Origin of the sequence: Marinicrinis sediminis, from assembly GCF_042685085.1 — a bacterium.
GTDB lineage: Bacteria > Bacillota > Bacilli > Paenibacillales > KCTC-33676 > Marinicrinis > Marinicrinis sediminis.
On record NZ_JBHUMM010000002.1, the window covers coordinates 230,685 to 288,355 of the forward strand.

The 57,671-nt window shown below is 45.9% G+C and carries 51 protein-coding genes, 1 tRNA gene and 2 CRISPR repeat arrays (2 of these 54 cut by a window edge); of the genes, 19 read left to right on the plus strand and 33 right to left on the minus strand.

The genetic code is table 11. The features are described 5' to 3' along the window. The 3 genes from lon to ACFSUC_RS02710 form a co-directional block, all read right to left on the minus strand. Nucleotides 1-1,192, minus strand: partial view of an endopeptidase La gene (lon, locus tag ACFSUC_RS02700; protein WP_379927905.1) — the 5' portion only. It extends 1,169 nt beyond the left edge of the window; 1,192 of the gene's 2,361 nt are visible here — the first part of the coding sequence; the start codon lies at nt 1,190-1,192; its stop codon lies off the left edge, out of view. A gap of 103 nt (nt 1,193-1,295) precedes the next feature. Next, the gene (lonB, locus tag ACFSUC_RS02705; protein WP_379927906.1) at nt 1,296-3,005 is read right to left on the minus strand and encodes an ATP-dependent protease LonB; all 1,710 of its coding nucleotides are present in this window, start codon (nt 3,003-3,005) and stop codon (nt 1,296-1,298) included. A 97-nt stretch (nt 3,006-3,102) separates the two neighbouring features. Next, nucleotides 3,103-3,990, minus strand: coding sequence for an alpha/beta fold hydrolase (locus ACFSUC_RS02710; protein WP_379927907.1), 888 nt, complete (start codon nt 3,988-3,990; stop codon nt 3,103-3,105). Nucleotides 3,991-4,053: 63 nt separating this feature from the next. Between ACFSUC_RS02710 and ACFSUC_RS02715 the strand changes: the two genes are divergently transcribed. Continuing rightward, nucleotides 4,054-4,203, plus strand: a complete 150-nt coding sequence (locus ACFSUC_RS02715; RefSeq protein WP_379927908.1) for a hypothetical protein — start codon at nt 4,054-4,056, stop codon at nt 4,201-4,203. Here ACFSUC_RS02715 and ispG read toward each other — a convergent pair. From ispG to ACFSUC_RS02740, 5 genes are all read right to left on the minus strand, one after another. Continuing rightward, entirely contained in the window at nt 4,200-5,315 is a 1,116-nt protein-coding gene (ispG, locus tag ACFSUC_RS02720; protein WP_379927909.1) for a flavodoxin-dependent (E)-4-hydroxy-3-methylbut-2-enyl-diphosphate synthase, read from the minus strand. The two genes, ACFSUC_RS02715 and ispG, sit on opposite strands and share 4 nt — an antisense overlap. Nucleotides 5,316-5,391: 76 nt before the next feature. Then, complete coding sequence (gene clpX / locus ACFSUC_RS02725; protein ID WP_379927910.1) at nt 5,392-6,645, minus strand: ATP-dependent protease ATP-binding subunit ClpX; 1,254 nt, start codon at nt 6,643-6,645, stop codon at nt 5,392-5,394. 13 nt (nt 6,646-6,658) lie between these two features. Next, complete coding sequence (gene clpP / locus ACFSUC_RS02730; protein WP_379927911.1) at nt 6,659-7,249, minus strand: ATP-dependent Clp endopeptidase proteolytic subunit ClpP; 591 nt, start codon at nt 7,247-7,249, stop codon at nt 6,659-6,661. Between the two features lie 228 nt (nt 7,250-7,477). Further along, nucleotides 7,478-8,782, minus strand: coding sequence for a trigger factor (gene tig, locus ACFSUC_RS02735; RefSeq protein ID WP_379927912.1), 1,305 nt, complete (start codon nt 8,780-8,782; stop codon nt 7,478-7,480). A gap of 232 nt (nt 8,783-9,014) precedes the next feature. Further along, entirely contained in the window at nt 9,015-9,983 is a 969-nt protein-coding gene (locus ACFSUC_RS02740; protein ID WP_379927913.1) for a hypothetical protein, read from the minus strand. Nucleotides 9,984-10,224: 241 nt separating this feature from the next. Between ACFSUC_RS02740 and ACFSUC_RS02745 the strand changes: the two genes are divergently transcribed. After that, nucleotides 10,225-10,301: transfer RNA gene (locus ACFSUC_RS02745), tRNA-Arg, on the plus strand. Nucleotides 10,302-10,357: 56 nt separating this feature from the next. On the opposite strand, the gene ACFSUC_RS02750 is transcribed toward ACFSUC_RS02745, so the two are convergent. Next, entirely contained in the window at nt 10,358-10,597 is a 240-nt protein-coding gene (locus tag ACFSUC_RS02750) for a zinc ribbon domain-containing protein (protein WP_379927914.1), read from the minus strand. A 162-nt stretch (nt 10,598-10,759) separates the two neighbouring features. After that, nucleotides 10,760-11,185, minus strand: a complete 426-nt coding sequence (locus tag ACFSUC_RS02755; RefSeq protein WP_379927915.1) for a hypothetical protein — start codon at nt 11,183-11,185, stop codon at nt 10,760-10,762. Nucleotides 11,186-11,328: 143 nt separating this feature from the next. Between ACFSUC_RS02755 and ACFSUC_RS02760 the strand changes: the two genes are divergently transcribed. Both ACFSUC_RS02760 and asnB read left to right on the plus strand, forming a co-directional pair. After that, a complete protein-coding gene (locus ACFSUC_RS02760) occupies nt 11,329-11,592 on the plus strand; it encodes a hypothetical protein (RefSeq protein WP_379927916.1) in 264 nt (87 codons plus the stop codon). 148 nt (nt 11,593-11,740) lie between these two features. Then, on the plus strand, nt 11,741-13,585 hold the full coding sequence (gene asnB / locus ACFSUC_RS02765) for an asparagine synthase (glutamine-hydrolyzing) (RefSeq protein WP_379927917.1): 1,845 nt from the start codon (nt 11,741-11,743) through the stop codon (nt 13,583-13,585). Between the two features lie 157 nt (nt 13,586-13,742). Here asnB and ACFSUC_RS02770 read toward each other — a convergent pair whose 3' ends face one another. The 4 genes from ACFSUC_RS02770 to ACFSUC_RS02785 form a co-directional block, all read right to left on the minus strand. Next, on the minus strand, nt 13,743-14,363 hold the full coding sequence (locus tag ACFSUC_RS02770; protein ID WP_379927918.1) for an XTP/dITP diphosphatase: 621 nt from the start codon (nt 14,361-14,363) through the stop codon (nt 13,743-13,745). Continuing rightward, nucleotides 14,356-15,108, minus strand: coding sequence for a ribonuclease PH (rph, locus tag ACFSUC_RS02775; RefSeq protein WP_379927919.1), 753 nt, complete (start codon nt 15,106-15,108; stop codon nt 14,356-14,358). The genes ACFSUC_RS02770 and rph overlap by 8 nt, the downstream gene beginning before the upstream one ends. Before the next feature lie 220 nt (nt 15,109-15,328). Then, a complete protein-coding gene (locus ACFSUC_RS02780; protein WP_379927920.1) occupies nt 15,329-16,213 on the minus strand; it encodes a copper amine oxidase N-terminal domain-containing protein in 885 nt (294 codons plus the stop codon). A 185-nt stretch (nt 16,214-16,398) separates the two neighbouring features. Then, nucleotides 16,399-17,448 (minus strand): GerMN domain-containing protein, encoded by a 1,050-nt coding sequence (locus ACFSUC_RS02785; RefSeq protein WP_379927921.1) that lies wholly within the window; start codon nt 17,446-17,448, stop codon nt 16,399-16,401. Nucleotides 17,449-17,658: 210 nt separating this feature from the next. Here ACFSUC_RS02785 and ACFSUC_RS02790 point away from each other — a divergent pair, with 210 nt between their 5' ends. Further along, entirely contained in the window at nt 17,659-18,192 is a 534-nt protein-coding gene (locus ACFSUC_RS02790; protein WP_379927922.1) for a phosphatidylglycerophosphatase A family protein, read from the plus strand. Between the two features lie 77 nt (nt 18,193-18,269). On the opposite strand, the gene ACFSUC_RS02795 is transcribed toward ACFSUC_RS02790, so the two are convergent. The 7 genes from ACFSUC_RS02795 to ACFSUC_RS02825 form a co-directional block, all read right to left on the minus strand. After that, nucleotides 18,270-19,250 (minus strand): MBL fold metallo-hydrolase, encoded by a 981-nt coding sequence (locus tag ACFSUC_RS02795; RefSeq protein ID WP_379927924.1) that lies wholly within the window; start codon nt 19,248-19,250, stop codon nt 18,270-18,272. Further along, a complete protein-coding gene (locus ACFSUC_RS02800; protein WP_379927926.1) occupies nt 19,247-20,071 on the minus strand; it encodes a class I SAM-dependent methyltransferase in 825 nt (274 codons plus the stop codon). The genes ACFSUC_RS02795 and ACFSUC_RS02800 overlap by 4 nt, the downstream gene beginning before the upstream one ends. 137 nt (nt 20,072-20,208) lie before the next feature. Next, nucleotides 20,209-20,529, minus strand: a complete 321-nt coding sequence (locus ACFSUC_RS02805; protein WP_379927927.1) for a hypothetical protein — start codon at nt 20,527-20,529, stop codon at nt 20,209-20,211. A 268-nt stretch (nt 20,530-20,797) separates the two neighbouring features. Continuing rightward, nucleotides 20,798-21,046, minus strand: a complete 249-nt coding sequence (locus ACFSUC_RS02810) for a hypothetical protein (RefSeq protein WP_379927928.1) — start codon at nt 21,044-21,046, stop codon at nt 20,798-20,800. Nucleotides 21,047-21,181: 135 nt separating this feature from the next. Next, complete coding sequence (locus tag ACFSUC_RS02815) at nt 21,182-21,742, minus strand: RNA 2'-phosphotransferase (protein ID WP_379927929.1); 561 nt, start codon at nt 21,740-21,742, stop codon at nt 21,182-21,184. Nucleotides 21,743-21,889: 147 nt separating this feature from the next. Next, nucleotides 21,890-22,138: a hypothetical protein gene (locus tag ACFSUC_RS02820; RefSeq protein ID WP_379927930.1), complete on the minus strand. Its 249-nt coding sequence runs from the start codon at nt 22,136-22,138 to the stop codon at nt 21,890-21,892. 22 nt (nt 22,139-22,160) lie between these two features. Further along, nucleotides 22,161-24,332: a hypothetical protein gene (locus tag ACFSUC_RS02825; protein ID WP_379927931.1), complete on the minus strand. Its 2,172-nt coding sequence runs from the start codon at nt 24,330-24,332 to the stop codon at nt 22,161-22,163. 402 nt (nt 24,333-24,734) lie between these two features. Here ACFSUC_RS02825 and ACFSUC_RS02830 point away from each other — a divergent pair, with 402 nt between their 5' ends. From ACFSUC_RS02830 to ACFSUC_RS02845, 4 genes are read left to right on the plus strand one after another with little or no spacing between them, the layout of a single operon-like run. Next, nucleotides 24,735-25,859, plus strand: a complete 1,125-nt coding sequence (locus ACFSUC_RS02830; RefSeq protein WP_379927932.1) for a glycosyltransferase family 4 protein — start codon at nt 24,735-24,737, stop codon at nt 25,857-25,859. After that, entirely contained in the window at nt 25,856-26,959 is a 1,104-nt protein-coding gene (locus tag ACFSUC_RS02835) for a glycosyltransferase family 4 protein (protein WP_379927933.1), read from the plus strand. The genes ACFSUC_RS02830 and ACFSUC_RS02835 overlap by 4 nt, the downstream gene beginning before the upstream one ends. 32 nt (nt 26,960-26,991) lie before the next feature. Next, nucleotides 26,992-27,231, plus strand: a complete 240-nt coding sequence (locus ACFSUC_RS02840) for a hypothetical protein (protein ID WP_379927934.1) — start codon at nt 26,992-26,994, stop codon at nt 27,229-27,231. A gap of 13 nt (nt 27,232-27,244) precedes the next feature. Further along, entirely contained in the window at nt 27,245-27,754 is a 510-nt protein-coding gene (locus tag ACFSUC_RS02845; protein WP_379927935.1) for a PIG-L deacetylase family protein, read from the plus strand. 116 nt (nt 27,755-27,870) lie between these two features. On the opposite strand, the gene ACFSUC_RS02850 is transcribed toward ACFSUC_RS02845, so the two are convergent. Continuing rightward, nucleotides 27,871-28,068, minus strand: a complete 198-nt coding sequence (locus tag ACFSUC_RS02850) for a helix-turn-helix domain-containing protein (protein ID WP_379927972.1) — start codon at nt 28,066-28,068, stop codon at nt 27,871-27,873. Between the two features lie 225 nt (nt 28,069-28,293). On the opposite strand from ACFSUC_RS02850, the gene ACFSUC_RS02855 reads away from it, so the two are divergent. Further along, nucleotides 28,294-29,040, plus strand: a complete 747-nt coding sequence (locus tag ACFSUC_RS02855) for a ZIP family metal transporter (protein WP_379927936.1) — start codon at nt 28,294-28,296, stop codon at nt 29,038-29,040. Between the two features lie 101 nt (nt 29,041-29,141). Here the strand turns inward: ACFSUC_RS02855 and ACFSUC_RS02860 are convergent, their stop codons facing one another. Both ACFSUC_RS02860 and ACFSUC_RS02865 read right to left on the minus strand, forming a co-directional pair. Beyond that, a complete protein-coding gene (locus ACFSUC_RS02860) occupies nt 29,142-29,999 on the minus strand; it encodes a YhcN/YlaJ family sporulation lipoprotein (protein ID WP_379927937.1) in 858 nt (285 codons plus the stop codon). 83 nt (nt 30,000-30,082) lie between these two features. Next, nucleotides 30,083-30,826 carry a CAP domain-containing protein gene (locus tag ACFSUC_RS02865; RefSeq protein ID WP_379927938.1) on the minus strand — a complete coding sequence of 248 codons (744 nt, stop codon included), beginning with the start codon at nt 30,824-30,826 and terminating at the stop codon, nt 30,083-30,085. A gap of 221 nt (nt 30,827-31,047) precedes the next feature. On the opposite strand from ACFSUC_RS02865, the gene ACFSUC_RS02870 reads away from it, so the two are divergent. From ACFSUC_RS02870 to ACFSUC_RS02895, 6 genes are read left to right on the plus strand one after another with little or no spacing between them, the layout of a single operon-like run. Then, on the plus strand, nt 31,048-32,079 hold the full coding sequence (locus ACFSUC_RS02870) for an SDR family NAD(P)-dependent oxidoreductase (RefSeq protein WP_379927939.1): 1,032 nt from the start codon (nt 31,048-31,050) through the stop codon (nt 32,077-32,079). After that, on the plus strand, nt 32,079-33,446 hold the full coding sequence (locus ACFSUC_RS02875) for a CDP-glycerol glycerophosphotransferase family protein (protein ID WP_379927940.1): 1,368 nt from the start codon (nt 32,079-32,081) through the stop codon (nt 33,444-33,446). Before ACFSUC_RS02870 ends, ACFSUC_RS02875 begins: the two co-directional genes overlap by 1 nt. A gap of 35 nt (nt 33,447-33,481) precedes the next feature. After that, nucleotides 33,482-34,219 (plus strand): acylneuraminate cytidylyltransferase family protein, encoded by a 738-nt coding sequence (locus ACFSUC_RS02880; protein ID WP_379927941.1) that lies wholly within the window; start codon nt 33,482-33,484, stop codon nt 34,217-34,219. 16 nt (nt 34,220-34,235) lie between these two features. After that, the gene (locus ACFSUC_RS02885) at nt 34,236-35,699 is read left to right on the plus strand and encodes a hypothetical protein (protein WP_379927942.1); all 1,464 of its coding nucleotides are present in this window, start codon (nt 34,236-34,238) and stop codon (nt 35,697-35,699) included. Nucleotides 35,700-35,714: 15 nt separating this feature from the next. Next, nucleotides 35,715-37,199, plus strand: a complete 1,485-nt coding sequence (locus ACFSUC_RS02890) for a hypothetical protein (RefSeq protein ID WP_379927943.1) — start codon at nt 35,715-35,717, stop codon at nt 37,197-37,199. After that, complete coding sequence (locus tag ACFSUC_RS02895) at nt 37,196-39,556, plus strand: CDP-glycerol glycerophosphotransferase family protein (protein ID WP_379927944.1); 2,361 nt, start codon at nt 37,196-37,198, stop codon at nt 39,554-39,556. Before ACFSUC_RS02890 ends, ACFSUC_RS02895 begins: the two co-directional genes overlap by 4 nt. 265 nt (nt 39,557-39,821) lie before the next feature. Then, a CRISPR array of direct repeats spans nt 39,822-40,640; the repeat unit is 29 nt; unit sequence CTTTATATCCCACTACGTTCAGATAAAAC. Between the two features lie 228 nt (nt 40,641-40,868). Here ACFSUC_RS02895 and cas2 read toward each other — a convergent pair. From cas2 to cas6, 8 genes are all read right to left on the minus strand, one after another. Beyond that, nucleotides 40,869-41,132: a CRISPR-associated endonuclease Cas2 gene (cas2, locus tag ACFSUC_RS02900; protein ID WP_379927945.1), complete on the minus strand. Its 264-nt coding sequence runs from the start codon at nt 41,130-41,132 to the stop codon at nt 40,869-40,871. A 1-nt stretch (nt 41,133) separates the two neighbouring features. Then, complete coding sequence (gene cas1b, locus ACFSUC_RS02905) at nt 41,134-42,120, minus strand: type I-B CRISPR-associated endonuclease Cas1b (protein WP_379927946.1); 987 nt, start codon at nt 42,118-42,120, stop codon at nt 41,134-41,136. After that, nucleotides 42,110-42,628: a CRISPR-associated protein Cas4 gene (gene cas4, locus ACFSUC_RS02910; protein WP_379927947.1), complete on the minus strand. Its 519-nt coding sequence runs from the start codon at nt 42,626-42,628 to the stop codon at nt 42,110-42,112. Before cas4 ends, cas1b begins: the two co-directional genes overlap by 11 nt. Nucleotides 42,629-42,639: 11 nt before the next feature. Continuing rightward, entirely contained in the window at nt 42,640-44,898 is a 2,259-nt protein-coding gene (gene cas3 / locus ACFSUC_RS02915; protein ID WP_379927948.1) for a CRISPR-associated helicase Cas3', read from the minus strand. A 78-nt stretch (nt 44,899-44,976) separates the two neighbouring features. Continuing rightward, nucleotides 44,977-45,690 (minus strand): type I-B CRISPR-associated protein Cas5b, encoded by a 714-nt coding sequence (gene cas5b, locus ACFSUC_RS02920; protein WP_379927949.1) that lies wholly within the window; start codon nt 45,688-45,690, stop codon nt 44,977-44,979. Continuing rightward, entirely contained in the window at nt 45,687-46,580 is an 894-nt protein-coding gene (gene cas7i, locus ACFSUC_RS02925) for a type I-B CRISPR-associated protein Cas7/Cst2/DevR (protein ID WP_379927951.1), read from the minus strand. The genes cas5b and cas7i overlap by 4 nt, the downstream gene beginning before the upstream one ends. Beyond that, nucleotides 46,573-48,369 carry a hypothetical protein gene (locus ACFSUC_RS02930; protein ID WP_379927952.1) on the minus strand — a complete coding sequence of 599 codons (1,797 nt, stop codon included), beginning with the start codon at nt 48,367-48,369 and terminating at the stop codon, nt 46,573-46,575. Before ACFSUC_RS02930 ends, cas7i begins: the two co-directional genes overlap by 8 nt. Nucleotides 48,370-48,371: 2 nt before the next feature. Next, on the minus strand, nt 48,372-49,355 hold the full coding sequence (gene cas6, locus ACFSUC_RS02935; protein WP_379927953.1) for a CRISPR-associated endoribonuclease Cas6: 984 nt from the start codon (nt 49,353-49,355) through the stop codon (nt 48,372-48,374). A gap of 366 nt (nt 49,356-49,721) precedes the next feature. Continuing rightward, a CRISPR array of direct repeats spans nt 49,722-51,402; the repeat unit is 29 nt; unit sequence GTTTTATCTGAACGTAGTGGGATATAAAG. Nucleotides 51,403-51,925: 523 nt separating this feature from the next. On the opposite strand from cas6, the gene brnQ reads away from it, so the two are divergent. Together brnQ and ACFSUC_RS02945 are read left to right on the plus strand one after the other, a co-directional pair. Beyond that, on the plus strand, nt 51,926-53,233 hold the full coding sequence (gene brnQ, locus ACFSUC_RS02940; RefSeq protein WP_379927954.1) for a branched-chain amino acid transport system II carrier protein: 1,308 nt from the start codon (nt 51,926-51,928) through the stop codon (nt 53,231-53,233). Nucleotides 53,234-54,001: 768 nt separating this feature from the next. Then, on the plus strand, nt 54,002-54,526 hold the full coding sequence (locus ACFSUC_RS02945) for a hypothetical protein (RefSeq protein ID WP_379927955.1): 525 nt from the start codon (nt 54,002-54,004) through the stop codon (nt 54,524-54,526). Between the two features lie 94 nt (nt 54,527-54,620). Here the strand turns inward: ACFSUC_RS02945 and ACFSUC_RS02950 are convergent, their stop codons facing one another. Further along, nucleotides 54,621-54,857 (minus strand): DUF1871 family protein, encoded by a 237-nt coding sequence (locus ACFSUC_RS02950; RefSeq protein WP_379927956.1) that lies wholly within the window; start codon nt 54,855-54,857, stop codon nt 54,621-54,623. A 118-nt stretch (nt 54,858-54,975) separates the two neighbouring features. Between ACFSUC_RS02950 and ACFSUC_RS02955 the strand changes: the two genes are divergently transcribed. Next, a protein-coding gene (locus ACFSUC_RS02955) for an ATP-binding protein (RefSeq protein WP_379927957.1) crosses the window boundary here: on the plus strand, nt 54,976-57,671 show its 5' portion. The gene runs 502 nt beyond the window's last position; only the first 2,696 of its 3,198 coding nucleotides appear in the window; it begins with the start codon at nt 54,976-54,978; its stop codon lies off the right edge, out of view.

Sequence of the window (57,671 nt, forward strand, 5' to 3'; positions counted from 1 at the left end):
ACGTTCTGCGGTGACCGCGAATTTCAGCCTCATCGCGCACGCCGCCTAATGAAATACGAACAAACTCACGTCCCAGTGATTTGGCGATGGAGCGTCCAAGCGAGGTTTTCCCTACGCCAGGTGGTCCGACAAAGCACAGGATCGGGCCTTTCAGTTTTTTGACCAGCTTTTGCACTGCCAGATATTCGAGCACACGCTCCTTGGGCTTCTCCAGTCCGTAATGATCCTCGTTCAGGATGTCTTCCGCTTTTTGAATATCGAGATCATCCTCGGTCTGCTTGTACCAGGGAACGGCGAGCAGCCATTCAATATAGTTCCGAATGACCGAGCCTTCAGCGGAGGCGGCGGGCATTTTCTCAAGTCGGTCAATTTCCTTCTCTATCTTCTCCTTGACCTTCTCCGGAACCTTGGTTTCATTCAGTTGTTCCCTCAGTTCATCCGCTTCAGCTGCCCGTCCTTCCTTCTCGCCCAGCTCTTTCTGGATCGCTTTCATCTGCTCACGCAAGTAATATTCCTTTTGCGTTTTTTCCATTTGCTTTTTTACGCGCTGACTGATCTTTTTCTCTATTTCCAGCACTTCCAGCTCGTTTTTGAGCATGTTCAGCAGCGTTTCCAGCCGCTTCATGACGTCTGCCGTTTCCAGAATCTCTTGTTTGTCCTTGATCTTGACACTGAGGTGGCTGCTGATCACATCCGCCAGCCTGCCCGGTTCCTCAATATCACTAACGGCTGCGAAGGTTTCTGGAGAAACCTTCTTGGAATACTGGGTGTACTGTTCGAAATGATTCAACACCATTCGCATCAGCGCATGAAGCTCGACCCGGTTGTCCGGTGCTTCCTCCCATTCCAGTGCCATGACTTCGTAAAATTCTTCGTTTTCTGTATATGCCTGTATTTCTGCTCTTGAGACCCCTTCAACCAATACCCGAATCGTGCCGTTTGGCAATTTCAGCATCTGTCTGACCTTTGCAATGGTTCCAATCTTGAAGATATCCTCCTGATTCGGCTCTTCAATATCCACTTCTGCCTGTGTGCAGAGCAGGATCAAGTTGTCCTCGATCATCGCCTTTTCCAGAGCCTTCACAGATTTGTCTCTACCTACGTCAAGATGCAACACCATGCTGGGATACACCAACAGACCTCGCAAAGGAAGTAGAGGGAGTTTCCGCTGATTCTCTTTTTGTGCTCCCAATTGATTTGCACCTCCAATAGACTATCGCTAGATGTGTGTTTATTTTATCAAATGCGGGAGAAAAAAACCAATTCCGTCCCCTCAGCGGCCCTATGCTGTTCAGTTAGCCTTCCGCCTTGCGAGCGTTGGCCTGCAGCAAGGAGATGCCGGGAACGAGCGGGTCCTTTCTCTCTATTGTCTCATCCTCTGATTGCAGCGCAAGACCCAGCGCTTGTGCCATCACTTCATTGATCGTTTCAACCGGTATGACATCTATGCCCTGCATATCCTTGAACATATGCTGCCAGTTGTCCTTCGGAATCAGCACCGTTTCAACCCCTGCTTGCACCGCAGCTTCCACCTTGGCCACTACACCACCGACTGGTTTCACCCTTCCGTGAATGCTCACTTCTCCTGTCATCGCAAGCGTATGCGGGACCGGAATCTGCTCCATGGAGGAAATGATCGCGGTAGCAATTGCAATACCTGCCGAGGGTCCATCTACCGGTATACCGCCCGGAAAATTGATATGCACATCGAACTGCTTCGGCTGATAACCCATCCGTTTGAGAAACGTCAATACGTTCTCGATCGAGCTTTTGGCCATGCTTTTGCGTCGCAAGGTTTTTGAGCCGCCACCGCCGAGCTCTTCCTCATCGACGACACCTGTAATATTAAACGTGCCGGTACCAGGCTTCTCGACCGGAATGGTGATAGCTTCAATTTCGAGCAGGGCACCCACATTGGGACCATAGACAGCCAACCCGTTGACGAACCCAACCTTCGGCTCTGACGGAATCTTTAATTCATGTCGAGGCTGAATTTGACTGCTGTTCACCACCCATTCCACCTGATCAGCCGCAATATCTTCCGTCCCTTCTGTCATGGCCACACCGGCCGCCAGCTGAATCATATTGACCGCTTCCCTGCCATTGGTTGCATAACGCTTCACCACTTCGATCGCTTGCTCTGAGGCGTTCATGCCAATCCTTTGCAGTGCCTTGTCCGCAATATCAGAGATTTCATGCGGCAGGAGTGGCCGAAAATGAATTTCCATGCAACGGGATCGAATGGCCGGCGGAATTTCATGAGGCTGACGTGTCGTCGCGCCCACCAGACGAAAATCAGCCGGAAGGCCATTTTGGAATATATCGTGAATGTGCTTGGGAATGTTGGGATCTTCCGCATGGTAGTAGGAGCTTTCCAGAAATACCTTGCGATCCTCCAGCACTTTAAGAAGTTTATTCATCTGTACCGGATGAAGTTCTCCGATCTCATCAATAAACAAGATACCACCGTGGGCCTTTGTCACGGCTCCCTGCTTGGGTTGCGGAATGCCGGCAACCCCCATCGCACCTGCCCCCTGGTAGATCGGATCATGTACAGAGCCGATCAGGGGATCTGCAATGCCTCTTTCGTCAAAGCGTGCCGTTGTGGCATCAATTTCCGTAAATTTGGAATCCAGCTTGAACGGGGAACGGGGATTTTTCTTCGCTTCCTCCAGCACCACTCTGGCTGCCGCTGTTTTGCCTACCCCTGGTGGACCGTAAATAAGCACATGCTGGGGATTCGCACCACACAGGGCCGCTTTTAATGCCTTCAGGCCTTCCTTTTGCCCTACAATGTCTTCCATTTTGGACGGTCGTGTCTTCTCAGACAACGGGACAGTAAGCTGAATAGAGCGCATCTTCCGCAGTTTCTCCATTTCTTTCTTCGATTCCCGATCCACCGCATTGCGATTGCTCTGTTGATTGCGCAATAAATTCCAAAAGTACAGGCCAATGATAACCGCAAAAAATACCTGAATAAACATTAAAATCATCGTCAGACTCATCTGTTCAACCTCCCATAGCTTCTCATTAGGCTCCACTTCTCAATACTCGATAGTATTGCCGGATAATGGGAGGCTTAACCGCAAGAGCGGCAAGGGATTAATAATGAATCGACAGAAATTCCTTGATATCCGTGTTCATTTGTGTACGTACCTGTGAAGATGGAAAATGCCCGCTCTCATAGCTTTTGGAGATGGTGAGACTCGGGATGATTCTACTCGCGGCAGACAGCAGCCGCTCACCGGGGAAAAAGATGTCATCCCTTCCAGCGAGCAGCATCGTCGGAGCCTTGTACGAATCAAGCTCCTTTCGCTTCGTCAGCTTGGGCATATCCTGTTCGAGCTTCACATGCTGAAAAATATCCCCGATGATCTGCTTGTCCTGTTCGCTCATGGAGGAGGCAGACATCACATCGGCAATACGCTGCAATGAGACCGGCGATGAAGTGGACCTGTAACGAATGAGCGGCAACAAAATGTACCGAATCATGTCTAGCTTGGAACCAAGCTTTACGCCTGCGGGTGACACCAGGACCGCGCAGGCAATCTTCTCGGGGGCGTAGGCCGCAAGTCTGAGAATGATGCCCCCGCCATAGGAAGGGCCGACAAACGCACTCGACTGAAGTTGAAAAGCGTGCATGATATCTTCGATCCATTTGGCAAAACTGTCATCTTTGGCTGAAATGCGAGTTTCGGCACTGAAGCCGGGATGTCCGATGGTGTCAGGTGCATAGATGCGATACTGCGACCACAATGGCTCAAACCAGGACAACGTCATCGGGTTGAGGCAATTGCCTCCTTGCAAAATGATCAATGGCTTGCCATTCGCAGGACCTGTCATCAAGGTATGTGTGGGCCCAAACCGTGTGTCCACCCACTTGCGTTCAAACGATAACGAAAAGGTTTCCAGATACTGCTCATACGCATACTGCAACTTCTGCTTTCCTTCCACGGATTTATAAATCGTATGTTCACCCAAATGTCTCACCTCTTCGTCTACGATTTAATACGATACGCTTTCTATCTATGTATGGCGAAGGACTATGTATGTATGGCGAAGGAGCATGATCTATGCAGAGCCGTTATGTTCGAACCGAACAGATTCGTCGAATTCGGCTTGCATCGACCTATGAAAAAGAGGCTGTCCAGTCAGTCTGAATACGACCCTGAACAGCCTCAAGTGAAAGGGAATGTGGCTTAAGACGACGATGGCAATGCATGCTTTCGTCCAGGTATTTCCCCTGTGCGCTCATATTCCTGCACAATATAATCAATTTCTTTCTTGAGCTCGGAAACCAGTTCCGCTTCCGGCACTTTTCGAATCATCTCACCGTACTTGAACAGCATGCCTTCTCCTCGGGCACCGGCGATGCCAATATCTGCTTCCCTGGCTTCCCCAGGCCCATTCACGGCACAACCGAGTACGGAGACCTTGATCGGAACCTTCACATCCTGCAAGTATTCCTCGACCTCATTGGCCACCGCGAACAGGTCTATATCCAGGCGCCCGCATGTCGGGCAGGACACGAGGGTCGCGGCGTTGGAGATCAGATGAAAGCTTTTCAGCAGTTCTCTGGCTACCTTGATCTCCTCAACTGGATCTGCACTGAGAGAAACCCGCACCGTGGAGCCGATTCCGAGAGACAAGAGTGCACCCAGTCCGGCTGCACTTTTCACCGTACCGGAGAACAGTGTCCCTGCTTCTGTAATCCCGAGGTGAAGCGGATATTTAATCACTTCCGCCGCCTTCATGTATGCCTGAATGGCCATCGGCACGTCCGATGCTTTCAGGGACACGATAATATCATGGAAATCCAGTTCCTCCAGAATCTGAATATGGAACAATGCACTCTCCACCATCGCCTCTGGAGTCGGGTATCCATACTTTTCAAGCAAATGACGCTCCAGAGAACCTGCATTTACTCCGATGCGAATCGGAATGCCTTTCTCCTTACACGCTTTTACAACGGCTTCGACCTTTTCCTTGCGTCCGATATTCCCCGGATTGATACGCACTTTATCAATACCGTTCTCGATGGCCATCAGAGCCAAACGATAATCAAAGTGAATATCAGCGACCAAAGGAATGTGAATCCGTTTCTTGATTTCCTTAATGGCTTCTGCAGCCTCTTCATTATTGACGGTCACCCGAACGATCTGACAGCCTGCTTCCTCCAGTCGCAAAATCTCTGCAACGGTGGCTTCCACATCTGCTGTTTTTGTCGTACACATGCTCTGGATGACGACTTCATTACTGCCGCCAATCGTTAATTCCCCAACTTTGACAGGTACGGTATCTTTCCGATGGATCATCGATTGTCTCTCCCATAAACATAGTCTGGATTGCGGAACTCACATGCCATGCCGCCGAGTTCTATACATAGAAAGCCTATGCGCTTTCCTCTTCTTTCTTCTCATCGCCCTCCAGCAAATCTGGCGGCATTTTCTCCTTCACGGTCTTTTCCGTGATGATGCATTTTTGGATGTCACTGCGTGAAGGCAGATCATACATCACATCGAGCATAATGCTCTCAATGATAGCTCTCAGTCCGCGCGCCCCTGTATTACGTTTGATCGCTTCGGCTGCAATCGCCTTCAGCGCGCCTTCCTCGAACTCAAGCTCGACATTATCCATCTCCAGCAGCTTCTGATACTGCTTCACGAGGGCGTTCTTTGGCTCAGTCAGAATGCTGACGAGTGCTTCCTCATCCAGGGGTTCCAGCGTGGACACCACAGGCAGACGTCCGACGAACTCAGGGATCAGGCCAAACTTCAACAGGTCTTCCGGCAAAGCCATAGACAAGTATTCACCCGGCTTGAGATCGTGCTTGGAAGCATCGGAATTAAAACCGATCACTTTCTTGCCGATCCGGCGCTTGATGATCTGCTCGAGTCCATCAAAGGCTCCACCGCAAATGAACATGATGTTCGTCGTATCGATTTGAATAAATTCCTGATGCGGGTGCTTGCGGCCACCTTGCGGAGGAACCGAAGCGACCGTACCCTCCAGAATCTTCAGCAGCGCCTGCTGTACGCCTTCACCGGATACATCTCTGGTGATGGATGGATTCTCGGACTTGCGTGCTACCTTATCGATCTCATCAATATAAATAATTCCGCGTTCAGCTTTCTCCACGTCGTAGTCAGCAGACTGGATCAGCTTGAGCAGGATGTTCTCGACATCCTCCCCTACATAACCCGCTTCTGTCAACGAGGTTGCATCCGCAATCGCGAAAGGGACATTCAATATTCGGGCCATCGTCTGGGCCAAGAGAGTCTTACCGCTTCCCGTCGGGCCAATCAGCACGATATTGCTTTTTTGCAATTCCACATCATCCACTTTGTTCTTCGTGTTGATGCGCTTGTAATGGTTATATACGGCCACAGACAATGATTTTTTGGCATGTTCCTGACCGATGACATACTGATCCAGAATTTCACGGATCGCTTGCGGCTTTGGAATTTCCTTCAGATCAAATTCCTCTTCCTGACCGAGTTCCTCTTCGACGATCTCTGTGCACAATTCAATGCACTCATCACAAATATACACGCCTGGACCTGCAACCAGCTTGCGAACCTGGTCCTGGGATTTACCACAAAAAGAGCATTTCAGTTGCCCTTTCTCATCGTTGAATTTAAACATTCCATCACCTCTTCTACTTCAAGTCCGAAGGATTCAATACTTTATCAACCAATCCGTAAGCTTTGGCTTCCTCTGCCGACATAAAATTGTCACGATCCGTATCGCGTTCAATTTTTTCGTAAGGCTGACCCGTTCTGTCTACGTAAATTTGGTTGAGCTTGTGTTTGGTTTTGATGATCCAATCTGCGTGAATCTTAATGTCAGCAGCCTGACCACGTACGCCGCCCAGAGGCTGATGGATCATAATCTCACTATTCGGCAGAGCGAAACGCTTCCCTGGAGCACCCGCAGTCAACAGCAATGAACCCATGCTGGCAGCCAGACCCACACAGATCGTAGATACATCAGGCTTAATGAACTGCATGGTATCAAAAATAGCCATACCTGCCGTTACAGAACCGCCCGGTGAATTGATATACAGATGAATGTCCTTCTCGGGATCATCGGCTGCCAAAAACAGCAGCTGTGCGGTAATCGCGTTGGAAACATCATCATCAATCGCACTCCCCAAAAAGATAATTCGGTCTTTGAGCAGACGGGAGTATATATCATATGAGCGCTCGCCCCGATTCGTTTGTTCAACTACGATTGGCACTAAATTCATTGTGTTAATTCACTCCTTTACCGAATGAAACAAACCTTAAATCTCATTGTACCACGCATAGAACGGACAAAGCAAAGCTATCCTCGTGTTCTCGTACCACTTGCGCAGCAAAGCGTGTGCAGAAGCGGAAAAAGCTTAGATGTAAAAAATAAGGCACGCAACTGAGACGTTCGTGCCTTATTTTTATGTGTATTCAACTGGTATTATGATTGACGATCCCGCGTGCTGTTACTCTGCTGCAGCCGCTACACTCTTGCTCTCTTCCACGAGCAGAAGGATCGTTTTCTTCAGAAGCATATCTGCTTTCAGTGTCTCGATGGTACCGTTGTCTTCCAACAGCTTGCGAAGATCAGCAGCAGGCTGCTTGTACATTTCGGACAGCTGTTCGAATTCGTTGTTGATGTCTTCTTCCGTCACTTCAACCTTTTCGGCTGCCGCGATCGCTTCAAGCACAAGGTTGTTGCGTACGCGCTTCGCTGCATCTTCCTTCATTTGTTCTTTCAGTTGCTCTTCGGACTGGCCGGAGAACTGATAGTACAGGTCAAGGTTCATGCCCTGCTGGCTAAGACGGTTTTCGAAATCTTTCAGCATTTGACCGATTTCTGTTTCCACCATTACGTCCGGAACTTCTACTTCTGCGTTTTCCGCCGCTTTTTCCACGACAACGCCTTCACGGTAATGGTCCGCCTCATGCTCTTTCTTTTCTTTCAACTTGTTTTCGATATCTGCCTTGTATTCATCCAATGTTTCGAACTCGCTGACATCCTTCGCGAACTCATCATCCAGCTCAGGCAGGTTTTTACGCTTGATTTCATGCAGCTTGACCTTGAACAAAGCTTCTTTCCCTTTCAGGTTTTCCGCATGATATTCTTCCGGGAAGGTGACGTTTACGTCCTTATCTTCCTCTTTTTGCATGCCTACGAGCTGCTCTTCAAATCCTGGAATGAAGCTGTTGGACCCAAGTTCGAGGGAATACCCTTCTGCTTTTCCGCCTTCAAATGCTTCGCCGTCTACAAATCCTTCAAAGTCGATAACAACGGTATCTCCGTTCTCAGCGGCTCCTTCTTCAACGACAACCAGCTCAGCTTGACGCTGCTGCATGTTTTTCAGTTCAGCCTCGATGTCTGCTTCACTCACAGAGAAATCTTTCTCCGGTACTTCCAACCCTTTGTAGTCGCCAAGCTTCACTTCTGGCTTCACTTGTACTTTCGCAGTGAAAATAAACGGCTTTCCTTTTTCGAACTGCTCTACATCGATCTCAGGACGATCAATCGGCTCAATGCCTGCTTCGTCAATCGCTGCAACATAAGCTTCTGGCAACAAGATGTCAATGGCATCCTGATACAGGCTTTCCACACCGAAACGGCCTTCGAAAATGGAACGAGGTACTTTACCTTTGCGGAATCCCGGTACGTTTACTTTTTTCACGACTTTGTTGAAAGCCTGATCCAGCGCTCCGGCAACTTTTTCTGCTTCCACTTCTACTTTTAATACACCTGTGTTCTTCTCTAATTTTTCCCAATTGGCACTCATTTTATGCTTCCCCTCCAGCTTTATTTGAAACTGCTATATGAAAACTACCTGAAGATCGGTATGTCCTCTTTATTCGCGTTCCATTTTGCTTTCTGAATTGAAGACCGCCACCCCTGCATGCGGAACGGTCTGAATTTGCAACCCCTTCATTATATTGAAAAGGCAATTTTTCGTCAATTGTGCAGGAGACCTTAATTTTTTATTGTACAGAAAAGATGTTTCCAGTACAAGCTCAGGGTTGTATCCGATACATCGCACGCATGCATTCCTTCATCCATTCATAGCTGCGTACCCATGCCTCGGCATCCGCTTCCTTAATCCCGTACATTGGTGCGATTTCTTCCGGTGCGGTCTGTGTCTCATCCATCGATTGCAGCGCAATGACATGCAGCGCACAGGCCCATACGTTGCGCTTCGCTGAAGCCTCCTCCAACAAATCGCGATAAAAAGAAGTCCCGAATATCGAGGTTACATATTCTTTCCATATTTGCTCGGCAAAATAAGCGAGGGATGGATGATAAATTTCACAGACTTCCTTGACCTTCTCCAATATATGGATCAGAGACTCCGGAAAATCCGCCAGCTCTACCGGCACATCGGATATGCGAACCTGCACCTCTTCTCCGTAACGACGAAAGGCCACTTCCCCTCTCGCCTTGCGAAGCTTCAACGTTTGCAGCAGCTTGTATTGCAGGATGGGATGTTCATATTGTTGCAATTGCTTCTTCAATCTCGCATTGATGTCCTTGTGGTCCAAATGGACAAGTTGCTCCAGAGCCAGCCATTTTTTCTCAAACGATGCGTCTGATCCGTGTTCGAGACGATCGAGCAGCCGCTTCACACTCTCCGGGTTGCTTGCCTGTTTTTGTTTCATCAGTTCCTCGTGCAGCTCTGCCTCCGATTCCAGTTCCCCGTCGTCATCGTCGTCATCCCCGTCTCGCTCATCGTCCGTTTGCAGATCGTCAGTTGGCGTGGAAGCTGAGGACGGGCTGCTCCCCGGGAATTGCTGTTCCAGCCAAAGAACCAGCATGGACCATTCCTCTCTGGTCTGTTCGTCCTGACCCTGACAACGAAGCAAAAAACGCAGCAGCGCTTTAGCTTCACTGTATTTTTCGGTTTCCAGATATTTCGTTAGCTCAAACTGGTAGTATTCGATTGTTTTGGGTAGCAATACGACATTGCTTTCTTTCTGTTCGTGCATCTGTGCTGCACCCCCTTCTCTCCGGAATCAGACCTAGATGAAGGCGACCAATAAATGGACCGGATTCCGGGCTAGACAAAACCTCTGCCACCTATTATAATATTGAATTGCTGACAGTCAAGAATGCCTGTGGGCAGCCGTTATAAAGCGCCCATTTCTTTCGAAAAAAAACTTGCATTCATTCTGCTTCCGTGATAAGATACTCCTTGCGTCTGACAAAACAGATGCAGGTTACTAGCCTGTCCCAGTAGCTCAGCTGGATAGAGCAACGGCCTTCTAAGCCGTCGGTCGGGGGTTCGAATCCCTCCTGGGACGCCATTCTTTTCTAATTATATACATAGATGAACCACCCTGTGACCAGGGTGGTTTTTTTGTTATCCGAACAGCACATCCATGATGTTACCGAGCTGACCCGACTTTCCATTTAAAATTTTCGGGTTGTACACCTCGACATACCCGCATCCCTCACAGCTCACAAACAAAAACCGATTATGCTGGATGTCGAACATCTTGCTCAAACCCGTTCCAGTCATGGCCACTTCCTTGGCTACACATGCATGACCTGCACATTTAACACACTTGAAGTTCTTTTCAATCGCCTGTTGGGCATCCATCCCCTGATTCCTCCCTGTTTATCATTCTGCCTACTTATACGCAAGGAAGTCCCAGTGGTTTCATATTCTGTAAGCAAACAGACGCTGTTCGCCAATTGTTCAGTTCATGCGTTATCAAATTCTCTAGATATCCTATTAGTATGCTATCAGATGCTCGAATGCTCAAGGCTTGAAAGGTCTTGCATCCAGTTGTTCCCGAATATCTCCGTAAGCGAGAACCTGTTCCAGCCATTGCTGCTCCTTATGGCTGGCAGGCACCTCATCGCGCTGCATGCCCTGATTGACTCCCAGATCCTCAACACCCATGCCCAGTCCCTGATGTGCGCCTCCCGCAGCCTGTTGAGATGACTGAGTCACTTGTGACGTTACATCCTCATAAGCGTGGTGCATATCATTGTTATACCAGTCCAGCTCAGGATTGGCATCATTGCGAAACAGGCGATGAATGCGATACTGGCCATTCAGCGCCCGATCGACGTACAACTGATAAAGGGGATGCTCTCCCTGCTCCACTTCTACACTGATCAGCGCATAGCTCTCCCCCTGATCTTCGACCATTCCTTGAAATACCGCTTTTTTTACATTCATGCTTATCCACCTCTCTAAGCAATTGATAGGCTCAGTATTTCCTCGGACCGTCTCTCTCATTCGAATAGCCGCTACCCGGATCGTCCATACTAGATGACAGCTTCGTCTGATTGGCAGAGATTGTAATGAAAGGATGTGCACGCATGTTGGGACCCCTTAAATTTACCATCATCCTTACTGTCGGCTCCTCACTGATCTGTCTCTATCATTGGCTTGGGTATGACCATGACCATATTGTCCTGATGCAGGCCAGCATACCTGCATGGATTCTTCCTTTATTTGTCGATATTCAGCAAATGAACAAGTACCTTTTCTATACCTTGTCGGTGGGCTCCTGGTTCGGTGTAGGCCTCCTGATGGATCTGGCCGTTAGAAAATATCGGCATGGGAACCGCTCCCGTGTGTAAGACACCATGATGCAGAGGTTCGTGACACCTTCCCTTTCACCAAGTGAATAGCCCGGACAGACATCATTCCTTCCTCCGCTGCATAGACATTTATATCGACAACGGTCACTGTATGCAGCTCACAGATCTGAAGAGAGGAATGAAGAACATGTGCGGGATTACCGGATGGGTGGATTGGAAAAAGGATCTCAGGCACTATCCGAAATTGCTGGAGGAAATGACAAAAACCATGATTCCGCGCGGTCCTGATGCCGAGGGGATTTTTTTATCTGAACATTGCGGCCTCGGCCATCGGCGACTGAGCGTCATTGATCCGGAAAATGGCGCCCAGCCCATGAGCAGACAAATTGGACCGTGGAAATATACGATTGCTTATAATGGCGAGTTGTATAATGCGCCAGAACTTCGGCAGGAACTGCGTTGTCTGGGCTACACGTTTCAGACACACTGCGACACGGAAGTTCTGTTGCTGGCGTATATGGAGTGGGGAAAGAAATGCCTCGATCGGTTAAACGGCATTTTTGCATTTGCGGTGTGGGATGAGAAGGAAAAAAAATGCTTCCTTGCCCGTGATCGGGTCGGGGTAAAGCCCCTGTTTTATTCCGATGCGCACGGTGCCCTTCTGTTCGGCTCGGAGCCCAAGTCTATTCTGGCTCATCCTGCCTTTCAGCCGGAAATCGATGCAGAAGGTTTGGCGGAAATATTTGCGATGGGACCCGCACGAACGCCCGGACACGGGGTCTACCGCAACATGAATGAACTGAAGCCCGGCTATTTCCTGGAATTTACCCACAGCGGCACCTCCCTGTACCCGTACTGGAAACTGACGAGTGCCGCACACGAACATGCCATTGAACATACCGCAGCGGTCGTGCAGGGCATTCTGGAGGATACCGTACAGCGACAGCTGATCTCCGATGTTCCTGTCTGTACGTTGCTGTCAGGCGGATTGGATTCCAGTGCACTGACTACCCTCGCCTCTAATAAATACAAGCAGGATGGCAAAGCGCCCATCCATACGTTTTCCGTCGACTATGCAGACAATGATAAGCATTTCAAATCCAGTGCATTTACCCCGAACAGTGACCAGCCCTGGATTCAGCGCATGACAGAATATCTCGGCACGGAGCACCACCGGATTGAATTTGATACCCCGGAGTTGATCGGCGCACTGCAGGATGTCGTTCATGCACGGGATCTGCCGGGAATGGCAGATGTCGATGCCTCCCTGCTGCTGTTCTGCCGGGAAATCAAGAAGGAGGCCACGGTCGCGATATCCGGGGAAGCGGCAGATGAAGTGTTCGGCGGGTATCCTTGGTTTCATCGGGAAGATGCGCTACAGGCCGATACCTTCCCGTGGTCTCTCAAGCTGAAGGAACGGATGGCGGTTATGTCCCCGCTGCTGATCGACATGATCCAGCCTGAACAGTATGTGAGCAGACGATATCAGGAAGCACTCGCGGAAGTGCCGCATCTGCAGGGAGAAACAGCCGAACAGAAACGAATGAGAGAAATGTCCTATCTGAATATTACACGCTTTATGCCCACTCTGCTGGACCGCAAGGATCGCATGAGCATGCGTGTCGGGCTAGAGGTTCGCGTTCCTTTTTGTGATCATCGCTTGATCGAATATGTATGGAACATTCCCTGGGAGATGAAAACGGCAGGTGAGCGGGAAAAAGGCATTTTACGCAGGGCACTGAGAGGCGTATTGCCAGAGGATGTGCTAAAGCGCAAGAAAAGCCCTTACCCCAAAACACACAATCCCAATTACGCGGCCGGTGTGAAGGCATGGATGGCAGACATCCTCGAAGATCCCGATTCGCCGATCCTACCTTTTATCAACGTGGAGCAGTTGAAGAAGTGGGCCCATGCTTCCCAGGATCAATTCAATATCCCCTGGTTCGGCCAACTCATGACCGGACCGCAAATGTTTGCTTATCTTGCTCAAGTCAATTATTGGCTGAAGCACTATGAAGTACGTGTCGTCTGAATGAAGGGTACCAGCTGAAACTCGACGGCAACCTGTAATGGTTCCGGGTCACATAAATAGCCACTCAAAAAAACCTGCTGCAGGTCCCTCACAGCTCACAACCGTGATGGCATCCAACAGCAGGTTTTTGGGGTTGAAATAACAATGAATCCAGCAGCTATGGTGATGGCTTCCCGATTTGGGCAGCCAAATAATCTTTCATTTTCATAAAGGCTCTCGCCCGGTGGCTGACCTGGTTTTTCTCATCTGGAGCCGCTTCTGCGAATGTTTTGTCCAGCTGTGGCACATAAAATAATGGGTCATATCCAAACCCGTGCTCGCCACTTGGCTCTTGCTGGATCATGCCCTCACATTCCCCTCGTACCGCGTGTTCCGTGCCCATCTTGGCATCCACATAAGACAGCACACAGACAAATCGCGCTTCTCGCTGCTCCATTCCTTCCATCTCGCGCAGCAGCTTGGCATTGTTTTCCGCATCTGTTGCCTGCTCACCGGCATATCTCGCCGAGTAAACGCCCGGAGCGTCATCCAGAGCATGAACACATAAGCCGGAATCATCGGCCAGCACCGGAACCTGCAGGAACGCGGATGTTTCCCTCGCCTTTTTCAACGAGTTCTCTTCAAAAGTTCGTCCGTCCTCTACCACCTCTGGCGCCTCCGGAAAATCCGGGAGGCCCTTGATCGTATAACCAAGCGGCTCCAGCAAAGTTTTAAATTCAGCAATCTTTCCTTTGTTTCCCGATGCAATCACGATGGTTTGAGGCTGGGAATCAGGCATGGGTCACGGCTCCAATCTTGTCTCCAATGGTGCCCAGTACCTGCTTTTGCCGTTCGATCATGTCCTGGATGCCTTTCTCTGCCAGCCCCATCATGCTGTTCAGCTCATCCTTCGTAAAAGGTGCCTCTTCGCCTGTCCCTTGCAGTTCCACGAAAGCACCTTTGCCGGTCATGACGACATTCATATCTACTTTTGCTGTGGAATCCTCCGCATAATTCAGATCCAGCATGGCCTGGTTGCCCACAATGCCGACACTGACGGATGCCAAATAATCGGTAATCGGAAATTTGTTCAGCTTGTGCTGCTCGCTGATCTTCCCAACAGCCAAGGCCAGCGCCACAAATGCACCCGTAATCGAAGTTGTTCTTGTTCCTCCATCGGCCTGGATGACATCACAATCCAAATGGATCGTCCGCTCTCCCAGCGCTTCCAGATTGACGACGGACCGCAGCGCCCGACCGATCAAACGCTGGATTTCCATCGTTCTGCCACTGAGCTTCCCGCGATTCGCTTCCCGCTGGTTGCGCGTCTGGGTGGCTCTTGGCAGCATGGAATATTCTGCGGTTACCCAGCCTTTGCCTTGTCCTTTCAGAAAAGGGGGTACCCGTTCCTCTACACTCGCTGTGCATATGACCTTCGTGTCCCCGGCTTCGATCATGACGGAACCTTCCGCATATTTATTTACATGGGGGGTCATGGTGATGGTTCTCAGTTCATCTGCTTTTCTACTGTCTACTCGCAACATTATGCTCCTCCTATACGCTCACTGGCTGCAATTGTAAGGCTTCGTCCGACTCCCTTATTTTAACAAAGCCAGGATTGACATTCATTATAACACAAGAAGACGGCAGCGTTCACTCGTTGTAGTATGTGTTGTTCCCATGAAAAAACTGCATGAAAGACACCATTTGTTGTGTCGTCCTTCATACAGTTTTGCAGACTACGCCTGTTTCGCCATATGTGCGTTAAGACTTCGCATCCACACGCAATTCCCCTTCGATCGGGAGCAGGATCATGCGGTCTTCACCATAATAAATTTCGCGCACATTCTGATATTCCCCATGTTCATCCACCAAGCCATAAAACAAGAGCTGAGCCATAAAATGATCATCAAAGTATACGTATCGTTTAAACGCCGGGTTGGTCCCCCATTCGCGTTCAGCGATCAGATCCATCTGCCATTTCAGTACGGCAAAGCCTTGATCAGACACTTCGTAATATCTTTGACTGTAGCCCGCATCATCCACAATAAAACGCAGGGCCTCACCTTCTGGAAAAAAATACGCCGTACTATGATATCCTTCTCCATGTGCCAATTCCGGTACGTCGGCACTTTTCTTTTTGGGCAATGCGATCGCCATTTTTCTTGCTTCTGTCAGATCCCCATGCATGAGTGTCTCGTATTGAGCCTGCGCCGCTGGTGTACGAACGATGACGCGATGGTCTTCAGTGACATAATCGACGTACGCACCTAAGGTCTCGCCCACGAAACGAAGCGGCACATATGTAAAGCCGTCCTTGTTCACGACCGCGGTATCCAGCGGAACCTGCTTATCGTTGACCGTGGCTGTCTGTTCTCCCTCTCGCAGGTAGACATACATGCTGTGATCTTTCGTATGAAACATGACGATACGTGTCTTGGGATCATAGGCAAAAACAAGCCATGACGGATCGGTCAAGGCCCTTAGTTTAATCAACGTTCGCCCATCCACGATCATATAATCCTGGTTACTCTGAGGTACGCCGTTTATCAGAACCGAAAGAGCTGCATGGGCAGATGTACTCACAGGATACATGCCGTTCACCACTACACTGGCAAGTACAAGAAACAAACTTACGATTTTTTTCATTCTCTCACCCCTTAATGGTATACGCCATTCAAATCGCAAAGTTTCTGGAAAAAATGAAAATATAGAAAAACCGAGAAGGCACGCATGCGGCTTCCTCGGCTTTGATCGATCATGTGTTGACTTACATATACCTGTTGTTGAATGCCACCTATTCTGAATGGCTGCAATTTGAATGAAGAACGATGCTACAATTCCAGACTGTTCACTTCGGTTGGACGAGTGACCGGTGACGCATATACATTTCCTTCATCTGTCTGGATGGCACCCTTTCCGCCCATCATCACCTGCACGTGCGAGGCGCCTGTCGTTTCTGTGAGGGAGAGAACAATCGACTGGATCAAATCTTCACTAACCACGCCTCCTGTCATCGCAGCCACACTCGCATCCAGTTCCACCTCAATGTGCCCTTCCGCTTGCTGGATACCGAGCAGCTTCGTATCTGCCGCCGTCAAGGAGATGAGACTGGAGAGTGGCAAGGGTCCGTTCAGCCACTGTTTCATGGAAGCTTCAGCCAAATTATCGGAATAGTCTACAAGACGCGTAACGGGAACAAGATACGCCATCTGATCATCGGTTTTATTTTGAAAATAGAGGGTGACCGCACTGGCTTGAGCCAGATTCACACCATCCACCTTTTCCAGATTGATCCCCATTGCTCTCGTCAGGGCATCGTCCAGCGGGGTACCGTTTACCGGCATTTCCTTCAGCGGCTCTCCTTCTACCCAAATCTGTACCTGATCGATCGCGTCATAACTGGTTAGCGCCCAGGTGACCGCTTCCAGCAGATGCCGTTCATCCCCCGGATTATAGCTGGTGAAATGCTCAGAGAAGTCAACGATGGCCAGGTTCTTGTCTTCAATAATATCCATGCCCAACACTTCTGTTCCGGCAGGCAAGATCGGGGTGAAACCATGCGGCAGCTGTTCCATGCCAGGCCCCTGATCGACCATATAAGCCAGCACTTGCTTGGCTACTCCCTCGCTGTGCGGAATACGGATGGTCACAGGCACGACATAGTCCTGGGCATCCTTTACATACAAGGTCACCGGCATGTCTGAGCCAACATCCCCTTCTTCTCCCCATGACATGGTTTCTTCCAGTTCCGTGGATTCTTGTTCAGGAGGCGGATCAATCGACCGGTTTTCCTGGTTTGACCCGATCAATGAGCATCCTGACAAAATGAGCATCAGGATAAAACTGAAGATCGCTGTCCGACGCCATTTATTTGTTTTCATGAAAGATTCCTCCCTATTGGTTTGTAGTATATGTATACGAGCCTACGCTTGTTTTATAACTACTTTTTGTCCAAGCGTGAATGCTTCTGATTCTTTTGTACGTTTCATTCATGTTTTCGTGATCCAGAGGAAACACTACACGCAGTATCCACAGGTCAATCCCTCAGATCATCCCATGCTAATTCGAAGCGAAGAAAGGACCGATTTTCAATGAAAGCCAAGCCGTACAGTCTGGACAGTGAGAAAGTAAAAGCGGAAACATTCCGACTGCTGAAGGAAAGAGGCATAGACATCCGGGAGGTGGCGGAGCTGGTATTGTTTTTGCAGAAGGACTATTTCCCTGACCTGACGATGCAGGAATGTGAACAAAGTATTGAGCGTGTTCTCAACAAGCGCGAGGTGCAGAACGCCATTCTTACCGGTATTCAACTCGATATCCTGGCAGAGCAGAATGCGCTGATCCCTGCCCTGCAGGAAATGATTGAGCATGATGAAGGATTGTACGGAGTAGATGAAATTCTGGCGCTATCCATCGTCAACGTCTATGGCAGCATCGGCTTTACGAATTTTGGCTATATCGACAAGATGAAGCCCGGCATTCTGGTCAAGCTGAATGACAAGACGGATCAGCCGATTCATACCTTTCTGGATGACATCGTCGGTGCCATTGCCGCAGCTGCCAGCAGCCGAATTGCACACCGCAAACAGGAAGAGCGGGAAACACAAACGACCGATGACATCTAGGCTCGTCATCGGTCGTTTTGGATTGGACATGCATCTTGCATCTCGATTGAAATGAAATCTCGATTGATCTTGTCTCTCTAGTTTGCTGCGCGATACCGGAGGAGACCGTCCGTCTCTTGCACCTGAAGCTGACCTTTTTTCGCCAGATAGACCAGATGCGCAATCATTTCCGACATCGCAAATCGCATCTGATGCACCGTCAGTCGATCTCCAAACGTTTGCTGGCAAATGTCATAGGCGGTAATATCAGATTCCACAGCCAATCGATGAATGTGTGCCAGTCTGACCTCATGGTGCTTGATCAGTTCCTGCGCTCTCGACTGAAAATGCTGGAACGGTTCCCGATGTCCGGGATACGCCTGAACGACTGACAAGGTGGCCATTTGCTCCAGGCTGGACAGATACGATTGCAAAGGATCGGGGTCCTGACCCGGCAAATAACTGATATTCGGAGAAATTCTGGGCAGCACCTGATCGCCACAGAAGATAACGCCTCGATCTGCATCATAAAAGCTGATATGTCCGCTGGCATGACCATGGGACTCGATCATTTCATAACATCGGCCCCCAAGAATAAAGGGAGCGTCCAGCTTGAAGAACTTTACCTCTGGATGAGGCACTGTCTTCATGATAAAACCCTGAATATGCTTGTGCATGTCTGGTTGCAAATCGTCAGGATAACCGTGCCGGGCGAACAACTTCGGAAGATCAGTGCTCACTGTCTCCTGCTCTCCCCACATGAACTGCGTCTGCTTCCATGCGGTCTCAGACATCCATACCTCAGCCCCGCTCTGTTGCTGCATCCACCCGCTCAGGCCATAATGGTCAGGATGGTGATGGGTGAGTACGATGCGCCGGATCTGTGTCATCCTGATGCCCAGCTCGGACAGCGTCTCTTGCCAGTGCTGGATATTTTGCTCTGTGTGCAGCCCTGGATCGACGAGCGTATACCCCTCTTCTTCCGGGAACAAGTAACTGTTCACCCACTGCAAGGGGAAATGAACGGGACTTTTAATTTGAATCCATTCCCCATGACGGGTAATCGTATTCTTTGTCAAGATGGCGACACCCCTTGCTTTCCATACTCCTCTTGCTTTCTTTCCTTCCCTATCTTGGCCCCCACCAGTATCATGCGGGGAGAACGGGCAGGATCATAGCTCTCCTGATTGTACCCGCCATAGACATGCGAGATCTGAAGCGAGGTATTTTCCAGCAATGCCTGAAAATCTGCCTGTGTATATAACCGTACCCGCTCCTCATACTGACGAGGATGATGCTCGGGATTGACGGTAATCGTCTTCTGAACAAATCGGCCGTCACTGGAAATGCGCCGATTCTCTTCAATGCGAATCCCTTCATTTTCTTTTTCCGAGTAAGGAACGAGATGATCCTTCACATATTGCGGATTCAGGAAATCAATAATGAATTTCCCTCCCGGGGCAAGCAGTCTCTCTATTTCATGCAGGACGCGCGCGTTCTCTTGATCTTGCTCGAAGTATCCGAAGGAGGTGAACAGATTCACCACCGCATCAAACTTTTGATCCAGCGGCACGTCACGCATATCGCCCTGCAGCCATTCTACACTTTGCTTACCGTCTGCTTTCTTCGCCTCGCGCAAAAGAGTCTCCGACAAATCTACCCCCGTTACGTCATAGCCGAATTCATTCAGCGCCAGAGAATGTCTGCCCATCCCGCAGCACAGATCGAGAATCGCCGCGCCTTCCGGCAGTTCCAGCCAGTTCACCATTTTCTTTACTTCTTCATAGGCCCCGCTGACATCACGGTGCTTGTATACCAATAAATAGTCTTCACCAAAGCTTTCTTCATACCATGCCTTTTCTGTCTCTTGGTTTGCCATGTCTTTCTCTTGGTTTGCCATGCAGCATGTCCCCTCTTCCGTCTTTTCTATTTATTGTAGCCTGTTTGACAGAGAGGGAGCAAACTTGACTTGCAGAGACAAAAAATCCTTGCGTTCCCAGAAGGGAAGACGCAAGGATGCGATCGGTGTGGATACATTTACAGTTTGGCGCAAAATTGCTCGAGGTCTTCGATAAAGTCTTGCATCGCCTGCTTGTCCTCAGGCGACAGCTCTTCACATGAATCGTCCTGCTGTCCACTATCCTTGCCCTGCTTATTCTGCTGCTGATCCTGGTTTTTATCCTTCTGCTGTCCTTGCTTGCCCTTCTGCTGGTCTCCACCCTCCTCACCGAGCTGCTGGTTGCATTGCTCCAGCAGGGCAGTTGCCACAAACTCGGCACTCAGTCCATAATGTCTGACCAGTCCTTCCAGCTCCAGCAGTTGCATATGATTGTCGGTAATCTGTTTCAATCGGCTCATCGGCTTGCGTTCCCTCCATCTCGATTGGTATGTGCCGGATATCCATATCCAAACACAGCTATGGAGTTAGGATGACCCAATCGGCTGAAAAACATGAATTTAAAAATATTGGACGAGCGGTGGGCTGATTATCGGACATTTGCACATATTGTCTGTCGCTTGGCAGAAGTCACTCTCTTTCTATCGCTTCTGAAAGAGTCAATGTAATGTTCAACCTCCTGAACAAAACAAACTAACAAAGTCCTTGCAGCATGGGGATAAGTATATTTTATCTTCCAGAAGAGAAAAACGTATATTCAGGAAATTCTTTCTCACTATCATATATTTTGAATATTTTAAAGAGAGCTTGTGCGCAATAAATATTTGTATAACCGCCAGGAACTTCATTTATCATAGTATATTCTCTAGTTTCCCTGTTGATTTTTACTTTTCCTAACTGATTATGATTAGGCCCAAATTCATAGATCATATATTCTGAATCCTCTCCCCTTTTAAAAATGTCTATGTGAAGTTCCATATAAACACCTCATAAATTAATAATTTAATTAACACATGATTGGTATGTGCTGTGCCGGATTTCAATGTCCAAACACAACTATGGAGTTAGGATGACCGAATGGGCAGGAAAACATGAATTTAAAAATATTGGGCCTCATGATTCCTCGTGATCGAACGGCATCCGTTTGAGATAACGTGGCGGAATTTGATCTGCCAGCCATATCGTGTCGTTGCCCAGATAAAAGGCATAACCGTCCATATGGGCTTGCCTGGCGTCAATTTGCAGCAACACCGGAGCCGGATCTTTTCGTTTCCCCACGATTCGTGCGGTGGGCTGATCAGCGGACATATGCACATATTGTCTGCCGCTTGGCAGAAGTCCCTCTCTTTCTATCGCAGCCATGAATCGATTGGCAGTACCGTGATATAATACAGGCGGAGGTTCACTTTGTTCTTTGACCATTTTCTTACTTAAAGTATGCCCATAGAGCGCCCGAATTTTACCATCCTTCATTTCATGTCGTTGCTTCGGTGAATGATTGATCATATTTCGAATGTCTGCTTCCTCTAACTGCTGCCATTGGGGCTGCAAACGAAAAGCACTGAGCAGTTGCTCAAGCCTTACCCAGCCATTCTCATCCAGTTCCAATTCAAATTCCCAAGGCGCATGTCTGAGGGCATAGGAGATTTGCTTGCTTAGCTCCCGATTGCTCATTTATGATTCCTCCTTTACCAGCATGAGATCTTCATTGAAATAGCGTTTGGATTTCTTCTTCCTATTTACGTTCAAGTTATGACTGTTCTCTTATTTAATAGGTTTTGAAATTTTTAGATAATAAGTTGGTGAACTGCAATGACACTATCATCTACCAGAGCAATAAAACAGATACTCAGGAAATTCTTTATTATTATCCAACAATTCAAATAATTTAATTAATGTTTTAGCACAGTAAGGATTGGTGATTCCACCTGGAACTTCACGGAGTAGTTGATATTCTCTTGTGAATTTATTTAGCCGAAGCTTGCCTAAAGTTTCCTTGTCAGGACCAAATTCATAGATGACATGTTCACTATCTTCACTTACTTTTAATATATCTACGTAATATCCCAATTTGCTCACTCCCTATACGTAATTAAGATATCTTGTTTAGATACGCTACTTGTTCCGAAACATCAAGGCCTTGTTTTTTTCTTTCTTCTATAACTTTTTCAGCCCTTTCGATTTCAGAGTTTCTGAACGAACTATCATTGTTTATTTTTTCCATATGTTTCTGAGCTTCTTGTGTACTGACTCCTTTACTTCCATATCCTAATGATGGTGTAGATTGAGTTTCTGTACTACTCCTGCCTCCACTGGAGTTAGTATTTGAAGAAGAGTTTGTGCTAGAATTTGAGCTTTTGGAAGTATTATTAGAGGTTGTACGATTATCATTAGTTTGAGATTGAATATTGTATAATTTCTCTAACCAGGTTTCTTGTGCGGATACATCTAAACCGTATTGTTTGCGGTATTGAATAACTTCTTGTGTACGTATAATTTCAGAATTCCTATACTCATTGTCCGCATATAACTTTGTCATATTATCCTTCGCTTTTTCTACAGTAGTTGTAGAACCATATCCTCTCGTATAAGATTGATCTATATCTTTAAGTTTATTCAGATAGTTTTTAGCAGAACTTGTATCCTCCCCGATCAATCCTTGATGCATAATAACGGACTCTGCTCTTTCCATTTCTTCTAGTCTATATGCATGATCTGTCTTTAATCTCTCCAAATTCTGAGTCGCTTGTTCTCTAGTGGTTTTATCACCATGGATATTCGGAAATTCATCTTTATAATTAGATGGAATCTTGTAAACTGATTCATTCCACCTAAAATATTCCTCAGATGCTCTATGAGCTTGTTCATAGGTAGCCCCATTTAGTTTCATGTATGTGGACTCAAATAGCTCATGATGGAGAAGGAGAATATCTTTTTCGAGATATTCATTATTTATAAGGCGCTCCCATGCCATTGCCATTTCATAATCAGGATCAAACCTTTTAACACTACCGTTATTGTGCAAATGCGATTCGAAAAATATATGATTTTTTATTCGAGTGATGGCTTCTTTGTTTATTCCGGTATTCTCAGAAATATTATCTATATCATTATTCAATAATCTAAATGTATCATAAAATTTTATTGCTGTTTTTTCCCTTTTCATTACTTTATCAATTGATAAACCAATTTCATCAACTAACTGACCGTCTTTTGCATCCTCAGTTATTTTTTGAAGCTTTATTTCTTCTTTCATGTAGCTCTCAACACTTCTAATTGCTCTTTTTTCATCAATATGCTGAATCACTCGAACAACAACTTTACTTGTTGCACCAGAAATACCAGCTCCTACTGCTGCATTAACAACATTGCCGCCAATCAATTTTCCTATGAAATTGGCTTTTTCGTTTTCATTGAGACTGTTAAAATGATTATACGCATCTGCTACGTTATCCCATTTATCTACAAAATATTTTCCAGGGCTATCAATAAACTTCTCTACTTCATTTTTCAAATTTACAATAACATATTTAGCACCTGCTTCAATTGTCCCTACAGGATCATTATAAAATTGGACAGCCACATCCTTCAAATCCGTAATGCTTTCTGTAAAACCGTTCTTAAATCCGTTAGCAAAGTCAGCAGTCCAGTTGGCTTTCCTTTGGGTTACACTTAATGCCTTAATTTCTGCGATCTTATCCTGTAGTCGATTACCTCCTTCGCCTCTTTCCCATGGCTGCATAAATGCGAAGGTGTCAGGATGATAAGCTTGGTTGACGGCATAATTCAAAAACTTAATCGCATATTCTTCATGATGATGGGCTAAATTTATCAGCTCATATGTACCAAAATTAGTTCCTTCTTTTCTCTGGAATGCATCCAACAGCATTCTGTAGTTTTTATCGTTAAATTCACTACTAGAAGCTGTAGAAGCGGATGCAACTGTGGATTTTGGCTGGCTGATATAAGTTCCATGGTAAGTAGAAGAACTGCTTGGTGTGCGGGAGGAGGAAAGAGTGCCACTGCTCGTATATGTTGTACTGGCGCTGGTAAACCGAACTACAGTTGACGAGCTTAGACTGTTGCTTGAACTGCTTGCATATGTACTTGAACTGCTGGGTGTAAGCGAAGAAGACAGAGTACCACTATTAGTATACGTAGTACTAGGATTTGTGAATCGGACCACACTCGAAGAAGAAGCGGTGTTACTTGCATTTGTACGGTAATAAGTAGATGAACTGCTTGGATTTTGGTTAAGCTTCAATGTACCACTGCTCGTATATGTAGTATAACTTGATGATGTGGACCTTACAGAACTTGATGAAGCAATTGACGTACTGCTACTTCTAATAGTACTGGAAACGTTTGCATTTCCGGCAGTACGAGACGATGATTGAGAAGACGACCCTCCATACGAATTGTACGTGGGCACATGGTAACTGGTTGTTGCTGTGTTTGTTACACTCATAACTCCATTTCACCTCATATTTACATTTTTTTCACCTTATAAAAATATACCATCTATTTGAAATTGATTCAATAACCAATTATTATATGATTTAAGGAAGAAATTAATTATTTCTTGTAGTATAATGGAAAAGAATGCGTTTGCACAACACTTTATTACCTACTATTATGCAAAAAAATGTTTCTGAGGTGATCTGCCATGATAAACATTGGCTTTAAAAATCGTTATAAAGTCCTTCACTTTACCAATGAAATTGGTTCTTATATCGTCGGAGGGATGGCTACTTTCATCAATCAATTATATACACACCATACAGATGAGATCGGGTTTGTACATTTTTATAATTCGGATGAAGATCTGTCGCTAGCCCGATATCCCGGCCAGAAGAATATTCTTGCTGTTTCTTATGATGAACTGGATAGATTAAAGGAACTTTCATTTGATATAGCAGTGTCACATTTTTATTTTTTTGATTTTTTAATCAATGAAGAAATATTACAAGATAAACCACTTGTCTATATCGTTCATTCTGTACCAACTACAGAACCATACGACCTTCGTGATCCATTCGGAGGGAACCATTTAATTAAAGAACAATTTGAAAAATCTTGCCGCAGAGCAGATGTCATCGTCAATATATCAAAATCAGAACAAAAAAAACTAACTACTATTTATCCATCATTAGAGCCAAAAACTCATATGATCTACAATGGGATGGATTTCCAACACCCTACAAATCAGTATCAAAGAAAAGAACAATCACAAAAACATTTCGGTTTTTTAGGAAGACTAGATCATCGCAAGGGCTTGTTAGAGACAGTAAAAGCTTTCCGCGGTCTGAATGCTCATTTACATATAGCTTGTGGAAATGAAGATCCCTTTTATTTGAATCAAATTCTATCCTTTATAGAAGCAGCAGATATGGGTGATAAAGTTCATTTTCATGGCTGGTGCCAAGGGGAAAGAAAAGAGAGCTTTCTACAGTTTATCGACGCACTGATTGTACCTTCTTTATATGAACCTTTTGGTTATGTAGTTATAGAAGCAATGTCTCATCAAACACCGTTATTATGTAGCAATTCTGGTGCATTCACAGAGATTACAGGTAATCATCCCTATATGTTTGATCCATATCAACCTGAAACAATAAAGGATTGTATACAATATTTCCAAAATGATTCCACTGAAAATATTCAACTTCATACGATGGCATTAGTAGAAAGATTGCCTTTATTCACTTCAACTAGAATGATAGATCAATATAACCAACTTTTTAATAACATTGAAAATTCTCTACTTGAGAAAGGAGTGCTCTTAACATGATTCAAATGAATTTTCAAAAGCATTATCAGATTATTCATTTCACCAATGAAATTGGAAAAAACCGATTCGGTGGTGTTGGAACCTATATCAATGAGTGGTATGCAGCAAAAGAAAATAATATAGGCTTCGTATATCTTTATGATTCTATGAAATCTGATATATATATCGATGATTTCCCAGGTAAGGATCACATTCTAGCTATTCCCCTTGAGCGTATAAAAAAGATAAACGACATCTCTTTCGATATCGGTGTAATTCATTATTATGGCATGCAGACTTTGTTGGATGAAGATATATTTCTACACAAAAGACTGGTTTACGTTATTCATTGTATTCCCTCTACTGAACCTTATAATTTAGAAGACCCATTTGGGAAATCAGATATTCATCAAGACTTTCAGAGAATGTGTGAAAAAGCCGATTTAATTATATGTGTTTCATCAGATAGTAAAAACAAGCTTATCCAAATATTTCCTCAATTCAAGGAAAAAACACATGTCATTTATAATGGTTTAAATCAAACAACACCAAGTACGACAACCGATTCGGAGACCGTTTATCATAGAAAGAAATTTGGTTATATAGGTAGATTGGAATACCGTAAAGGGCTCATGGAGTGCTTAACATCAGTTAAGGATAAAGATGTTGAGTTGTATATAGCTTGTGGGAATGATGATCCCTTCTACCTCAGTGGAGTCCTTGATTATATAGAAGGTGCCAATATGCTCAATCGTGTTCATTTCTTAGGTCTGTGTCAAGGAGAAAGAAAATGGACTATGCTGAGAGAAATGGATGCAATTATCATACCATCACTGTATGAATCCTTCGGATATGTTTTATTAGAAGCTATGTTTGCTCGAGTGCCCGTAATATGTACTTCCATTGGTGGAATAAAAGAAATATTAGGTGATTATAAATATCAATTTAATCCATATATCCGAGGGGACTTGCAAGCATGCATATCTTCATTCCAGGAAGATAAAAATTCTGAAATAACCACTCAATTAGACAATCTTGTCTCACGCACAGATCTGTTTACCACACCGATAATGATTGAAAAATACAAGACACTCTTTTCCGAACAATTCTCAATAAATTAAACATAGAACATTTAGTTGGAGGTATGTTAGTGATGATAAATATCAAACTTCCCAAGGAAATTAGCTATAAGAATCATATTTTTGTACTTCCCAAAGAAATCAACGAAATCGACCCCCATGCAGAAGCGTATTTTATTCTTGATTTTGACCGAAAATTTGAAGATCCTGATTTAAATAAACGTCCTGTTCAAGTTGCCTATGTTCATAACCACCAAGATAAATACTTGTTAAATAAATATCATGTTATTCTCGGATCACTTTCAGAACTGTAAGCATGCTGGTGCTATGATGAAAATAAATAATTTGATGGTTGTAGCACATCCTGATGATGAATGTATTTTTGGCGGACATGCATTATTGATTGAGAAGGGATGGAAAGTTATTTGCCTTACGAACGGGACTCATCCTGTGAGATCCGTTGAGTACAAAAAAGTAATGACCGAATTGGGAGTCTCTTATGAGATGTGGAATTATCCTGATTTGTGGGGAGGAGATTTTGATCGGAATTCGTTGAAACAAAAATTAACACAAACATTGAATAATCAATCTTATCAAAAAATAGTCACACATAATTTAAATGGAGAATACGGTCATAGTCAGCATCGTGCATTATCTGAGATTATGCATGAACTTGTCCGAGAGAATTTATTTGTGTTTGGCACCTCTCATACCATGTTACCCTATCAGATTATACAAAAAAAAATTCAGTTACTAAGTTATTATCGCAGTCAAGCGGATGTCATTCGAACATTACACGAATATATTCAATATGAGAAGATCATTCAAGTGAACTAACTACCTTTTGCAGAATTGGACTGCGACTGGAGGAATCATCATTTTGAACATCAAAAACCTCCTTCTCCCCATCAGCACGCAATGAAGAAAAGAAGGTTATGATATGGTACCCATGGTTAAATCGACAGCTCCCCAAGCCGAATTAGCTCAACAACCGCTTGTGAACGACCTTTGACGTTCAGCTTCTGCATCACATTGGATATATGATTTCTGACGGTCTTTTCACTAATAAACAGCTGTTGGGCAATTTCTTTTGTTGTGCGGTCTTGTACGAGCAGTTCAAAGACCTCTCGTTCTCGGTTGGTTAAGATCATCTTGGTTCTGTGGTCGTTACCCTTCAATGTTTGCCACCCCTCCTTGTTCGGGCTTCACTTAATACAAGGTGTAGGGATACAGTCAAAATCAGTTTATGTACGGAGCGTGGCAAAGGTTCGATTTCCGCAGAAAATGGGCAGGTCTTCTCTTCCTTGCTTGCATAATCGGTGTGTGCGCAACCATACAATAAGAAGGACAAGTTGAGAATGTGCAGGTGATCGAAGATGGAATTCCATATCCTATGGGGAGGCATGCTGGCGACTGGAGGCTGTACGCTGTTGGGGGCCCTTCCCGCTATGCTGGTGCGCACGGTCACCCATCGCTTCAAGGACATGCTTCTGGCTTATACGGCCGGTATTATGGTGACCGCTTCCATATACAGTCTGATTCCGAGTGCGCTGGAAATGTCCAATTTGACCATCTTGTGCCTGGGAGTGCTTACAGGGACCTTGATGCTGACGTTGCTGGAATACCTCATTCCCCATCACGATCTGGATCACCAGCTTCCGGTGAGGGGTCCGCATGTAGAGCGAGGAACGATCTTGTTCATTTCGGCGATGGCTCTCCACAATTTGCCGGAGGGGTTGTCTGTCGGGGTCAGTTTCGCTTCAGCGGATATGGAACTGGCCGCGGTCGTCTCCTTCGCCATCGGTTTGCAGAATATCCCGGAAGGCGCCCTGATCGCCTTCTATTTGCTTGCATCCCATGTTCGCAGACGCTATGCCTTGCTGCTGACCGCTTGCACAGGATTGATGGAGCTGGTGGCTTTTCTCGCTGGATACAGCTTCTCGCAGTCGGTAGATCGCTTTGTTCCGTACGGTCTCGCCTTTGCTGCCGGAGCCATGTTGTTTATCGTATACAAGGAGCTCATTCCTGAGAGTCACGGGGACGGGCATGAGCGCATTGCCACATTTGCCTTTATGGCTGGCCTGCTCAGTATGATCATCATGACTCATTTGCTGGAATCATGAACAAGAGAAAAGAGTGAAAAAGAGCCCCTCATGGCACTTCGACAGGGTCGTCAAATCCATTGCAGGGGCTGTCATTATCCAGGTACTTGCAACAAACGGGCCTAGTCCATCATCCGTTCAAAAATGTTCCGGTCATCATCTCCGTCACGATCGCGATCCATCATGTCCAAACCATCACGATCTGCTCCATCCCGAAGTGCGTTGGCCGGGAAGATTCGGTTCATCATACTGTTGAATTCATCCATCATCCCACGTACCGGATTGCCGTCATCCATTCTGTCCATAAACCCGTTCATGCGGTTCATGAAATCCGGATTGGCGGACACGTACACATTGTTAATATCCGGCTTCATTTTCTTCACTTGGTTGGCGATGTCTGTCTTCACGCGATCTGTCACATCCTGATCGGTATCATCCGCACGATTGAATCTGGAATGTCGCTTGTTCTTGCCCATTCGCTCCTCCAGTTCCACCGCAATATATGCGTTGTCGTCTGTCAGAAGCACATTCGCAGAATCGATTTCTTTCATGGCCGACAGCTTCTCCGCAATATCATCTGCTTTTTCCATACGGGTGTTGGCATGCATGTCTCCATTTCTGCCATTCATCCCGTTGCGATTTCCATTGTTCATCCCTTTTGCTCTCATGCCATTGGCCTGACTGCGTGGTGTTGCGTAGTCGCTTTTATTGCGATGCGCATAGTAATGATCCGGTCCATCCTCATAGCCATAAGTCTGATTACGGCTCTGATTGCGCACTTGCCCACGGTTGCCAGCCAGATCCCGATTCATGCCCAGATCGTCATCATTCATGTAGCGGTTCATCCCGAACTGGCCCGTCTGATTGTTATTCCGGTTATCATTGTCCATTGCGCCATTGTTATTGGCATTGTTACAAGCCGCCAGAGACAAGATCGCTGCAGAGAGAACACCTAACCGTATCCATTTCAATTTCAACATTGTATACCCTCCATTGAGATGTCATGAATTCAAACTTAGGTTGCCGCAACCGGCCAGGCCTCATCCTATCAATGTTTGGCAATTCATTTGCCGATGAACATTTGCGTGAACATTTTGCCGCACGCGCCGCCATTGACGATGCCGATGCCGACATGATTAAAGTTCCCGCTCAGAATGTTTTTACGATGGCCCGATGAATTCATCAGGGCTTGATGGGCCTTGTCCACCGTCTGATTACACGCAATATTTTCTCCGGCAGTCCGATACGAGATGCCAAACTGCTTCATCATATCGAAGGGTGAACCGTAGGTCGGCGACTGATGAGAAAAGTAATTTTTGTTGATCATGTCACTGCTTTTCACTCTGGCTACCTTGGTCAGCGCAAGATCCGCTTTCAAGGCGCCCACACCTGCCTTCAATCGTTCCTGATTGACCAGATTCACCATTTTCTGCTCCTCAGGGGTCAGTCCTTTTATAGAAGGAGCAGGCGTCGGAGCGGGTGTAGGCTGTTTAGGCGCGGGCTGCTTCTGGATTTTCAAATTGCCATACGCCCACAAAATGGATTCCAGCGTCTTCCCGTCAATGGAACCTGTCACGGGCAAGCCATATTTATATTGAAAGTACTTGACTCCTCGCACCATCTGCGCGCCATATACCCCGTCTATTGCCCCGCCATAATAACCGAGGGTTTTCAGCATGCCCTGCGCGGCATATACATCCGGCCCCTTGGTTCCTTTTCCAAACGCTTCTGCCTGGACCAATCCCTGTGCGAACAGGATCACACAGATCAGCACAATAACCCCGGCTTTTTTCATTCCTCGCTGCACGTCTGTTCCTCCTTTACTGTCATCGTTTACGATGTGTCTGCTGCCTTTTTATATTTTCCATTCCAAGCCGATTCCATTTCAGCTTGTCCATCCATTTTATAGAAGTAATCCCGGTTGAAAGGTCCGCTTTGCAGGATGTCTTAAAATGTATGGCTGTCATAGCGCACTTTCCGTCAGGATTTCATAATGTAAAGTATCCCATTCTTTGAAAGGAGGACACAATGAACACAGCCGCAGATCAACTCAAGCTGTTTTTACGCAATCAACAAGTGCTTGTCACAGGTGGAACCGGCTCAATCGGCAGAGAAATTGTCGCAAGCCTCCTGAAGCATGGTGCCAGAAAGATTGTTATTTTCAACAAGGATGACAGCAAGCAATATTTACTGAAGCAAACATATGCAGGACTGCCCCATGTGCATTTTCTGCTTGGAGATATTCGGGATTATGAACGAGTGGAATTTGCGACCAGAGGGATGGATCTTATCTTTCACGCCGCTGCGCTCAAGCAGGTTCCGATCTGTGAAGAGCATCCCTTCGAAGCCGTAAAGACCAACGTACTCGGCAGTGAACATATCATTCGCGCCAGCATCGTTAACCAGGTACACAAGGTCGTGAACATCAGTACCGACAAAGCCGTCAATCCGACCAATACGATGGGGGCCAGCAAGCTGCTGGCGGAAAAACTGTTTAGTCAGGCCAACCAGATGCTGCATCCGTCCCGCACCCGATTTTGTTCGGTTCGCTTCGGCAACGTTCTGGGCTCCCGCGGGTCTGTCATTCCACTGTTTCTCCATCAGGTCAAAGCGCACAAGCCGTTGACCGTTACCGATTCGCGCATGACCCGTTTCTTTATGTCTATTCATCAGGCCGCCTATTTGACCCTCAAGGCTGCGCTGTACTGCTCGGGCGGCGAAACCTTTATTCTGAAAATGGAATCGTTGCGGCTGAGTGATCTGTGCAAGGCCATGTCCCTCTTTTGCAAACAGGAACAGCTGCCGGAGCCCCATGTGCAGGTGATCGGGGTGAGACCGGGTGAGAAATTGCATGAAGAACTGCTCTCGGTGAAGGAAGTACGGCATTTATTTGAGGATGAAGAGCTATATGTGGTGTATCCCCCCGGCTTACAGCAAAAGGACAGTCAGCACTTTAAACCATCTGCCATTCAGGATTATCGTTCGGATCAGATTCAGCCGGCAACTCCTCGGAAATTGCTCGCGATCCTCAACCAATATGAGCAGCAGGGCAAGGTTTGATGATGAACCGACGAACGTCCATGATCTGGCAGTCCAGTCTGCATTTCTTGCATGTATACCGGAAGCTGCGCTTTCTCGGCGTTTCGCTTGCACCACTGCTGCTTCGAGATTTCCAGAAATACGCCTCTCTTCACCTTGCTGCCTTTCAGCGGGCGGGATTAACCCGCAAGCATGCAAATCTAAGCAACATTCAGCGGGCCTGTACGCCCTATTTTCCAGTCTCCAGGCCGAACTATGCCCGGCCCGGCTATACGCTCGTTAAAGCCGATCTGTATGCCGTCACAGAAGGGATCTCGAAGGAGAAATTTGTCTACCTTGCTCATCATCGGCATGAATATGAACGGATGCGAAAAACGAAAGCATGCCGCCCGTTGCTGCTGCTGGATCAGCTCAAACCGGTTAAATGCTCTACGCACAAGGTGTGGAAACAGTTCAAGCACATCGTTTCATCTGCCAAAACTCCCGCTCCACTTCGAAGCCAGCCCTTCCAGCGGTGGATGAAGATCAGACTGCGAAAAGCGATGCTGCGACTTCGCAAGATGCAGACCTTGTTCAAGCGCTATGCGATCAAACGCACGATCTATGGATCGACCCTCAATCGACATGGCAGTCTGGTGACCACCTATGCGCAAACCCGCCGGATTCCGACGTTGAACGTGCAGCATGGCATCTTCGGTCCTCTCGGTCATTTGCCTGTCAATGCCGATCTCAATTTCGTATGGGGTCGTTCCCATGCGGAGTACCTGCAATCGTTTGGGGCAAAGCCCGCTAACCTCATCGTCAATGGTCCCCTGTTCTTTCGTAGCTGCAAACTTCGGCACCGTCAGGCTGCTCATGAGGCCTCCCTGTCTTCCGCCGACTCTCCCTTGCGTGTGCTGGTCGCTCTGCAACCGCTTGGGCGAACCTACAACAGGACTCTGATACGCATCATTGAACAGGCTGCCCGCTCGACGAGTTCACACATACAGCTGCAATACAAGCTACACCCCGATCATGGGGCAGGACGTCCTTACCGACGATACGTGCAGCGGCGACAATCCCGGCTTGTACCGCATGGACACATTCCGCTGGAATCGCTAATTGACGCATGCGACCTGGTCATCACACCGTATTCCTCTGTCGCCTTTGAAGGCATGATACAGCAAAAACCGGTGTTATTTTATCGAAAGCCGCCTCCCCTCTACTATCTGGAGCAGTCACCGATCTATTTTCGTGAAAGTGCGGCATTGCAATCCTGGCTGGCTGCTGCCCTGAAGGACAAATCCGCCCTGCAAGCCATACAGGAACGTAACAAACCGAAGGATGCCTTGCCGGATCAGGCGGATTACAAACTGCGCATGTGGGAGACCATCCATGCACAGAGCTGAATGTCTGCAAGGAAGAAGCCTCTGTCCGGGAGGCAATGGAGGGAATGGAGGGGATCGGATTGAAGAAGCAGACGTGGCTGGCGATTATTCCTGCGCGAGGAGGCTCGAAGGGCGTTCCCAACAAGAACATTCGCAAACTGGGCGGTAAACCGTTAATCGCCTGGACGATTGAAGCCGCATTGCGAGCGACCAGACTCAGCCGCATCATCGTTACCACAGACAGTCCGTCCATCGCTGCCGCAGCGGTTCGCGCCGGTGTACCACACCCGCTGATTCGCCCCGCCTCTCTTGCCGCAGATGACACCCCGATGCGAGACGTCATTCTCCACACACTGGACCAGGTTGCCCAAACCGATAGCCAGCTTCCTGAAGGCTTCGTGCTTCTGCAACCGACCAGTCCCTTCCGCACCGCCGTTCACATTGATGAAGCGATCACGTTATTCGAAAGCCGTACCTGCCTGTCCGTCGTGGGGGTGACGCAGGCAAGCGAGCATCCCTATCTCATGAAACGGATAGATAAGCACGGGGCGCTGCGCAGCTTGTTCCCCACCGACAAATCCATCACACGCAGACAGGACTTTCCCCCCTACTATCTGGTCAACGGCAGCATCTATGCCTGTCAGACCGAAGCCTTCCTCGCCTGTGGAGAAGTGAAGGACTGTCAGCCTTGCTTGCCGTATGTCATGGATGCCTTTTGCTCGCTGGATATTGACACCGAGCGGGACCTTCACCAGGCCCGCGTCCAGATGAGGCAGAAGAAAAATCGTGAATAGCAAAGGAGGATGCAAGATGTTTGGAGGCGAGACCATCACCCCATACGTCACTTTGAAATACGGGCTGACCCAAGATTTTTTTGAAGCCTTTCAATCCCTGACCTACTGCGGTATCGAGATCCCGCTGGTATTGATGCGCAGTTATCATAAGCTGATTGAACCGGCGGTTGTGACCTGGTCCAGTCAGACCCAGCACGTTCGGAAACGCCATGTGTATCCGACGCGTTCCTTTGAAGCGCTGCAAAAAGTTCTTGATCGATCGCCCACTCCTGTTTCCCATGCTGCCAGCCCATCCAGACGAAAATCTGTACTGCTTCCCGGGAGACTGGCTTTTCTCGCCGTTCGTTCGCTTTCCAGACATCGTGTTATCCTGAGCGTTTCCAATATGTACGATCTTAAAGGGATTCGAGAGGTTCGGCTACCCGCCCATTTTCGGGTCTGGCATTTGCGAAGTGCCATGAAACAAGTGCGCGTCCCGGCATCGCATTTTGACCGCTATCGCAAACTCGCTCTGCAGCTGTTGGCAGACCAGCAGCACCATCCGCTCTTTCAGCAGGATTTCTTTCGAAAGTGGCTGCTGCAGCAATTGCCTGGTGCCATGAAGCTGGTTCGTACAACGGATCATTTTCTTCGCCGTTCTTCCGTACGGGTCATCCTGGACTACGACACGACCGTCGTCCCGGGAGAAGTCTGGTCCCTGCTGAGCAAGAAATACCAGCTGCCGTACGTCTACTTGCAATATCATATGCCTATGATTTATCCGTTGTTCCCCTTTCGCGCGGACTATTACTGCATGTGGGGCAAGCATTATCGGGAATGGCTGGAAAGGCACGGCGTTCCTGCTGCACGTATCCGTGAAATCGGCAGTATCCGTCTGGAAGGCACAACCCGAGGCAAATGGATGAACAAAAAGGAACTGTGTGCCAGACTGGATATTCCGGCACATCATCTGGTTATTGCCTTTGGCGGAAGAACAGATACACGAAGCAATGAACGGTTTCTGCGCTGGATGGTAAATGCGAGCACCGACCTGCCGATCACGATCGTATACAAGCCCCACCCCAAGCATCCCCATCCGTACGACCACATCATCGGCCACTATGCCCATGCCCGGCTGTTCCCGGCTGACCTTCATCTTAATCATCTGCTCAGCGGCATGGATATGCTGGCCACCTTTCATTCTACGACTGGTGTGGAAGCCGCCCTTTTCCGCAAAAGTCTGATCAGCCTTCATGTAAAACCGCACGATGATTACTATGATCACTGTTCCATGTTCGCAAGAGCAAAGGCCGGCTCGATTGTGCATTCCGCGGAGGAACTGCGCACACTGCTGCATGCCCTTGTCCACGATGAGCAGAGGCGAGCGCAGCAGCAGGCTGCCACCAGAGCATTTCTGGCCGATATGATTCGGCTACCCGGCTCACCAGCCAAGCGAGTCAACGTACTCGTTTCCCATCTCATCTCCGGAAAGCTGCCATAAGAGGAGGACGCCACTATGTTCGGGGGAGACCACATCTCACCATATGTCATTATGAAGTACGGTCTGACGCAGGAGTTTTTTGAATTGTTTCATCCGATATCGTATTGCGGCGTTGAGATCCCGCTGTTTCTCATGCGCAATTTCCATCAATATATCGAACCGATGCTGCGTCAATGGTCGGAGGACGTCAAACTCACCCAGCAAAAATGTAAGCAGTACCGACACCATACCTTTCCGGGCATGCAGCAGGTACTCGATCGTTCCCCCCAGCCTGCCCTGGAACTGACGCTTCCCGTCCGGCGGCAACGTGTGCTGCTCCCTGGACGGATCGCCTATGTCGCGACCCGATCCCTCTCACGCCATGCCGTCACCTTGCTCATCTCCAATTCGTATGATGTCAGAGGGGTTCGGGCGCAGAAGCTGCCCAGGCACTTTAAGATCTGGAATTTCAGAAATCAGTTCCTGAACATCCAGATTCCGCCTGAACATCTGCAAATTCTGAAACAACGGATGAATGTGCTTTTTCAGAAGCACGCCAAACATCCGGTATTTGGCCTTCCTGCCTTTCAAGACTGGATGAGAAAGCAGACAACGTTCAAAATCAGGCAACTGGCGGCAGCAGACTACTTGCTGCGCAGTCAACCGATCGGGGTCATTCTCGATTATGATACGTCCGTCATCCCGGGCGATATTCTGACCCTGCTCGCTGCCAAGTATCAAATTCCATATGTATTTCTTCAATATCATATGCCTATGTTTGAACCGCTTTTTCCGTTCCGCGCCTCCTACTATTGCATGTGGGGCAAGAACTATCGGGAATGGCTTGAAGACAAGGGCGTTCCAGCAGACAAAATCCGTGAGATTGGCAGCATTCGATTCGAGGGCGCACTGAAAGGAAAGTGGATGAGCCGCACTCAGCTCTGCAACAGGTTTCATATTCCGAGGCATCATCTGATCATCGCCTACACCGCCCAGACCCATCTCGAGACGAATCGTATGTTTTTGAGCTGGCTCATGCAGGCAAGCCAGCATTTGCCGGTTACGATCATGCTCAAGCTTCATCCCAAAGATACGCATTCCTATGATGATTTCCTGTCTACCTACTCCCAGATCCGGCTGTATCCGTCCAGTCTGTCTCTCTATCATTTGCTAAACGGCATGGATGTGCTGGCTACTGTCAATTCAACCACAGCTGTCGAAGCGGCCATGTTCAAAAAAGGGATTATCGTGCTGCAATCAGATACCTTGAGTGATCCGTATGATCTCTTGTCTACGCTGGCCAAAGCAAAGGCCGGGTTCACCGTCCAGTCTGTCCAGATGCTGCGTGAGAAACTGCAACTGCTCATCAACAGCGAAGAGGCCAAAGCCAGCTTAGCAGCGGCGGGGACGGCATTCCTGCACAACATGATTCGTGTACCTGGCTCTCCAGCTAACCGGGTGCGAAGTATGGTCGATCATCTTCTCCGAAAACCGACCGATGGAAAGGAGGAATCAGGATGAACATGGCCCAGTACCGAGCTTTCCAACTGACGAGCACTTTTTTTACCCTGTTCGATCATGTGCGCTACAAGCAGGTTCCCCTGCTGCGTGCACTCGCGTATGAGTTTCACCGCAAGGCCGTGCTGTATTATGAACCGATGAAGCCAGCCCGGTTGACTGCCCAGCATGTACACAAACTGTATGACATGCTTGTGGCCCAGGATCGCGTTCTGCCCGTTCCTTATCATCCTAAACCCGGCACTTCAGAGAAAATCGTATTCGGTTCTCTTGCCAATTATGGCTTCCAGCTTCCTGCCCACAAATTCATTCTCTGTCTGGATGGCAGTCAGCGGCGTAAATCTCCCTGCTATGTGCCTGAAGCGATGGCCCCTCTGAACACGCGCTCGTTCCCCTTTCTGGTGCGGCAAATCAAGGCCGTACTGCGAAGAAAAAACATGCATCCATTTTTCCGGAAACGCTGGGTTTTCCCCTGGCTGAAAGCTCGTCTTCCCTCGCTGATGCGCAAAGTGGACGGCATCGAAAGGCTGATGAATCTGACCTATGTGCGCGGCATTATCCAATCTTCCTCGGTCAACCCCGTAGGCTACCTGCTCGTGCATATGGGCAAACAGCGCAAAATCCCGACGATAAACATCCAGTATGGATTGATCGACTTTTACCAGACCTTATCCACGAATGCCGACTACTATTTTGCCTGGGGGCACACACACAAGAACCGACTGATGCACTACGGCACGCCTGCTTCCAAAATCCAGCTAATGGGCAATGCCCGCTTCGATCCCATCTTCACACAAACATGGATGGACAAAACACAGCTCGCCAGCCGACTGAAGTTCCCTGCTAACAAAACGGTCTTCTTCTATCCCGAACAGCCTGATCTGCCCGAACACAATAAAATCGTCGTCAACAAAATCATCAAGGCCCTGCTTCCTTACAGCAAGCACGTCATCCTGCTGGTGAAGAAGCATCCCAACCAGAAGCAGAGCGGACTGACCCTGGCCCTGCGCAGAAAATATCCATTTGCCAAACTCATCCCGCATGGCGCTATTCATCTATATGATCTGATCCACGGTTCCAACGCACTGCTCATTCAGTATTCCACGGTCGGACTGGAAGGCATGCTGTTTCAAAAGCCAGTCATCGCCCTCACCTTCTTCCCGAATCGCAAGCGCAAGGAATATTCCTATTACTCTTCCAGCCCGGCTATTACATCCGCCAGAGGGCAGTCCCAATTGAATGCGATTATTAGGCAATACCTGAAGTCTCAGCGTTACCGAAATCAAATGATGAACAGACAGAACCTCTACCGGGAACAGGCTTACAGCGGTACCCTGTCCTCGACCCGGATTCGTAATTTCGTAGAAGCAGTCAGCGGGATGAAGATCAACCGCACCGTCGCCATCTTGCCTGCATTCGCTGAATCGGCCCTGTATACCCGAACACTTGGCGGTTTTCCTTTCCTACTGCACAGTATTCACGCTGCCAAAAGCAGTCGGTGGATCGATGAGGTCCTCGTCATTACCCAGGACCCGCGGGTACATGACATCGCCCGTCTGGCCAACGTAACGGCCATCATGACCTCCCCCATGGACCCGTATCCCTATGCGGCGCCTATGTTGCAAACTTGTCTGCACACCCTTCGGTCTCTCAAGCGAACAGACCAGCCGCCATTTGAAAATATGATTATCCTTGATCCGTTGTATCCGCTGCTGCAAGCCAGACAGCTTGATCACGCACTGCGTGCCTTTTCGTCGAGACTGGCCGACTCCATGATGGCGATCGCGCCAGCATCCAGGCTACCTTCACCGCACCAATTTTCGACGGCAGACTATCCGACCCTGCACTGGACGATCGAGGGAACGAAACATAGTCCCACGGGTGCTCTATTTATGCTGAAAACGGTCATGGCTGAACAGAAGCAGGCCCTCATCGGCCATCGGACTTTACCGCACATCATTGCACCTGAAGAGGGGAATCGGCCCATCGTGACTGAAAAAGATTGCGCTTATGCAGAGGACATTTTACAGGGAAGAAGACGAGCCATTCTGCTTCAGGTCAGAAAGCGACGGGCGATTATGGTCTGGAGGCAAAAAAGAAGAAAAGCACACCAATTGCAAAAACGACGGGCCATCCTGCGCAGAAGAAGCCTTCTGCAACGTACGTTGCAATTGCGTAAAAAAAACGCCAGCTCGCTCTCGCTAATCAGGCACAACAGCTTAGGCAAAAGCGTCTTCGACCCGTTCTTCCGAGACGACAGAAACCAAAGCGAACAGCAGTCGGACCACGTGTTCAAAAGAGGCCTTCAAAACCTTCTCGTCAGAGAAGGAGGAAAAGATAATGGACAATTGCACCTTTAAGAAGCTTCCACCCCTATCGAATGTATAGGAAGTGGAACTCTTAGAGGTGTTTTTGCGTCTATGTCGTTTCACAATTTGATGCTGACATGTACATTGTCCCCGATATCGATGGGAGTGCGGTGGCAGTGAAAAAGAATCAATTTGGTTGGTATCCCAAGGCCCGCCCCTTGATTTTTGATCTCGTATGCTTGAAGGGACTGGGTAAAGTGTCTTACTACGTTCAGATAAAACAAGGCTCAAAATGATCGGCATGCCAGCCCTTTTTCTTTATATCCCATTACGTTCAGATAAAACGTCAGCCGGTCACGTTGCGTATGTTCGATGAGTACGCTTTATATCCCACTACGTTCAGATAAAACCAAAATGATGCAAGAAAAAAGACATGGCTTCAAATCTACTTTATATCCCACTACGTTCAGATAAAACTGAGCCGACAATGCATGATTGACGGTTTTTTTGTACTTTATATCCATCTACGTTCAGATAAAACTCGATATTTTTAATACTATCTGGCGTGAAATCCTCCTTTATATCCCACTACGTTCAGATAAAACGGATCTCCACCGCCGCCGCTGCCCTGCACAATATACTTTATATCCCACTACGTTCAGATAAAACTCGCTTTCAAAAGAAAAAAGACCATTTTCAACTGCCTTTATATCCCACTACGTTCAGATAAAACGGTCGAAGATGATTTGGATTTAAAAGATCTTGATTACTTTATATCCCACTACGTTCAGATAAAACTCTGTTCTAATGGTGTTCAGTACCACGTGATTGTATGACTTTATATCCCACTACGTTCAGATAAAACCATTGAAAACTAAATATTGTTAGTGGTAAAGTTCCATTACTTTATATCCCACTACGTTCAGATAAAACCCAGGATCTTACCGTCATTGAAAGGCTGAGGTTTGAAACTTTATATCCCACTACGTTCAGATAAAACAAGACTGTGTTTTTTACTGCCTGTGCAGCGGCGTACACGACTTTATATCCCACTACGTTCAGATAAAACTCAACAGAGACAAGATACGGCAATATGACTTTTACTTCTTTATATCCCACTACGTTCAGATAAAACCCTATATTTCAACATCTTGAGATCCCTTATAGGACAAGGGATTTCGAGTATCGGCCATACAACAATCATTTGCCATTTTGCAGTGGATCGGGAGTCGTGTTTTTTGAAATCATGAAGAATTGCTCAGATCCCTTGCTGTACAAGGCATTTAAGGACTAATAACCAAAAAGCGATTCACTGCACTTTTACGTTGCCTGTTACCATCATCTTAACTTTATGCCATTTTCTTTACAAGAACAAGTCGATTGGACATTTCTCCTGTCCATGTATGGTTTTCTTGATATGTTTAGGATTGTTAATTTGATAGACGTACAGAGAATCTTCCTCGTTATTCATAATTTCATGCAATTCACGGATGCATTTTGTTAAGGCTCCTACCGTTATTTCACCTTCGAAGACTGAATTTTGCGTCCAATCCAAATATTCTCGCATCTTTTTGCATACTTTCCCAACTCTTTTGTGGCCAATATCATACGTAATAATGACAAACACACTACCACCACGCTTTCAATGGTTTATAATCTTCATCTCCTATCACATGCTTTACCAGCTTGTAGCATTCCAGTCGAATCAGATACCGATAGGTTACATTTCTTTTTAATCCACGGTGCTTGATGGTTGTTTTCAATTTTTCTTCCCAAGCGGTAATGAATCTTTTCTTTCCTTCTTCATTTAAGAAACAGATTTCTTCATCCATGTATTCAAAATGCTTTTTGGTGATGCTTCTTTTATTGATTAAATTAAAGATCAGTGGATCGACAAGTAAAGGCTTGAATATCTCTGCCAAGTCTAAACTGAGTGAAAATCGCTTAACGGATGGCTCATGAAGATAACTAATGGTAGGATTCAAAGGTGTTTTATAGATTTCCGCTAATACCGTTTGGTACATAAGGGAGTTGCCAAATGACAGGAGCGCATTTAATGGATCTTTAGGTGGCCTCTTCTCTCTCTTCTCGAATACAAAATCCTGCTTCACCATCACGTTAAACGCTCGATAATAGTGTTGTCTAATCAGTCCTTCTCGTCCCATTATCTCTGGAATGGAGTGAGCATGTGAAAGCTGCAATTGCAAACGCTCAATCTCCTCGATCCATTCCGCTGCTTCCGCCTTATTTCTTCTGAGGTTTCGGAGAATATGATGCACCGCGCCTTGCAGAAATCGATAGGCTAAAAGCATGCGTTTATCGTGAAATAAGTAATGTTCACTTTGCTTGACAATGACATGCCCGCTTTCCTTCCGTTCTCGAGGATAGAAGGTTCCTGTATAAAATCCGTAATAGTTGTAAAATTGAAGCGAAATGCCGTACTGACTTAAATAGGTCAACAGCTTGCTGTTGACCTCCACTTCACCAAAAATATGAAGCGTTCTAAGCTTTTCAACAGGGAGCGGTTTTTGGTTTCCTTCTTCATTTTCAAAATAAATCGTATTGTGCTTTCTCTTTAACCTTCCATTCGCAAATACATAATGATCACGCATCATCTTCATCCACCTCCATGGAGAAGCAAAATCCATAATAGGCACAGGATTTGCAATAAGGAACTTTTTTCACTGCAGGAGGCTTTTGCAATACAATGGTCTCATGAACAGCAGCAATCAGCGATCTTACTTCCTGTTCATCTTTTTGGGTGAGTTCAATCTCTTCCGTCGTTCTTTCCTTGGTATAACTGATGAGCCCTTTCTTGTGAACGTCTCTTAACGACAACTGATACAGGTAATAGAGCATTTGCATCCGGTCGGCCTTGGTCATTTTGCTAGACAGCTTCACTTCACGAATATATTCACCCTCTATGGCGTCAATTTTGAAGGCATCATCAATCAATATTTCTCTATCAGTTAATCTGGGATAGGCTGTTTCATGCAGCACTTTCCCTTGCATTACTCGGTCTGATTCATCTTCCATTCCAATTCCTTTTCGGTAAAGCCAGAGTTTTCGTTTGCAGACGATATAATATTGCAGATCCACTCCACCAATCGTTTGTTCCTGCATGAATACTCCCCCTAATCGAAAAGATTGAGTTCATCCGCTAGCAATCCTGTCTGGCTTGAATATTTACAGTGAATATAATAGAGTCCTTTTATTCCTTCCACTTCATCATATCCAACTTGTTTCGCTCTCCACTCATTCACGGGGACACTGTAGGCTTCGATTTCCCTTCTTCCTTTTCTGCGTTCTTGCTTCGTGACAGCCAGTTTCCACTGTTGCAGTCTGACCTGATATTCTTCATCCTCGATCATACTGCGCGGGATGACCTGTATCTGATTGATCTGTCTAAGTAGCTCCTGTGCGCCCGCCTTATCGATCCTGTAATGGGGGCGATCCTTAAGTTGCTCCAGGGTACAATCAAATTCGCGCTTAAACGCGCTTCCTGCAAGTCGCTGTTCATCGTATAATTTCTTGATCATGTCCTGTTTAACGGACTCCAGCAGTATTCCATCCCCATGAGCTGTGATGATGTGCATACTATCATCATAGATTTCCTGATGATAGACGTAGCCAACACCACTAACTTCACTAGTGCAAATATATATGTTCACATTATCTACTGGTTTGTTACCTTTCCGATTACAGCGCCCGTACCGTTGAAATTGACTGTCTAATGAGGACATTTCCGTAAACAGCACATCAAAATCAATATCCAGACTTGCTTCAACAAGCTGCGTGGTAACCCAAATGCCTGCTTGCTTTCCCTCTGCGAAATCGATCATTTCCGTCTCCAGTCTACTCCGGTCTTTTCGCATAAATCTGGCATGCAGCAAGGAGATGGAAGGGGCATGATCTTCTAAATCGCGGAATATGAGCTGTGCTTGTTTCACCGTATTGCAAATCACCAGAACCTTTTGACTGTGACTGGCTTGCAAGATTTCATTCGTAATGTTTGGATCTCGTATCGATTCCTCCCTAATAAGAATATGATGGCGAACGATCTTATCATCGATGAATTCGGCATATTTGAATGGAAGACGGGCAGATTTCATTTCTCGTTCCAGGGCCTTATAGTAAAAGGAAGGGAGGGTTGCCGTCATGATCATGAAGCTTCCTCCAATCTGATCCACTAACGTCATCGCTCGGATGAGCAACGCGGCAATTTTGGGATCGTACGCTTGAAGCTCATCAATGATGATCTTGCAGGTTGCCATCGTGGCAAATTCCTTTTCAAAACCAAGATAATAAAACGGAAATTTCAACACTTGGTCAATGGTAGAGATGATCAATTTATTGGCAAACTCTCTGGATTGGCTGTGTACCTTTTCGAGCAGAGCGTCATTCGCTTCGACTTGATCATATAAATAATCCAGGCTCGTGGAGTGGAGCAGCCCGACCGCTTCCTCCCCATACTCATTTGTGTACTTGGAAATATTTAATTGATCCTTGTCTGTAATCCTCTTGTACATAGCATTGATACTTACTCTGAGCGGAAGCGTAAATATCCCTTTTTGGTCACCCATCCAGAGCAGCCCTGCTTCCGTCTTACCCATTCCTGTCTGAGCCACGACGACAAGATGATGATCCTGGTGTTGCAGGGCAAAGGATTGAAGCGCTCGTAAAGGCTGCCTCAGCTTATTCCCTATAAAGGCTTGTACATGGTTTGCGATATTCAACTCCGTAGCCAATTCGATAGGAACGTGAGCACTCGCTGCATGATCCAATCGATGCAACAGCCCCTTCAACAACACATATCTGGTATACAGGTGCTCTTCTACATCCGTCGTAATTCTCTCTTTAGGATGAAGCAATTCCATCTTGGATGCTCTTGCCTGAGGATCAATCGAAATGCCAAGTTCTTTTTCCATGGTTTCTATGTAGGGTAGGATATTTGTTTGGTATTGCTCCTGGATTTCTCTTTTCTTCTCGTGTACCGGATATTCTCTCTCATGATGAAAGGCAATGACCTGTGAAACAAGCAATTCCTCGTCTTCATCCAATTTCAATGCATCAATGGGAAGCATCATTACAGACAGCATGTTATGAGGAATCTGATAATCCACCACTTCGGTCACATTATTCAGTTCCGCCACCTCATCAAGCCATTCCTTGTCAATCGATTTTCGAATCTTCCTTTGAAAAGCCAAATCTGCCTTGCCAGCATCATGATATCTCACACAGATTTCTAGCAGCTGCCAATCTCTTTCTGGCAACAAGGTCAACTTCTGCTGGTAAGCAACCTTAAATGCTCGAAATCTGTTTAGCAACTCTTCTGTATGCTCTTTTATCGTTTCCACAGGTTGTGATTTTGCATAATAAATCAATCCGATCACCTCTACACATAAATAATCTAAGGAAATATGAATAAAGAGAAAGAAAGGGAAGCCGTATGATTCAGCCTCCCTTTGTCTCTATGTTGATGGGAAAAATACCGTATCGGGCTGCTCATTCCGCCAAGCATCGATATATAATCCCTCAAATGAACGAATGAACTGACCTGCCTGCATGTATCCGACATGGAGCTTGTCCCATACTCGAACACCATTCACGATGCGATAGGTCCAATTCAATTTGTAAGGGAAATGGCTTACCCTTCTTGTATTGGCTTTAGGAACGTAAGCTGCGTATTTCAGCTCCGGCTCCTCGTTGCATACAGTCAGATTCACGATCTCACATTCGTCAACTCGAACCAGATCCTCCCAGCGTCCAAGACTGAGATGAGCAGATTGAGTAAGAATGGCGTGCTTTAGCTGCTGTAACACCTGTTCATCTGCGTGAACATGAATGAGCAATTCCACATTGTACAACATATGCATGTAGATCGGCATGGTGGTAATATCGTTATATTCTCTGGATACGCCGAGTCCATCCGCAGTCAATGCAAATTCATTGGTTTTGCTCTTCTTGAAAAAATAATGGGTCTGATAATCCGTAGACATCGTATCATATTGACCTTGTATGCTGATCTCCATCGGAATAAGGGTCTTAGCTTCAAGGACAGCATGCAGCATGCCTTTGACGGTGGAATGAGGTGGCAGTGGATACGTTTCTGAGACTTTAAATGCGAATGGTTTTTTATAGCACGCAGTTTGCTGATAAAGCTTCAGTCTCAGCGCCTTCATCATGCCTTTACTCCGATATCTGCTGAGACTTGTTCCTTCAGTTGGCTAAAGAATGCTTCTACAGATCCTGCCCGTTCTCCGACAAGTGAGGCAAATTCATCATCATTGCCAAATAGTCCTGAAACATGCCCAATATACGTATCCTTACCGATCGCTTGACCGCCAAACGTAGTGTCCAGCACATCCTTTAAGCCTGCAACATTGATATGCCACTGCTTCGTATTGTTTTCCAGTGCAACTCTCCCGAGGAAGAATGGATTGGCAACCGGATAGACTCCGCCAATAACAAATAGAGGAGCCAGACTTTCTTGCCGTCCTCGAATATTTCGATTGAGCAGCTTCAGTACATCGAGCAGCTGATGAATGCGCTCTACCCGATCCTCGTCAGAGAGTACAACCTCTCCGTCACGCCCCACTTTGTCTATGTCTAGTGTCAATGTATACGCATATAAGCTTTCATGCTGCTCAATATTGGCCAAATTCGGTGTTTCCCCTATTCTTTCTGCGAGTCCCATATTATTCAAAAACTCCATGTCACTGCGATACGGTTCCAGGGAAACGGCATGAGACAGTCTGGCTACAGCCGGGCGTTTAAGTGATTTCTTACCGGTCTTCAGATACCCGAACAAATCCATCTCAACAGAATCCTTGATCGAGACATCCTCTCTAAATTGCAAGGTTCCCTTCGCCTTGTCGATCGTGTCCAAATTCCAGTCAAACCACTCATTGCCGAGTCTGACAATGTCATAGCGGATGCTTTGTCTGGAAGCAAAGGTCAAGATATCTCCGTTCCCACGATGAATTTTCTTCAATTCAGAGATATTCGCAATGCCTTCCCCATAATTCAATGAATTGGCTCTAAATACAGCGGTGTATGTCAATGCTTTACCCATGTGCTGCTTCCTCCTCTTTTTTGCTTTTCTCATTTCCCAGCATGCCTGCGATAAAACTGGACGCAATCGTCTCGAAATCAAGTCCTTCTTCTTTAAAAATATCAATAAAGATTCGTGGCACTTCTTGATTGGCACTCATATACAAACGAAAAATCGTATCCATGAATTCCTTTTTATTACCTGCTTTTACGGCATTGATTAGACGATATGCGATGCCCTCCAACTTCTTCCGGCCACTTGCCCGATACGGCCCTTCCTCTTCCAATCCTGGACGTTTCTTCACCATGCTCTCTCGCAGCTCTACACCACAATAATAAATAAATCCGATTTGTTTATCGTAGCTTCCCATTTGGTTCACATCCTCTCTGGCATCTATGATTCTTCTTCTCTCTCTTGAAGCATGATACGCTCCCGCTCCATGAAATTCATTTTTCACAGCTTCTCGTAAATACTGGAACAATGTTTGCTTGGGATCTACGCCTTGCAATATCGATCTGATAAAGCTGTCGCGAAAATCATAATGCAACAATAATGTAAGTGCGTTTCCGTATTTTGAAAAATAATGGACGAGATAAGGTGGCATGTGGTAATAATCAAGGAGTGTTTTTTTCATCTGATAGTCGGAATACACTTCAACAAATTGATAAGCATGTTGGATTCTTTCAGCTTTATCCTTAGACTCCTGAAACAGTCCAACGATAGCCTCACCAAATGAAAGATCTTGACCCCGTAAATGTTTATAGTAATTGTTCTCTTTCAAAATGGACTTGAATGATTGCTGAGAAATCACAATCCCTGCAAATCGAATGTTTTCACTGGACGTTGGGGTTCCTCTTTTTCTTGTATAAAAGGTGACTCCGAAAGGAACAAGGAACATGATCAATCTAGCAACAGCACTCATCGGCACAGGAAGCTTATGATCGAATTCCCAATGAAAATTTACCGCTTTGCTTTTCGACAAAGCCAGCGGAGAAAATACCATTTCCTCGTATGATTGCGTAGCCGTTAATTCATCCAAAAAACTGCAAGGTAGCAATTCTTCTTGAAAATACAGGCGAATCTCATCGATGCTCGTACATTTTTTTAATTTCTTCAGCCAATCCTTGAATGGCTTATATTCCTCTTGATGGTCTGTTAAGAACTGAATGATAGGGTGTTGATCAGGAGAGGTGTTTATACGTTCATATAGCAATAACTCCAAATAAGCAGGACGGACAAAATCTTTTTCGATTTGTTGGATATGCTCCTCTATACTCTTCGAGTTGAATACGGGCTGTAGGATGCTGGTTTGTCCATAGAAGGGGTTAAGAATGATCGCTTTCGCATAATTGAGGGTTAATTTCTCGTTGATCATGGGAGTGGAAGCTAACTGCTCATAATCCTGTACCGCTCGCCTTACTTTTTCTTGATCTTCAGAAGAACCAACTTCCTTCAGTTGATCAAGAATCTGACTCATCAATCCGCACTCCTCAGAATCTGAGAAATACTTGTCTACTTTTTTAAATTGCTCACTGATCTGCTTCCGTATTTCGGCAACATAAGCTTTGGTATTTTCCGGCTTCTTCTTCATTTGCTCCAAATACCAATTCATTCGCTTTACATCTCGCCTTACTACACTGAACTCTTCAATAAGCTTATGTATATATCTGGTTGAGAGGTTTTGTATGTCCTTCGAATTTAATTCAATTCCATGCTTAGTCATCGTCACTTGATCTTGTCCAAGCAACCGCACAAATCCGATAAGCCCAGCCGTCATAAACCATTCGTCTGCGTGAACCTCAATTGGCACACTCATCCCTCCTCTCTTATGTAGTCTGTCAACCCAAAGAAAGCGGTTCTTTTGCCAATTCCCAGTTGATATAAAATCTGCAAATCCTCCCAATGACCCTCCAACTTTATTAAGCCTTTATATGCCGTGTAATACAAAGATTGATCGGGGTGCGTCTCCTGATAAATACGATTGCTTTCTTTAACCACCATTTTCTGCATATTAATAGGGGTGAATCGAATCGGACGATACAGTTCTCTTCCAGCAGCTTGTCGTATTTGAAGGTTTGCGAAATAATTCAGTTCCTTCTCATAGCCCTCATCCGTTGGTGACAATGGTTTTCCATTTTGATCTTCCACCAATATCGGGGATAAGGTCTTGAGTATGACGGAATGGGATGCAATTTCAGCTTCACGTAATAACTGGATAGAGGATTGCTTCCACTTCACGCCACCGATCATATATTCCTCCATTTCTCGAAATCCATTAAAGGCATGGATGGCAAACTCCATAGTGGAACTAACGGTAATCGAGAAATCCTTTAGATAAATGCGCTGACCCTCTATTCGAAAGTCCCTCAAATATACAGCGGTCGAGAAAGGTTTGATTTCTTGTCTTTGCTGCTCAAATAATTGTTGATAGAATGAAATGTCCGCTTTTTTTATCGCCTCTTTCAGGAGACTGTAGATTTTCATTCGATAATGCACAGGAATCCACTCTGCTTCGTAGGTAACTTTAAATCTCATCTTTTCACCTCCATTTCTATTTAGAATGTTAATTAAAAGCTTCCTCGCTCCAAAATAAATGAAACTTCCTTCCTCCAATATAGTACAATCAAAACCAAATTTCAACATAATTTGTAATAAAGATGGAATATTGAGTAGATTTATATCTTGTTCATTATCAGTAAAGAATAGATATATGAAAAATGAAAAAAACAAGACCCAAGAAGTCTTGTTTAATTTGACCATAGCTCCCACATGTTCAGATAAGATTAACGGAATCATCTAAATAGAAACTTTATATCCCTCAAAGTTCAGAAGATACATGTAGAATACCACAAATCAAGATGATTTTGAACAATCGCAACAGTGCATACAATAGACTGGGACATCGTCAAAGATTTCTATCTGTTGTCTTGTTGTTTCAAAGTGAAGAGTGTAAAATCTAGGTATATTCCCCTGTGGAATTGCAGTGGATCTACTTTTCAATAAATCTCTTTGAGCCCTTATACAGCAAGGGATCTGAGCAATTCTTCTTGATTTCAAAAAACACGACTCCCGATCCACTGCAAAATGGCTAATGATTACTGTGATGCCGATACTGAAATCCCTTATCCTATAAGGGATCTCAAGATGTTGAAATATAGGGGGGTTTTATCTGAACGTAATGGGATATAAAGTCATCATGGAATGGATCATTCCCTAGTGTTCTTGTCCGTTTTATCTGAACGTAATGGGATATAAAGCCAGCATGCTCATGATCTGCTGGAATGCGACCGTGTGTTTTATCTGAACGTAATGGGATATAAAGAGCTTCATGATTTATCAGCTAATGCGCTTTATGGTGGTTTTATCTGAACGTAATGGGATATAAAGGCTAAATCCGGTTCAATATTTGCTTTCCATGTCAAAGTTTTATCTGAACGTAATGGGATATAAAGGTGTTATCTTTGATTCGCTATATCAGGAGTGTTAGAGTTTTATCTGAACGTAGTGGGATATAAAGCTGTTAAAGTGTCCACTGTTACAGTCTCCACTGTTAGTTTTATCTGAACGTAGTGGGATATAAAGTTGATATAGAGTCTATACCTTTGGGAGATGGTGGAGTTAGTTTTATCTGAACGTAGTGGGATATAAAGCATATTTGTTCTTGTACCACTCGAAAGGATCGGGGCCAGTTTTATCTGAACGTAGTGGGATATAAAGATATATTGAAGGATAGCTCCCGTCTGACTTGAAATTGGGTTTTATCTGAACGTAGTGGGATATAAAGCAATCTCAACCATTTTGATCACGCTTTTTTGACATAGTTTTATCTGAACGTAGTGGGATATAAAGATACACAGACGTACATTGCGTCTGTCCGTCCAATTGGTTTTATCTGAACGTAGTGGGATATAAAGAGAGGCAGGGTGAATATTTTTGTATAAGAGGCGGATGAGTTTTATCTGAACGTAGTGGGATATAAAGCTCGAAACCAAGGTTCGGGACAGATCGAGCGTCTGTCCGTTTTATCTGAACGTAGTGGGATATAAAGTCGGGTTGCGGAGTCGGCTTTTCAAGGATCTGGCTGGTTTTATCTGAACGTAGTGGGATATAAAGCAAATTCAGCACGAGTCAATGAGTCATTCGGACGTGTGCGTTTTATCTGAACGTAGTGCGATATAAAGATAGAATCAAAGAAGCTAAGTGCCAGGTAGATAATAACGTTTTATCTGAACGTAGTGGGATATAAAGGCGCAACTTGAAGCGCTCAAAAAAGGGAGAGAAAAAGTTTTATCTGAACGTAGTGGGATATAAAGTAGGCATGATCATATCTGGTACGTTTGGCTTTGTTGGCGTTTTATCTGAACGTAGTGGGATATAAAGTCATTTGAGCGACAAATTGGTTGGCCTATTCAGTCTTCGTTTTATCTGAACGTAGTGGGATATAAAGGGCTCCATTTCGGATGATTCTACCGTTTCAACGGTTCCGTTTTATCTGAACGTAGTGGGATATAAAGCAGTCAAAAACAGCTATGCAACGTGCAGAAGAGTCTGTTTTATCTGAACGTAGTGGGATATAAAGACCTAGCGGAGGGGTTGTCTAGTTACACAGTATTTAAAGGTTTTATCTGAACGTAGTGGGATATAAAGTAACATGTACGACCTTGCTATTGATTGTGGTTCGCGTTTTATCTAAACGTAGTGGGATATAAAGGACATTCTGGGAAAAGATTGATAGCCCAATTACACGTTTTATCTGAACGTAGTGGGATATAAAGTAGCATGTCACGATCACCAGTCGTCTATCTCGCACCTCGTTTTATCTGAACGTAGTGGGATATAAAGACCATTTGGGTAATCTCATTCCTACAAACTCTCTTTGTATTATCTGAACGTAGTGTGTATAAAGGACAGAAAATATTCGAAGTTTGCACCGTGTTCAACATGTTTTATCTGAACGTAGTGAGATATAAAGAAGTCGTTTTCCCTCAAAAATGGCTTTGCGTAATAGAGTTTTATCTGAACGTAGTGGGATATAAATGTAATATAAAAGCTCGTTTCATCGAGTGTGTCGGCGTTTTATCTGAACGTAGTGGGATAGTTGTCTTTTCATCTTTGTGTAGGAACTGCTTAATTTAGTTTTAGCGCAAGATATAAACTCAAGGCCACGCCCCTTGAATGCATGATAAAACTTCTCTGGATCATACATACATCAGCCACCAAAAATGCCATAATTATTATGGCATTTTCTTATTCAATGTTGTAATGTATGTAACGTGCTCTATTCCTTACATATCGGGGCATGCATGCTAGCTCAGCCATTCAGCTCTTAATAACTATTACAAATCCTCATTTTGGAGAGACTTCTTATGGAACGCACTGTTTTTAGTCACACTTTGACCATTGGATTGATGTTATTCGCTTTATTCTTCGGTGCGGGAAATCTGATCTTTCCTGCGATGATGGGTCAGATGGCCGGAAATGAGTATGGGCAAGCCAATCTGGGATTCCTGATTACAGGCGTTGGCCTTCCGTTGATCGGGACGATGGCGATTGGGTTTTCCGGCGTGAAAAATCTCCTTGCCTTAACGCAACGTGTACATCCCTTGTTTGCTTATGTCTACACGACATTGCTTTACTTAACGATCGGACCGTTGTTTGCGATGCCCAGAACGGGCAGCATTTCATATGAAATCGGGATTAAACCCTATGTGGGTTCAGCTTATGATTCAATCGCCATGGCCATCTTCACCGTTTTATTTTTTGGGGTGACCTTTCTCTTTTCTGTAAATCCGGTAAGAATGGTTGAAATCGTAGGAAAGATTCTGACTCCGATTTTGCTCGTTTCCATCAGCATTTTAGCTATCGCATCCTTTACGGTACCGGTCGGTAAACCTCAGGAACCCGATTCCAGTTATGCCTCCGAGCCCTTCTTTAAAGGATTTCAGGATGGCTATTTGACGATGGATGCGTTAGCTGCACTGGTTTTCGGGATCATCGTCATCAACGCGATTCGAGCAAAAGGGATTCAAGATCGCAAACGCATTTTATCCGTGTGCTTGCAAGCCACGCTCATTGCAGCAACCATGCTTGCGCTCATTTATACTTCGTTAACCTATATGGGGGCCAGCAGTGTATCCACCTTTGGCATTTTGGCGAATGGCGGCGAGGTCCTCACCTCTGTCACTGGTCATTATTTTGGTACATTTGGAGGATTTGCACTCGGTGTGATTGTACTGCTTGCCTGTCTCACAACAAGCATCGGTCTGACTACGTCTTGCAGTGGCTATTTTCAACAGATAATTCCGGGTATGTCATACAGAAGCATTTGCATGGTGTTATGTGTGATTAGCGCCATATTGGCTAATATTGGCCTGGAACAGTTAATTCAGTTTTCCGTGCCTGTTTTGTCAATCCTGTATCCGTTAGCGATCGTGTTAATCTTATTAACCTTCCTTCATCAATTATTTCAAGGAAAGCGTGCCGTCTACATGATGAGTCTGCTGTTTACGTTTCTTGTCAGTATCGTGGACGGTCTGAAGGATACTCCTCTTCATATGGAACAAGTCAACGACTGGTTTCAGCAATACTTGCCTCTCTATCCGGTTGGTTTGGGGTGGCTGCTTCCAGCCTGCGCAGGGGCAATAATAGGGCTGTTCCAGAAAAAAGGATCATAAACATGTTCGTGTTACCGTACTACCTGCCAGACAAGTCTTGAATAAGCAGGGATAACATTCCTTCCTGGTAGCCGATCTTGCCTTCTTTACTTATTTTCGCAGCTGCCTGTGCGAACTTGGATGGAAAGCAAGCAGAGAAAAGTAACAAGCGTGTAAGCAGGATGAAATGAACAGCAGACAGGAAACGGTATCAGAATACTGTCATCTTATGATTGGCTGATTGAAACCCTTCTGTGAGCCTCATATATGGATAAACATAGAGTCTCCCCGTACCTCTCATGGTCGGGGAGACTCTATTGTTTTGAAATGAGACATACAAAAGCTTCGAAGGATTGAATTAAAGAACGTCTCGGAACGAGGCTCTTTCTATCATTCAAAAGCTTGTATCAGTATGTATGACATTGGAATTTATTAATTTTTTATCTCATTGAGTCCCTACAAAGTGAATGATTCCAGCGATGATCAGGAATACAATACCCATGACCAATATACGAATCACCATTTTCTGCATATTCATACGCCACCTTAACATACATATTTGCATCTGAAACGGATTTAATCGCTCGCCGCTAGCGGAATGGACTTAAGACCTCCTATAGATTCACGCAGAGGATTTCTTGGCCCATTCTAGAGACATCCCGCAAATGATACATACAAAACCGAGCACAAATGTGCCATAAGGATAAAGGAGAACAGATTGAAAAATCAGCATTGTTGAAGTTTTTTATCTATTGATATCGTCAATATAACTAAAGGGGGAATAAAATAATGAGAATGGTGACATGTTTCCTTTTGGTTCTTGCTTTAACTGCTTGCTCCAATGACTCAAACATTGCTACTGAAGAAAAGAAAAAGGGAACTATTCAGCTGGAAACAATGAAGCCTATCACAGAAAAAGGATCGTCGGAACAGACTGTTAACTTAGATATAAGTCGGATTATATTTGATCCGGGTTTGGATCCAGGTCTTATAAATAAATTACTGATTTACTTCAAAGCTTTGAGACAAGCCGATCCAAAACAAGCAGCAGATATTTTTTATTTGGAGCCGGAAAATTCCATAGGATTGCTATGGATGTTTGATATGCAGGATATTACTTCAATTGATGCCGTAGAAATAGATACTTCCAGAAAATTGCCTGATGATTTCCTAGGTGAACATGGAGTGGTGTCTGAATCCAGATTACCGTCAATAGTGACGAACGTTCATTATACAGAATCTAACCATTCCAATTCAGTGAATTTCATTTTTGTTCAATCTGAAAATGGATGGAAACTTTTTCGCGTAGATTAACCATTCGCCCGTTGATTCCAGGCAACTGGCTGTATAGACTTGAAAGGTGTTCTGTTCCTGTCTCTCAAATAGGGGCAGTCCCAAATATAACAGGTCATGTTTTTATTTTTCTTGCCATTCGATTGCATTCTTCGCGTGATTTCGTAAATTCTTGTCCAAAAGACTGGGTAAAGATGTGATGAATCATTTCTCCCAGTTGTTCACTGGTTTGCGAATGACCACAGGCCTCTTTGATTTGATTTACTTCATCTTCGTACTCTTCTTCCAGCAAAGGATAGATGTCGATCGGATTCCATTCGTTTATCATTTCAATGATCTTTTCGCTCATCATGCACCTGACCTTGTATCATTTGAAAACAGCATTTTTACGGTAAGAACTGGGATTTGACTGGTTCTATCACCCAGAAATTCAAAGGATTTTTCTGGCTTGTTATCGAATCTATTGTATCATGATGAAAACTTCGACCAAACTAAAATCCAGATCTGCCTATCCCCATACATATACAGCTAAAAGCTTCATCCAGCACTTGCTGATTTTTCTTCTCTTCTTGTCCATTCTCCTGCTGATTCGATGGGCATGGAACGAGTTCAACGCCACTCCCGATCATCCGCAGGCTGTACAAGGAGTTGTGGACTTTCGGGGTTGGAACTTCGAGGATTCCAGATCGATTACACTACATGGTGAATGGGAGTTCTTCCCTCAAGCCCTGCTTACTCCGGATCATTTTGATGCTTCCGGTTCTTCCGGACAACTCTCTGCCGACACAAAATATGTTCAAGTTCCCGGCAATTGGGGGAATCCTTCGAACAGGGTGGAACAACCTGCGTACGGTTATGGCACTTATCGACTGCGTATTCTTGTCGATCCGTCTCTAGATCAGCCTTATGCACTTTGGATACATCGGATTAACTTCGCCTCCATGGTATTCCTGAACGATCAACAAGAATTGCCATTTGGTCTCCCTGCAGAGGATAAGAATCGTTATCGCCCGAAAGCCAAATCCTACACGGCAAATTATGACGCCAATGGTGCTGAGGAGATCGTATTGCTTATTCAAGTGGCGAACTACGAAAATCCTTGGGAGGGCGGGATTGTCGGTCCTGTCCACTTTGGCTCCCAGGCAGCTGTCGACACGGAGTATATGTATAACATCGGCATTCAGTTTGTTGTGTTTATTGTCTTAGTGCTGCATGCGCTTTACGCTGTCTTATTATTTGTATTTAGTGGCAAACAAAAAACGATCATCCCTTTATTTTTCATGTTTCTATTTGCAGCGATTTTTGTCATTTCCGATCATGATCACTTACTCTTACTATGGCTGTCACTTGCATATAAATGGGATCTGAAAATCAGGCTCCTTACATATATGTGGCTGTCTTTTTCCGCTATGCAACTGATAAGAACGCTGTCTGCACAATCCGGTAACAACAAAGGATTTAGCATCTTTACGGCTCTGCTTGGCTGTTACTCTGTCTTTATTGTCTGTACACCTGCCTATTTTAATTATCACACTTACAGTACGGTTCTATTTCTTTTATTCTATTTGCTGCCAGTGGCCTGGAGCTTTGTCTTGATCTTTGGCATGGTGAGAAGAAAGCAAAAGGACGCTTTTTATATCCTTTTTGCAGGCACCGCTATTTTAAGCAGTGCACTCGGAGGGATCCTGTTTCTGGGAAATCCGTTTGACACCCGCTTTTACCCTGTTGATATCCTGGCTTCCGTTGTTGGCTTTTCGGCATATTGTTTCAAAATTTTCTTTCGAAATGCGAGAGAAAGAGATGAGCTGAATGAACGTCTAAGGGATTCCGATAAGAGAAAGGATCAGTTTCTCGCCAATACATCCCACGAGCTTCGAACACCTCTGCACGGCATTATGAACATTGCCCGTTCCCTCGCCCGCCAAGATGGGGGAAGAAGCAATGGAATCGAAGTTAGAGACCTAGAGCTTCTCATTAAATTGAGCAGCCGCATGTCGCACATGCTGGATGATTTGTTGGACGCTGCTCGACTCAAGGACGGGCATATCAAGTTGAATAGAGCCCCGCTGCTGATGCAATCTGTTGTACCGGGAGTTATCGAGATGCTCGATTTTCTGGTCAGAGGCCGTTCAGTTCGCCTAGAGATGAATATCTCCAAGGATGCGCCTGCGGTATGGGCAGATGAAAAAAGAGTCATTCAAATCGTGTACAATTTACTGCATAATGCTATCAAGTTCACAGAGCGGGGCACAATCCGCATAATCGCGGAGAGACGAATGAAACACCTGGCCGTCCATATCATCGACACCGGTATGGGTATGGACAAGCTGACGTTAAGCCGTATCTTTAACCCCTATGAGCAAGGAAGCGCTCAGTTTGACAGCGGCAGCGGGGTTGGACTCGGCCTTAGTATTTGCAAGCAGCTTGTTGAGCTGCACGGCGGTGAATTAACCGCGACCTCCGTTCCAGGAAAAGGCTCTACGTTCACCCTGCAGTTACCGCTAGCTGATGCTGCTCATTCTCAGGAGACCGTCGTTCCACTGCTTACGAACAGGATGGCCACATATCCATGGGAGAGGCCAGAGCATGCCGCATCGGTTGAATCCACGGATGATCCACCTTACGCTGAGAGCAGTGAATATGTGTCCTCGTTTCGTCCAAAACTGTCGATGAATATGAACGGTCAAACTAATATCCTGGCCGTCGATGACGATCCCGTCAACTTGAATGTCCTGACCACCATTCTTTCAGATGATGCGTATCATCTCCGAACCGCAACCTCCGCGTCGGAAGCGCTGGCGATGTTGGATGAGGAGAGATGGGACTTGATTATTACCGATGTTATGATGCCGGGTATATCCGGCTATGAGTTGACCAAGCGAGTGAGAGAGCGGTTCTCTCTATCCGAACTGCCTATTCTGCTCTTGACAGCCCGCAGTCAGCTCACCGACACCTTTACCGGCTTCTCCTGCGGAGCCAATGATTATGTGACAAAGCCCGTGGACGCGTTGGAGCTGCAATATCGGATTTGGTCGCTAACCATGCTGAAGCAATCGGTAGACGAAAGCTTGCGAATAGAGGCCGCATCCTTACAAGCCCAAATCGAGCCGCACTTCTTATTCAACGCCTTGAATTCGATCTTGGCCTTAAGCACGCTGGACATTGA

Excerpts from the sequence above, each read along its gene's own strand:
- lonB (WP_379927906.1), bottom strand. The coding sequence starts at position 3,005 with ATGAGTCTGACGATGATTTTAATGTTTATTCAGGTATTTTTTGCGGTT.
- ACFSUC_RS02715 (WP_379927908.1), top strand. The coding sequence starts at position 4,054 with ATGGCGAAGGAGCATGATCTATGCAGAGCCGTTATGTTCGAACCGAAC.
- ispG (WP_379927909.1), bottom strand. The coding sequence starts at position 5,315 with ATGATCCATCGGAAAGATACCGTACCTGTCAAAGTTGGGGAATTAACG.
- clpX (WP_379927910.1), bottom strand. The coding sequence starts at position 6,645 with ATGTTTAAATTCAACGATGAGAAAGGGCAACTGAAATGCTCTTTTTGT.
- clpP (WP_379927911.1), bottom strand. The coding sequence starts at position 7,249 with ATGAATTTAGTGCCAATCGTAGTTGAACAAACGAATCGGGGCGAGCGC.
- tig (WP_379927912.1), bottom strand. The coding sequence starts at position 8,782 with ATGAGTGCCAATTGGGAAAAATTAGAGAAGAACACAGGTGTATTAAAA.
- ACFSUC_RS02740 (WP_379927913.1), bottom strand. The coding sequence starts at position 9,983 with ATGCACGAACAGAAAGAAAGCAATGTCGTATTGCTACCCAAAACAATC.
- ACFSUC_RS02750 (WP_379927914.1), bottom strand. The coding sequence starts at position 10,597 with ATGGATGCCCAACAGGCGATTGAAAAGAACTTCAAGTGTGTTAAATGT.
- ACFSUC_RS02755 (WP_379927915.1), bottom strand. The coding sequence starts at position 11,185 with ATGAATGTAAAAAAAGCGGTATTTCAAGGAATGGTCGAAGATCAGGGG.
- ACFSUC_RS02760 (WP_379927916.1), top strand. The coding sequence starts at position 11,329 with ATGTTGGGACCCCTTAAATTTACCATCATCCTTACTGTCGGCTCCTCA.
- asnB (WP_379927917.1), top strand. The coding sequence starts at position 11,741 with ATGTGCGGGATTACCGGATGGGTGGATTGGAAAAAGGATCTCAGGCAC.
- ACFSUC_RS02770 (WP_379927918.1), bottom strand. The coding sequence starts at position 14,363 with ATGCCTGATTCCCAGCCTCAAACCATCGTGATTGCATCGGGAAACAAA.
- rph (WP_379927919.1), bottom strand. The coding sequence starts at position 15,108 with ATGTTGCGAGTAGACAGTAGAAAAGCAGATGAACTGAGAACCATCACC.
- ACFSUC_RS02780 (WP_379927920.1), bottom strand. The coding sequence starts at position 16,213 with ATGAAAAAAATCGTAAGTTTGTTTCTTGTACTTGCCAGTGTAGTGGTG.
- ACFSUC_RS02785 (WP_379927921.1), bottom strand. The coding sequence starts at position 17,448 with ATGAAAACAAATAAATGGCGTCGGACAGCGATCTTCAGTTTTATCCTG.
- ACFSUC_RS02790 (WP_379927922.1), top strand. The coding sequence starts at position 17,659 with ATGAAAGCCAAGCCGTACAGTCTGGACAGTGAGAAAGTAAAAGCGGAA.
- ACFSUC_RS02800 (WP_379927926.1), bottom strand. The coding sequence starts at position 20,071 with ATGGCAAACCAAGAGAAAGACATGGCAAACCAAGAGACAGAAAAGGCA.
- ACFSUC_RS02805 (WP_379927927.1), bottom strand. The coding sequence starts at position 20,529 with ATGAGCCGATTGAAACAGATTACCGACAATCATATGCAACTGCTGGAG.
- ACFSUC_RS02810 (WP_379927928.1), bottom strand. The coding sequence starts at position 21,046 with ATGGAACTTCACATAGACATTTTTAAAAGGGGAGAGGATTCAGAATAT.
- ACFSUC_RS02815 (WP_379927929.1), bottom strand. The coding sequence starts at position 21,742 with ATGAGCAATCGGGAGCTAAGCAAGCAAATCTCCTATGCCCTCAGACAT.
- ACFSUC_RS02830 (WP_379927932.1), top strand. The coding sequence starts at position 24,735 with ATGATAAACATTGGCTTTAAAAATCGTTATAAAGTCCTTCACTTTACC.
- ACFSUC_RS02835 (WP_379927933.1), top strand. The coding sequence starts at position 25,856 with ATGATTCAAATGAATTTTCAAAAGCATTATCAGATTATTCATTTCACC.
- ACFSUC_RS02840 (WP_379927934.1), top strand. The coding sequence starts at position 26,992 with ATGATAAATATCAAACTTCCCAAGGAAATTAGCTATAAGAATCATATT.
- ACFSUC_RS02845 (WP_379927935.1), top strand. The coding sequence starts at position 27,245 with ATGATGAAAATAAATAATTTGATGGTTGTAGCACATCCTGATGATGAA.
- ACFSUC_RS02850 (WP_379927972.1), bottom strand. The coding sequence starts at position 28,068 with ATGATCTTAACCAACCGAGAACGAGAGGTCTTTGAACTGCTCGTACAA.
- ACFSUC_RS02855 (WP_379927936.1), top strand. The coding sequence starts at position 28,294 with ATGGAATTCCATATCCTATGGGGAGGCATGCTGGCGACTGGAGGCTGT.
- ACFSUC_RS02860 (WP_379927937.1), bottom strand. The coding sequence starts at position 29,999 with ATGTTGAAATTGAAATGGATACGGTTAGGTGTTCTCTCTGCAGCGATC.
- ACFSUC_RS02870 (WP_379927939.1), top strand. The coding sequence starts at position 31,048 with ATGAACACAGCCGCAGATCAACTCAAGCTGTTTTTACGCAATCAACAA.
- ACFSUC_RS02875 (WP_379927940.1), top strand. The coding sequence starts at position 32,079 with ATGATGAACCGACGAACGTCCATGATCTGGCAGTCCAGTCTGCATTTC.
- ACFSUC_RS02880 (WP_379927941.1), top strand. The coding sequence starts at position 33,482 with ATGGAGGGAATGGAGGGGATCGGATTGAAGAAGCAGACGTGGCTGGCG.
- ACFSUC_RS02885 (WP_379927942.1), top strand. The coding sequence starts at position 34,236 with ATGTTTGGAGGCGAGACCATCACCCCATACGTCACTTTGAAATACGGG.
- ACFSUC_RS02890 (WP_379927943.1), top strand. The coding sequence starts at position 35,715 with ATGTTCGGGGGAGACCACATCTCACCATATGTCATTATGAAGTACGGT.
- ACFSUC_RS02895 (WP_379927944.1), top strand. The coding sequence starts at position 37,196 with ATGAACATGGCCCAGTACCGAGCTTTCCAACTGACGAGCACTTTTTTT.
- cas1b (WP_379927946.1), bottom strand. The coding sequence starts at position 42,120 with ATGATGCGTGATCATTATGTATTTGCGAATGGAAGGTTAAAGAGAAAG.
- cas4 (WP_379927947.1), bottom strand. The coding sequence starts at position 42,628 with ATGCAGGAACAAACGATTGGTGGAGTGGATCTGCAATATTATATCGTC.
- cas5b (WP_379927949.1), bottom strand. The coding sequence starts at position 45,690 with ATGATGAAGGCGCTGAGACTGAAGCTTTATCAGCAAACTGCGTGCTAT.
- cas7i (WP_379927951.1), bottom strand. The coding sequence starts at position 46,580 with ATGGGTAAAGCATTGACATACACCGCTGTATTTAGAGCCAATTCATTG.
- cas6 (WP_379927953.1), bottom strand. The coding sequence starts at position 49,355 with ATGATTCCGTTAATCTTATCTGAACATGTGGGAGCTATGGTCAAATTA.
- brnQ (WP_379927954.1), top strand. The coding sequence starts at position 51,926 with ATGGAACGCACTGTTTTTAGTCACACTTTGACCATTGGATTGATGTTA.
- ACFSUC_RS02945 (WP_379927955.1), top strand. The coding sequence starts at position 54,002 with ATGAGAATGGTGACATGTTTCCTTTTGGTTCTTGCTTTAACTGCTTGC.
- ACFSUC_RS02950 (WP_379927956.1), bottom strand. The coding sequence starts at position 54,857 with ATGATGAGCGAAAAGATCATTGAAATGATAAACGAATGGAATCCGATC.